This is a genomic window from Neobacillus driksii (assembly GCF_013409995.1).
Classification (GTDB): Bacteria; Bacillota; Bacilli; order Bacillales; family Cytobacillaceae; genus Neobacillus; species Neobacillus driksii.
The window spans coordinates 468,960-526,630 of sequence record NZ_JACCBX010000001.1 but is presented as its reverse complement, the minus strand read 5'-3'; the positions used below and the strand labels follow the sequence as shown (position 1 = coordinate 526,630).

Genomic DNA, 57,671 nt, shown 5'->3' with positions numbered 1-57,671 from the left:
AAAAACTGGTTTAGGCATGAATGTAGCATGAAGGTTATATTTCTTTGCTATCGTTTTTACAACCCATTTGTATGTAGTGGAAAGATCCGCTGCACCTAGGGCATCAGCATACTTAAAATTAATTTCGTGCTGTCCTTCAGCAACTTCATGGTGAGACGCTTCAATAATGAAACCCATTGCCTTTAAAGCACGGTAAATTTCTAAACGAACACGCTCTCCAAGATCTTTAGGTGACGGTTCAAAATATCCAGCTTTATCACTAAGTTCCTGTGTTGGATATCCGTTTTCGTCTGTTTTAAACAGGAAAAATTCAAGCTCAGGACCTACTGAAATGGTGTATCCTTTATCCGCAGCTCGTTCCACTGTTTTCTTTAATACATTTCTAGTGTCACCTTCAAACCAAGATCCATCAGGATTTTTAACAGAACATAGAAAACGTGCTTCAGAATATCCTTCTTCTACTGTCCATGGTAAAACGGAGAATGTTGTTAAATCTGGCTGTAAGTATAAATCAGATTTATTTATTGGTGAAAATCCTTTAATAGAGGAGCCATCAAACATGATTTTTCCTTCGACTACATCTTCCAATTGCTCACTTGTAACCGTTACGTGTTTCAAAATACCTTCGATATCTACAAACTGTAAGTGAAGAAGTTCAACATTTTTTTTATTTATTTCTTCTTTAATTTTTTCGATAATTGCAAATTCGTCTTTTACATTTGAAAGTATAGCCTCAGTCATGTTATTTCTCCTCCTATTTTCATGTCACTTAACCTAACATTGAATTTATTATATTGTGAATATTTAATTTTGACAACTCTTTTTTATCACTTTTTTGAATATTTTATGTATATTAAAAAGAAAGCGTTTTCTTAGAATGCAATAGAAAAAGGTCACCTCATCAGTTGAAGTGACCAAATAGTTTATAAATATTCATTTTTTTGCATCTTACTTAGATTGTCTATGCTGTTCATTTAGCAGCTTAATTTCATTAATGATTGATTTCATTTCTTCCTTTGCTTCCGGATAGAGTTCATTCCAATGTTTTGCTAAGGCTGGCATTGATTTCGCAATATGAGTATATAGGGCCCAAGCCTTTACCTTTTCGGTTGTCTCCTCGCTCGATTCGCCAACGAGTAAGTCACTATATTTTTCAAGTAAAGCTTTGAACTGCTCCGCAAATACTTTCTCCATCAAAGCACACTCCATCGTTAGAAATATGTGTACATGGGCATGTTTTACATCTTTTGCATCCAAGCTGATAGGTAAAACAACATGTTTTCCTCATTCTTATCTCATCAGGGGGATTCTTCTTAGAATAATACTTTTTTATTGGATTAAGGTTGTATTCGCCAAATAGATTGCCCTTTGCTTCCATGATTAAAAAACGGAAATCACTTAGGACGGTTGGATTTTCACTCTCTTTTAACTCCGTCTCATAAAGCCAGAATAGGTAAACCGCAATATTTTCCCACAGGATCAGTTTTGAAACCTTAAATGTCTTTTCAAAATGCTCAATAATCGGGTAGATATTGTTAGCAAAAAGATCCCGGTAAACACCTTCACGCCATTCATCCCGGTCTTGACCATTCCACTCCTGGATGGATGTATCCTTTAATGAAATCATCGGGATCCAGTCTTTACCACGTTCAGCTTCTTCCATTTCTATATTTTCCAAAGATAGATTCAATTTCTTATTAGCGGCCGTCATGGCAAAAAGGGAAATGACGGCAATAAATGCATATCTTTTTATAAAAATGGAGGCTGCCGCTCTTTCGGAAGGCGAACCGATTGAATACGCTAAATTCCTCATGAAATCCAATGCAAAAGTCTTATCCATTAATTTTGCAACGTTAAATGATTGGCCAGTTTCTGGTTTAAGCCTATATTTCTGTAAAGGACTAAGATCATTTTCTGTAAGTATATTACCCATGGGATACAGCCGCCTTTTGGAGAATACGTCTTCCTTTTCCATAAGGAATACAAAGCGGTGTGCCAAATAAAGGATCGATTGTTACCTCACATTCCATGCCAAATACATTTTTGACAAGATTACGGTTGATTACATACTCCGGCTTACCTTGATCATACACCTTTTGATCTTTTAGGGCCACGATATTATGTGCATAGCGGCAAGCAAGATTAAGATCATGAAGAACCATTACAACCGTTCTTTTTCTCTTTTCATTGAGTTCGAATAGAAGGTCAAGAATTTCAATTTGATGTGTCATATCTAAATAGGTTGTTGGTTCATCTAAGAGAATAACGTCCGTATCCTGAGCTAGGGTCATCGCAATCCAAGCGCGCTGTCTTTGACCGCCTGAAAGAGAATCAACCGTTCGCTCTTTCAAATCTTCTAACCGGGTAGCTTTTAGTGCGTCATTAACCTTTTTCTCATCTTCCTCCGACCATTGTTTTAACCATGATTGATGAGGATAACGCCCCTGTTTAACGAGTTGAAGCACCGTCAGTCCTTCAGGAGCGGCCGGTGATTGCGGAAGTATCGCCATTTTCTTTGCTACTTCTTTCGTTGAAAGCTTAGCAATGGCTTCTCCCTCCAAAATAACAGCACCGGATTTTGGCTTAAGAAGACGAGCGATTGAACGAAGGAGAGTTGATTTTCCGCAGCCATTCGCTCCAATAAAAACGGAAATTTCACCTTGAGGAATTTTTAAATTTAATTCATCAATGATGAGTGTGTCCCCGTATGAAAGTGATAAATTTTTCGTTTCAACCGCATTCATCATCTGCCATCTCCTTTTGTAATCAATCAAGTTTATGTTTTTTAGGCTTGTTTTTAGTATATGAATTAGCCCCTATAGTGGGTTGTATTAACGTCCTGTATAATATTAATATTCTCTACAGTTCTAAGTTTATAATTAATTGATAATGATTGTCAATGAGTATGAAAATCATTTTCATTTGTATTTACTACTGTATCAAATAGTGAATTTGCGTAAAAAAAGAGAAGCCTATTCAAAAGAAATGGCTTCTCTTAGATGAAAACTAAGTATTTCTCGTCTTAAATAATAGATAGATAAAGTATGGTGCCCCTATACTTGCCGTAAAGACCCCTGCAGGTATTTCTAATGGCGAAAATAATGTTCGCCCAACTAAATCAGCAAGCATAACTAAAATTCCACCTAGGAGTGCGGATACAGGCAGCAACGCACCAAAAGCAGAACCGACTAATCTCCTGGCCATATGCGGCGCCATTAAGCCCACAAAACCAATCCCTCCAGCGAAAGCTACGGAACCCCCAACCAAGCCAGTACTTAGGAGCATTAAAACCAAGCGTTGCTTTTGCACCCGTCCACCAAGACCTGTTGCTACTTCATCGCCAAGTTCCTGAATGTTTACATTTCTTGCATAGATGAATGCAATGATAATCAGTACGATGATCCATGGGACTAGGGCACCTACATTTTTCCAAGTGGAACCGTAGACAGTACCCGTAATCCATATGTTCGCCTGGCTTGCTTGATAAATAGGACCTAAAACCATCATAAAGGTGGTCAAAGCTTTTGTTAAGCTCATCAATCCTATACCAATTAAAATTAGTCTAATAGGAGAAACTCCATTTTTCCATGCCAATGTATAAACGAGAAATGCCACAACTGCTGCACCAATAAATGCGGCTAAAGGCAGCCAGTGAATACTTACCGTTAATACATGATTTTTATCACTAAAAATTGCCAAGAAACCTACAACCGCTACCGATGCACCGCCAGTAATCCCTAGGATATCAGGTGATGCAAGCGGGTTTCGAATCATTCCTTGCAAAATCCCCCCTGCTACCGCCAACCCCATCCCTGCCATCAAGGCCACAATGATTCTTGGTAATCGGAACGATTGAATGACAAGGGCCTCCATTTCAGACCCTCCGCCAAAAAATACCTTCAATACATTTAAAGGGCTTATCTTCATTTCTCCCAACCCTGTACTTATAACAAAAACAGCGGCAGTTCCAAGTAACAATCCGATAAACACAAATAATGCTTTTTTATCAATTAAATAAGAGATCTTCCCTTGTTTGATTCTAAAAATTTTGTATTTACTCATCGCCCATTGAACCCCTTTCTAGCAATATAAATGAAAAATGGGGTTCCAATAATTGCCGTCATAACGCCGACTGGGACTTCCTGAGGCATTAAAATATATCTGGAGGCGATATCTGCGGCCAGTAATAGCACTCCTCCAAGCAAGCCGGAAAAAGGGATTACCCAGCGATGGTCTATTCCCACAATTGAACGAGTAAGATGTGGCACAACTATTCCAATAAATCCAATTGGTCCTGCAACAGCAACTGCCCCACCTGAAAGGAGGATTACTACTATTCCAATCGTAATCTTTAATAGAGCTGTGTTTAATCCAAGACCTTTAGCTACATCCTCACCCATTGATAAAACATTCATTTTTGTTGCTATTAGGAAAGAAATGATCCAGCCTCCAATTAAATAAGGAAGTACAGCTATTAAATTATCAAGGCTTCTTCCTGCCACTGATCCCGCAAGCCAAAATAATACTTGCTCCAAGGCTGCTTCATTTAATACAAGAATCCCTTGTGTAAAAGAGGCAAATAATGCTGTCATTGCAGCACCCGCTAGAGTCAGTTTCATCGGGGTCAACCCTTCTCTTCCGGCTGACCCAATTGCATAGACACTTATTGCGGCAACAGCTGCACCAAAAAAGGATAACCAAGTAAACAGTTGAAGACTTCCAACACTAAAAACTGTTACCGCTATAACAACAGCAACCCCTGCTCCGGCATTTACCCCAAAAATATCAGGGGATGCCAGCGGATTCTTCGTTACTGTCTGCATTAAGACGCCTGAAATAGCTAAACTTGCCCCCACCGCTGCGGCAATAAACACACGTGGGATTCTAACAGATTGAATAACAATATGTTCATTAGATCCGTCGAAATTGGTTAAGGCTTCTATAGCCATTTTCCATGTGGTATCTGTATAGCCGTAGACAATACTTGCTGCCATTAAGAGAAGCAATATAATAATAGCAATAAAAAGTCCAACCCACCTTTGGCCAGTTTGTTTTAGCAGCATATCGTTAATCCCTTCTAATCTATTTATATATAAAACGCTTGTATATCAGTATTTTCATGTATCAGTCTATTTGAATAGTGGAAAACTGTCAATGAGTTGATAATCATTTTCAATTTGGTGATTGACAGGCTAGTAAAAACGTTTTATGATAATTTTGTAAATGAAAATGATTATCATTAACAATAAGATTATTTGGGGGTTACATAAGATGAAAGGTTTTAAAAATTTATTTGCAGTCATTTCATTAATGGCTATTTTCCTTCTTGCTGCCTGCGGAAATACGGAAGAAAAACCGGCTACACAAGATGAAAACGACACTAAAACAGAAGACACTAGCTATACAGTAGAACATGCAATGGGGTCAACTACATTAGAAAAAACGCCTAAAAAAGTTGTTATTTTAACCAATGAAGGTACTGAAGCTTTACTTGCACTTGGAATTAAGCCAGTTGGTGCTGTTCAATCTTGGCTTGGAGATCCGTGGTATGATCATATTAAAGAGGATATGGACGGTGTTGAAGTTGTTGGCGTTGAGAGCGAAGTGAATTTAGAGAAGATCGCTACGCTTAAACCGGATTTAATTATCGGAAACAAGCTTCGTCAAGAAGCAGTTTACAGCCAATTAAGCACAATTGCTCCTACTGTATTTTCCGAAACCCTTAGAGGTGATTGGAAAGAAAACTTTAAACTATACGCAAAAGCTTTAAACCTAGAAGAAAAAGGGAACGAAGTACTTACTGATTTTGATAACCACGTTGCAGACTTGAAAGAGAAACTTGGTGATAAAGTAAATCAAGAAGTATCGGTTGTCCGTTTTATGGCTGGAAAGTCTCGTATTTATTATACTGATTCTTTCTCTGGTATTATATTTGATCAAGTTGGTTTAAAACGAGCTTCGCAACAGGCAGAGCTTTTTACTCCTGATAACAAGCTGGGTAACCTTGCTATCGAAGTTGGAAAAGAAGTTATTCCGAAAATGGACGGTGACATTCTTTTCTATTTCACATATGCTCCTAAAGGTGATCAAGTTGCCTTAGATACAGCGAAAGAATGGACAAATGATCCACTTTGGAAAAATTTAAATGCTGTAAAAAATGGCAAAGCCTACGAAGTTAGTGATGCTACTTGGAATACTGCCGGCGGCGTCCTTGCTGCAAATATCATGTTGGATGATCTTGAAAAAATCATGCTAGAAAAATAAAAGAATACTACTCCAATAAAATAGAATGAAAAAAGAACGAGGCTGCCATGACCTCGTTCTTTTTTATCCTTATGTTGTTGCAGTGAACAAGAACTTTATATATTGATAGCGAAGGTGAATATCAAACCGTTGCTACATTGCAGCAAATTACGATTCATTTATTCATTTTCAACATGAAGTCAGCTTGATTGATAAACGGTGCGCTGCCATCTTTGTTAATCCGTTGTTGAAAACATGTATTTTTTATAATGGTATCTGATTGAGAAGATTAATCCCAGCCCAAGCATATTCCCCATTAATGAACTTCCTCCATAGCTGATAAACGGTAATGGAATACCCGTTATCGGCAGCACTCCAATTGTCATCCCGATATTTTGGAATACATGGAAAGTAATCATACTGATAACTCCCACGCAAATATACGTATAAAAATTGTTCTTCGTCTCCATACCAACCTTGGTAATATGATAAATCAACAAGAAAAATAAACTTACGAGCACACTCGCACCAATAAAACCATACTCTTCGCCGACGACACTAAAGATAAAATCGGTATGGCTTTCAGGTAAATATACTTCTCTATTCCCGTAACCTTTACCACCCGTTTGCCCTGAGCCGATAGCTAAGAGTGACCGTGTCAGCTGGTACCCTGCTGAGCTTTGAAAATTATAAGGATCCAGCCAAGAGTAGATCCGACTGAATTGATACTGTTTCACACCTAAATATTTTTCAAGAACCTCTGGCTTCAACAATACAAAATAAAAAATAACTGAAATAAGTGCCGTTCCAACTGAAAAGATTGGAACTAGTAATTTCCATGTAATGCCGGAAATAAAAATCATCCCTAATAGAATAGCGATAAATACGAGCGAAGTTCCTAAATCTTGCTTAATAATTAGGATTAATGGAACCATCGTGACCATTCCGAGTTTTATTAATAGCCAAAAGTCAGAGGAGATTGTTTTAACTGGATTCTTTTGGTGATGATCCTCAATTACTTTTGCTAGGGCTACGATAATAAAGATTTTGACAAACTCTGACGGCTGAAGTGACCCAATTCCAGGTACCTTAAACCAGTTTTTTGCCCCATTGATTACAGGTGCAATGCTTTCTGGCGCTATGATTAAAAAAACCAGCAACATTATTCCTACACCGTAAGCATACCACGCCAACTTTTTTAATTGGTCGGAGTCGAGCCTAATGACGGCAGCAATAATTCCGCAGCCAATTCCATAAAAGATGATTTGCTTTATAAGGAAGTTACTGTCATATTGACCACTTGCCTGCGCACTATAAATCGATAAGCAGCTGGCCAAAAATAATAAAAGTAAAATAAAAACAAGACTATAATCAAGTTTTGAAGTTGTATTTTTAGATGATGTCATCATTCACACTCCTTTATAACAAAGCTTCAAAAAGGAACTTGTACATTATCTCATTATATTTTTTTAATCGAAAAAGTACAACGTTTAAAGTGTGAATGGGTTAAATTACTACAAAAGGAAAAGGAAGCTTCTAGATTTGGCGGCTTCCTTTTGTAAAATATTTACTTTTAATATCATCGACCATCCAATGTAAATTATTCGGCACCTGGGGAATCCCATAGCCGATATAAAGTGGAGTAGTTACGAATCGGGGAACAATTTTCACGTATATTCTTCTATTATAATGGTGAAAGAAAAGATTGTAACTGCTTGCTTTAAATGGAAAGTTGTTAAGAATATAATGTACTGCATTTTGAAGATAAACTCCAAAGGTTTCATTATAACTAGAGTCATCCATATCAATATTAAATTCATAAAAGCCTACCTTCGGTTTTGTCGACAAAGTCAATGTGACCCCGTCTTTTTCTTCTATCGTAATCCCCTCAAACACTTCTTCAGATATGTTTTCCTTATAGTTAATATCATGTAGGCCAATGATTTGCATATGAGGATGCGCGATGGTCCCCCCGGACAACGGGCCATGATTTTTGAAAAAAATGACCGATTCATAATTTCCGGTTTTATCTAAATCAAGCCAATTTCTTATCGCAAACTGTAAGAGTCGATGGAGAAAGGGAAGCTCATAGGTAGATAATTCACCATGACAATCATCTGTTTCAATCAAAACCGTTTGGTAGGCATTTTCTAGAACAGGATATTTATTTTTCAAAAGTATAATTGGTCCATCCACTTCAATGAGATCGATCAACTCTTCCCGCGCACAAAAAGGGCACGGTTGCTGTTTATTTCTGATACTTTCTGGTTTCTTCACTCCGATAGATGTATTGAAATGTAGATGGTGATTTTTCAAAAGTGCAGCTCCTCTCCAAAATACTTACTTCTATTTTATGGGAGATTTCACCCCTTTTGCACTATTTTTGCCTTGGTAATATATAAAAATTTGGCTTAATATAAGCAAATTCCTAATATTTGCACTCTGTTGATTGGAGCGGAAGGCACGTAGACTCCTCGAAAATGCAATCGCATTTTCTTCGTGCGTGGGCGGATTCAAGGAAGCAAATTCAAAGTCCTGCGGGAGGACGGGGCTGGGGAGACCCCACAGACGCTATAAGCGTCGAGGAGGCTCCCCGGACCGCCCGCGGAAAGCGAAGTGCCTGGAGCGGAAATCAACAGACAAGTTTAAAACGGAAAAAATTTCTTGCTTATTTGCTGAGTAACGTGCATATCTTTACTATGTACATGCTCTTATGGTGCAGAAAGAGAGGTTAAATATGTTAAGCAAATTAGAAGCACTCATATTAGGAATTATTCAAGGATTAACTGAATTTTTACCCATTAGCTCTACAGGACATTTATATTTAGGAAGGAATTTATTTGGTTTACAAGAAGCTGGTTTATTACTTGATACCATGCTTCATGTCGGTACCCTGCTCGCCGTTTTTATCTTCTATAAGGACGAGTTTGTTAAGATTATTAAAAATCCGTTTAGCAAACTCACCTTTCTGTTAATCGTCGGAACCATTCCAGCTGTCGTGATTGGTTTGCTTTTTAAAGACTATTTTGAGGAAATATCGAAGACCGGAGTTACGATTGGCTGGGAATTTTTAGTCACTGGATTATTTCTGTGGATTGCTGATTCCGCAAAAAATGGCTATAAGAAAATGGATGATATTAGTTATACCGATGCCCTAATCATTGGCTCCTTTCAGGCAGCGGCTATTTTCCCGGCTATTTCACGCTCAGGTTTCACGATTGTGGCTGCATTATGGAGGAAGCTAGATCGCGAAACGGCAGCATACTTTTCTTTTCTCCTATCTACACCTGCTATTGCGGGGGCTGTTGTGCTGCAATCATTGGATTTATTCGGAGGTGCAGGTGAGGAAATCTCTCTATCTGCGTTAATTGTTGGTATTGCCTCTTCTGCATTATTCGGATATGTTGCAGTGAAGTGGATGATTGGATTTTTAAAGAAACATTCTTTAAAACCGTTCGCTATTTATGTCTGGGTTCTAGGTTTTGCGGTGTTATTTTTTCAATTTACAGGAAAGTTCTAACGTAAAAAAATGCGGCTCGATATTCGAGTCGCATTTTTTTATTGGCTGTGTTAAATTGGCTGTTGACTTGCGCTCCACTAAGGAATGCTTCGTAGAATAATCACCGCAGGGACAGGCTGTCTTTGCCTGTCCCGAGGCGCTATGCTTTCCGCTGGCTCGCCCGTGAGCCTCCTCGGTCGTTCCGACCTGCGGGGTCTCACTCAGCTCGTTCATCCCGCAGGACTTTGAATTTACTTCCTCGAATAATCACCGCACGAAGAAAATGCGATAGCATTTTCGAGGATCAAGCGCCTTCCGCTCCAGTCAACAGGTTCTAAAATCAACAGTCTCCTTTAACACAGCCATTATATTATACTGTAACTTTTTCTTTTGCCATTTCTCTTGCGGCTTCGATGACTTGTTCTTTTGCCTTTGCCATAATTTCTGGTACTTGCTTTGGAAAGTGATCCATTCCTTCAGCGAACACCGTTGGCATAACTTCCATTCCTAAGAAGCCGAGTACTTTTGTTAGGAAACGATCGCCGAATTCAAATTCAACCATTGGTCCCGTTGAGTAAATACCACCGCGCGTTTGAATATGAAGTACCTTTCGGTTTGTGAGCAGCCCTTTTGCCCCTTCATGTGTATTAACAAATGTTTTGTTCACGATAAATAAATTATCAAGGAAAGCTTTTAAAATAGCTGGCGATCCAAAATTCCAAATTGGAGTAACAAACACATAATAGTCAGCTGCAATAAAGCGGTCGGCCAGTGCATGCATTGCAGTGATTTGTTTTTGCTCACCTTCTGTTAATTCATCAAAAGTCTTGCCCATGAAGGATAATTTAGCACGTGCATATAACAAATCCATATCAATTTGCGGGATATCCATATCGTATAAATGCATATGTTCTATTTCAACATCAGGCTTTTGTTGTTTAAATTCTTCTAAAAAGGCCTCACCTAGCTGCATACCTTTCGAAAGCTTTATATCATTTTTTGGGTTAACGGTAATATATAGAAGCTTTGCCATCTGATCCCCATCCCTTTATATAAATTTCTATCTATCCATATAGTACAACAAACTTCATTGTTCACTGATGAACAAAAAGTGAAGTTTATGAATTTAGTGTGAACACTTCGATTTCATGTTAACAAAACGTGTCAATTCTAAATAAAACACAACAAAACTTAACGAAACTTAACAAAACTCACACAAATCATAGTATATTTGAAATATATATTTTATTTACGGATAGAGAGGTGGCATACGGATGGATGGAAAGGCTTACACACCTGATGAGGTGGCTCAACTATTCCAAATCTCAAAACATACGGTTTATGAATTGATTAAGCGAGGTGAATTACAGGCATTTAAGGTTGGCAACAAAATGAGAATCGAGCACTCAGAGATTGAAAGATATAAAGAAAGTACAAAAGCCCCTGCGAAAAAAATTCAGGTTGAGCAGATGGATACACATGCTTCTTCACCAATCCGGCTATCCGGCAGTCATGACTTTCTTGTAGAACATTTTGTAAAACAAACCTCAAAAGATTTACAGCAGCAAATCCAGCCCACTTACATAGGCAGCCTTGAAGGATTGATGATGCTGTACCGTGGTCAATCGGATATCGCAGCAATCCATCTCTTAGATCCTGCGTCACAAGAATACAATTTACCTTTTATTCATCAGCTCTTTGTACATGAGTCTATCTCGGTTGTTCGATTTGTCTCAAGAGAGCAAGGCTTTATCGTAGCAAAGGGAAATCCAAAAGGTATCTCTGACTTTAATGACCTGGTTCAAAAAAATGTTCAGTTTGTTAATCGTCAAAAAGGTGCTGGGACTAGATTTCTTTTTGACTCAATGCTTTCGAAGCATGGAATTACTCCAATTGAAATAAATGGTTATTCAACGGAAGAATGGAACCACTTATCGACTGCTTCATATATAAGCAGAGGTATGGCAGATGTGGCGTTTGGAATTCAATCTGCCGCAAGCCATTTAGGACTCGATTTCATACCTGTTGCTAAGGAACAGTTTGATCTTGTGTTCCGTTTTACCAATGAAAACAAACAGAAACTTACAGATCTAATCCATTATCTTCAGTCCCCTGGATTTAAAAGCAGCTTAACCGATTTAGAAGGATATGGTATTCAAGATTTAGGTACTATCATCTATCAAACTAGTAAACTGGAGGAAACAAGATGTTAAGAAATCGTTTGCTTGCTACATTATTTGTATTCATGCTCCTTTTCCTAGCAGCTTGTGGTAATACCACCACTGACCAAGCTGACGAAAAAGAGAAAAAGGCAGAACCGACTGATTTAATTTTAGCGACTACTACTAGTACACAAGACAGCGGCTTATTAGATGTATTACTGCCAATCTTTGAAGAAGAAAACAATGTAAAAGTAAAAACAATTGCAGTTGGTACAGGACAAGCATTAGAAATGGGCACAAAAGGTGAAGCTGATGTCCTTTTAGTTCATGCTCCTAAATCGGAGGAAGAACTGGTTACAAGCGGTGATGCGATTAATCGTAAACGCGTCATGTACAATGATTTTATTTTAGTTGGACCCAAAGATAACCCAGCGAGTGTAAACGGCGAGGACATTAACGCAGCATTCAAAACAATCTCTGATAGTAAAGCCAATTTTGTAACCCGCGGTGATGATTCTGGTACACATAAAAAAGAATTAGGAATATGGACAGCGGTGAATATCCAGCCTGCTGGCGACACTTATATTTCAACTGGTCAAGGCATGGGTGCTTCATTACAAATTGCTAATGAAAAGAATGGTTATATTTTAACTGACCGTGCCACATGGTTAGCACAAGAAAAGAATTTAACAAATCTCCAAATCATTGTTGAAGGCGGCAAAGACTTAATGAATATTTACCATGTCATGCAGGTAAATCCGGAAAAACACGATATGGTTAACAGTAAGGACGCAGAAAAATTTGTAGATTTTATGGTTAGTAGTGAAACTCAGAATGTTATTGAAAGCTTTGGTAAGAAAGATTACGGACAATCATTATTCTTTAAATACACTGAATAGGACAAACGAAAGGGTGCAATGGTATGGAACTAATTATCGATGGCTTTAGAAAAGCGATAGAGATGATTCTCACTGGCGATCGAGAGATTCTCGAAATCACTTGGCTGACTCTAAGAGTTTGTTTTATGGCCATCTTTATTAGTTCCCTTATTGGTTTGCCTCTTGGGATGTTACTTGGGCTGACCCGATTTAAAGGCAGAAAAATCATCCTTACATTCATCAATATCGGTATGGGGCTGCCACCTGTGGTTGCCGGATTATGGATTTCCATGCTTTTATGGCGCTCTGGTCCACTTGGTCATTTACACTTGCTGTATTCTCCAACTGCAATCGTTATGGCACAAGTGCTGGTTTCATTACCAATCGTCACAGGTTTAACGAGCTCCGCCTTTCAACAAATCAGTGAAAAAATGCTTTTACAAATAAAAGCTTTGGGTGCAACCAAGATACAAACCATCCTAATCCTTTTAAAACAAACTAAAATCGCCATCGTCGCTGCGATTATGGCAGGCTTTGGACGGGTAATTGCTGAGGTTGGTGCGGCAATGATGGTAGGCGGAAATATACAAGGGGATACCCGAATTTTAACCACTTCGATTGTAATGGAAGTTTCAAAGGGTAATTTCGATGTAGCGCTTGCGATTTCCTTCATATTATTGACGGTTGCTTTATTGATAACGGCGGCCTTAACACTCCTGCAGCAAAGGAAGCGAGTATCATGAATCCATTGATTGAGCTTAAAAACATTACCTATCAAGCCCATAATAAAAACATCCTCTCCATACCTGATTTTCAGATTCAAGATGGTGATTTCCTTGGAATCATGGGGCCAAATGGTGCAGGGAAAAGTACATTGTTAAAAGTAATGGCTTTGCTTGACAGCCCAAATCGTGGTGAAATACTCTACCGCGGGCAGGAAATAGCTAATGGAATACCCTCCCTTGACCTGCGGAGAAAATTCTCAGTTGCCTTGCAGCAATCACTACTTTTAGAAGGTACCGTTTATCAAAATATTGCGATTGGCTTAAAGCTAAGAAAAGTACCAAAATCAGTAATCAAAGAGAAAGTAAATGTTTGGATGGAGCAGTTTCAAATCAGCCATCTTGCGAAAAAAAATGCCCACTTCCTTTCAGGCGGTGAGGCACAACGGGTCAACCTCGCACGTGCCATGATTGTTGAACCAGAAATTCTTTTTCTTGATGAACCCTTTTCGGCATTGGATTTTCCAACCAAAATAAAATTAATGGATGACTTTAAAGCGATTATCAATAGTGCGGGAACGACCACCGTTTTCGTAAGTCATGATTTGATGGAAATCAATTATCTAACGAATCACCTTGCCATTATTGTGAATGGTGAAGTAAAGCAATATGGACCTACTCAAAGGGTTTTAGGATCTCCCAATTCGGTCACTTCTCCCTTTCTTAATGAATGGAAGAAGTTTTATCCAATGAGCTTCAAACAGGAAAAGCCGCTATCCCTAATGAGATAGCGGCCGTTTTGTCTAGCTTCAGCTTAGGCGCTTCCGCTTTTTTTTAATCATCTTCTACCGGAAACCATAAAATGATGCTTGTCCCCTTATTAATTCGGCTTTTTACTTTAATCATTCCTTTATGAGCTTCCATTAAGGCTTTCACAATCGAAAGACCAATTCCAGCGCCTCCTGTTTTTCGATCACGCGACTTATCACCACGGTAAAAGCGTTCAAAAATATGGGGAATATCATCCTCTGTCATACCAGAACCTTCATCCTCAATTTTAAAACCAACGCATCCTTCTTTTTCAGTTAATATAGATATCGTTACATTCTTTCCTTCTGGCGTATACTTTAGGGCATTGTTTAGTACATTAGAGAGAATTTGCATTAAGCGGTCTTTATCAGCTTGGAAAATGAGTTCTTGATCAGGCTCTTCGATATGAAGATGCACACCCTTCTGCTTAAACAGTGGTACAAACATTTCCCATAATGCGGCTAGTACACTGCCAGCCTCTACCTCTACCTTTTCCAATTTAATTTGTGGATTTTCGGCAGCAAGCAGCTTTTCAAGTTCATTCACTAGCCTTACTAGTCGCATCAGCTCTTCATGACTGGATTGTAATCGTGCTGGTGTGGGCTCCCATATTCCGTCCTGGTAGGCTTCGATTTGACTTCTTAAAGTAGCCAGTGGTGTCCGGAGTTCATGGGCTAAATCACCCGTAAACTGTTTTCTTAACATTTCCCCCTTTGCCAATGATTCTGCTAGATTATTAAAGGAAATCGCTAGCTGCTTAACCTCTGTAGGTAACCCAGTCAGAGGAATTCGGATAGAAAGATTATGCTGCTGGAGCTCATTTGCGGCAAAGGATACTTTATTTAATCCAGAGATTAATTTTTTTGAAAATAACATACTAAATAGAATCGATAACAGAATCGTCAAACAAACAGCCGCATAAATGTATAACTGAATCGTTTGTAAAAAATTATACTCATCGTCAATTAAGCCTATTGGGTAAATGGCTACTAATTTACCAATCACTTTATTATTTGCTCTTAGCGTATAGGAAGCAGAATGCCACTCCTCATTATTGGGTTCCGGTTCGGTCAATCCAAGACTGTTTAAATAGCCTACAATATTAGAGGTCCCCATTTGCAGTTGACCCCGGTTATCATACAAATCGAAGTAAAGCTGATCAGTCATCGCATGCTCATGGAGAAAGCCAAAAACTGGATCTCTCGTAAAATGGCCATTTTTCTGATAGCCCTTTTCAATCTCTGTAATGATTCTATCAATCTTTTTTTCTCTGTTACGATCTAGATATTTCGTAAAGCTCTCCTCAAATCCCCACTGCATAAAAAAGCTGACAAAGAGGATCCCGATCATCGAGCTTAGTAATAAATAAAAGAGAATTCTAGACCGCAGTGTTTGAAACATCTAGTACCCCTCCAAATTTATAACCCATGCCAAATACGGTCAGGATAAACGTTGGCTGTCTTGAATCTAATTCGATTTTTTTTCGAAGATTTTTGATATGTGTATCGACACTGCGCTCGTAGCCTTCGTAATACATTCCTTCATCCTGAATTTTTTCGAGTAAGTCCATCCGGCTGTATACCCTTCCCGGATTAAGTGCCATATTGGTTAGCAGCTTATATTCAATCGGCGTCAAAATAACATCCTGCCCTTTAACAGTTACTTCTTTTTTACTTAGGTCAATTGCCAGTTGTTTATGATTAAACTCAATTCGTTCTACTTTTTCTGTTTTCTTTACTCTTCTTAGGATAGCTTGGACCCGTACAACCACTTCCCGCGGGCTAAACGGCTTCGTTAAATAATCATCTGCACCCATAACAATCCCGTTAATGCGATCATCTTCCGCGGATTTTGCTGTCAGCATTAGGATTGGAACATCTGATTCTTTTCTTACTAACCGGCATACCTCTTCGCCAGATATATCCGGAAGCATTAAATCTAATATAATCAAATCTGGATTTATTGTTTTCGCCTTTTTCAAGGCATCAATTCCGTTATCCGCACAATAAATTTCATAGCCTTCTCTCTCGAGATAGGCTTCGAGGACTTCTATAATTCTTTTTTCATCATCAACGAGCAGTATTTTCATCGTAATCACTCCCCTTAACTATAATATATCATGTCGGGGAATGGCTTTTTTCATCTTCACAAATTCATCACAAGTTCTTCATAACATCTACAATATTTATCGATAAGATGTACCTGTAGCAATGAAAGAGGTCATAATCTCTCTTAGGTTTTTACATGGTATTAACCAACTTGCTCTCCCAAATTTTAATCTCTCTTTTTTTACATACGGGTGCCCAAGGGGTATCCTATTTTTTTTTGATAAAAAAAATCCCTATCAAATTTTGATAAGGATTTTTACTGCTATTATTCTGCTTTTTTCATGGTGTCTGTCAGTTCTTCAATACTGCGTTTTACATTGCCTTTTCCTGAATAGTTCTCGATTAATTCTTTTACGTCGATTCCGCTCGAGGCTTTTAAAGACTCCTGAAGTGTGGCCATGAGATTTGTTGCATAGCCGGTAATTTTATTGGCTCCGCCATTCTCACTTGAACCACCGGTATCTACTACGGTAATTTTATCAATATTTGCAAGCGGGCTTGCTACCTGCTTCGCATATTCAGGAAGCATTTTGATAATCATATCTAAGATGGCCGCTTGACCAAATTGCTCGAACGCTTCTGCAATCTTTTCCTTCGCTTCTGCTTCTGCCAAACCTTTCAGACGAATAATCTCTGCCTCGGCTGTACCTTGAGCCTTTTGGGCTTCAGCTTTGGACAAACCATCTAATCGAACACGTTCTGCTTCTGCTTTTGCCATTGCTTCTATACGATATTTATTCGCTTCAGCATCTGCAATTTGTTTTGCCTTATTTGCTGCTGCAGCCTGCTCGACTGAGTATCGATCCGCATCGGCTTTTTTCTTTACTTCAGAATCGTATTGACGTTCGCGGCGCAAAATTTCTTTTTCTTCTAGTTCAATCTGCTTTTGTCTTTCTATAATTTTAACTTGCATTTCCTGCTCTGTTACTTCCTGCTTCGCCCTTGCACTTTCCAATTCATATGCCATGTCAGCCCGTGCTTTTGCACTATCTTGTTCACGCCGGAATTCGGCAACCTTTAGTTGATTAACTTTCTCTGCTTCAGCAATTTCAGTTGCACGCTCTAATTCAGAACGCTTTGCTTCCTTTGCAGCTTCTGCTCTTTTAATCCTAGTTTCTTTATCAGCTTCAGCTGTTGCAATATCTGCGTCACGTTTCACTTGGGCAATTCTAGGTTTACCAAGGGAATCCAGATATCCGTTTTTATCGCGAACATCCCTAATTGTAAAGGAAACGATGACTAATCCCATTTTCGCCAGGTCCTGAGAGGCAACTCTTTGAACCTCTTGCGAGAATTTATCACGGTTTTTATATATTTCTTCTACCGTCATAGAACCAAGGATGGAACGTAAGTGACCCTCAAGAACTTCTTTGGCTTCATTCTCTCGGTCTTCCTTAGCCTTACCAAGGAATTGTTCCGCAGCCGTGGCAATTTCACTAATCGAGCCGCCAATTTTTATGATCGCAACTCCATCTGCCATAACGGGTACGCCTTGCTCTGTATATACTTCAGGTGTGGTTACCTCAAGCTTGCTTGAAAGCAGGCTAAGCGGTTTTGCCTGTTGAAAGACCGGTAAAATGAAGCTTCCTCCGCCGCGAATGATTTTGATTTTGTTGCCTGATTCATCCACATGGACACTGCCATTTCCTAAGAAACTTCCCGTCACAATTAGCGCCTCATCCGGTCCAGCAGTCCGATACTTCGTGATAAAAACACCGATTAACGCGATTAAAATAAATGCAACAATCCCAATAACAATCCAAAAACTTAATTCCATCTAACCAACCTCCCTATAATAAATAATTCTCTATCTCTTGATGAGAGCTAACTTGAAGCACCCCATCTTTTATATCAACCACAAGTACATTTGTGCCGTTCGCAATCTCAACACGATCAAAACTTGTGGCTGGTTTTGCAATTCTGCCGCTAATACTTTCAATCATCACTTCTCCATACCCATTCGCAGGAATCGCTGTAATTACGGTTCCGATCCTGCCTCTTAAATCACTTTCTTTGTAGACTAGTGACTCTTCGGCATTCGACAATGGGATAAGAACAAATACATTTAAAAAAGTAACAAGGATAAGAGCTAAAACTGCTGATATTGCTAAGATTGCCAAGTAATGAAACGCGGAAAGCTTCTCGAATAAATATCCGCTTGCTGAAAAAATAGTGACGAAAGCAAAGATGATCACCGGATTTAGAAAATCTGGTCCGTCAAAATGAACAACATCTGAAAAGAATACATACAAAATGGTCAAAATACCTGAACCAATTAATCCATATAAATAAATTGTTTCTAATGGCAGGTTGAATACTTCCATCGGCACCACTCCCTTCGTTATGTATGTAACTTTACTACGAGTAAAAACTGGAAAAGTTTCACTTTTCTACCTAAATTTTACCTAAATGACAAAAAAAGCACTATGACTTTTGCCATAGTACTTACTGAATCATATTTAAGAACTTCCTTGTTCGGTCTTCTTTTGGATTGGTAAAGATAATTTCCGGTCTGTTCCTTTCTACCACGACACCTTGATCCATAAAAATAACCTCATCTGCAGCCTCTCTTGCGAAACGCATTTCGTGTGTTACCACAATCATCGTCATTCCCTCGTTTGCAAGGTCCTTCATTACTTTTAAAACTTCACCTACCAGCTCAGGGTCTAGGGCTGAAGTCGGTTCATCAAACAGCATTACCTTTGGCTCCATTGCTAATGCCCTGGCAATTCCAACCCTTTGCTGCTGCCCGCCTGAGAGCTGCGCAGGGTAAAAATCGACTTTATCCTCCAGACCAACCTTTTCTAATAAGGCTTGCGCCTTTTTTCGAGCGTGATCTTTATTCTCATTTTTTACAATTACCGGTCCCTCCATCACATTTCCTAGAGCGGTTTTATGAGGGAATAAATTATAGCTTTGAAAAACCATTCCTGTTAAGCGGCGAAAGGAGGCAATGTTTTTTTTCGGTACAGTGCCCGAGAAATCAAGAGTGTTTCCCTCAATCGAAATGATACCTTTAGTTGGTGTTTCTAATACATTTAAGCAGCGAAGCATGGTGGTTTTTCCAGAGCCAGAAGGCCCAATAATAACTACTACATTCCCTTTTTCTACCTCTAAGTCTATCCCTTTTAGAACCTCTAAATTACCGAATTGCTTATACAATCCTTGAATGGAAATCATGTAGATTAGCCTCCCTTCTATTACACGTATCGGTCGAGTTTCTTTTCAAATACTTGCTGGATAATGGAAAGGATAAAGCAAATAACCCAATAAATCAGCGCCGCCTCAGAATACACTAATAAAAATTCATAATTGCTTGCCGCGATTTCTTGGGCTTTGCGAAACATCTCGGATACAAGCACTAGGGAAGCAAGGGAAGTGTCCTTCACTAGACTAATAAATGAATTTGAAAGTGGAGGAATCGAAACTCTTGCTGCCTGAGGCAGGATGATTCGTCTTAACACTTGGGAATAACTCATTCCAATAGAATAACCTGCCTCCCACTGCCCTTTAGGAGTGGAAAGAATCGCAGCGCGTATAATTTCAGACGTGTACGCACCGACACTCAATGAAAAACCAATTATAGCCGCTATATAGGAATCGATAATGATTCCGATATTCGGAAGACCATAAAAAATAATAAAAAGCTGTACTAATAACGGTGTTCCACGAATCGCTGAAACATAGACTCTTGCAATCATCTGAAAGACCTTCACATGAGAGATACGAGCTAGCGCAGTTAAAATCGCTAATATCAAACCAACAATAAACGTTATGATGGTTAACGGGATTGTATAAAAAATAGCCCCTTTCAGAAGGGGCAGAAAGGAACTTTGAGCTATATCCATCAATCGTGCTGTTCGCTCCGGGTCAGTAAAAATACTATTTAAGTACATCTTCACCAAACCATTTCTCTGAGATTTTTTTGTATGTGCCATCTTCAACCATTTCTGTTAGGGCTTTATTGACCTCAGCTACGAGCTTATCGCTTCCTTTTCTAAACATAAGCCCGCTAGCGGATGCGTCTTCGCTTGTTGCAGCAATTTTTATTGGCGCCTCTGGTCTTTGTTTTGTATAATCTAAAAACGATATTCGATCGTTGATTGTTACATCAACACGTTTAGAAGCAAGTAGTTCAACAGACTGAGTAAAGCCTTCCACGCTAACTAAATTGGCACCATTTTTTTTGGCCAAATCCCCATAGTTGCTTGTCAGCGACTGTGCAGCATTTAAGCCTTTGATGTCCGCAAAATTCTTTACTTCATTATTGTCCTTATGCACAATCAGTACGGCCGCAGAAGTAATATATGGATCGGAAAAATCGTATTTTTTCTGACGGTCAGGGCGGATTCCAACCTGGTTTGCAATCATATCAAACCGCTTTGCATCGAGTCCCGCAAAAATAGCATCCCACTGTGTTTCTTTGAACTCAGGATCTACCCCTAAACGTTTTGCAACCTCTGTCGCAATCTCAACATCAAATCCGGTTAGATTTCCACTCTCATCATGAAAAGTAAATGGAGCATATGTACCTTCTGTCCCAATTAACAGCTTCCCATCATCCTTAACTTTAGCTAATAAATCTTGATCCTCAGTCTTTTCTGCGGTCTTAGGTTCTTCCTTTTTATCTTCCTTTGCTTTATCATCTTTACCGCAAGCGGAAAGAATCAATAGAGTGCTGAAAAAAAGGACAAAAATAAACGTGAGTTTCTTCATAACAGTTACCTCCTATATAAGTTCTTGGAGAAGCCAATACAATATAATATTATCGTTCCCATAAGATTCATAAAAATGTAAAACACCTGCCAGAAAGACAGGTGTTTTACATTTTTTATTAAGCTGACAATAATTCTTTTCGTTCTTTCTCTGCAGCCTGCTTTTTCTTAAGCGGACCATAAAAGAAAATTCCGCTGGATAAAAGCACAATTCCTAATATAAAGGTCTTTAGGTCAGCAGTTCCTGATATAATGACCCATCCGGAATAGATGGTCGCAACCATTGCAATGACACCGTCTATCATTCTTGACTTTGAATTGTTGTAGGAATCACCTTTAATAACTAATTTTAACTGATATACTGAGGCGATAAAATACGGTACTAAATAGGCTAACGTTGCAATGATAATAATAAAATCAAAAGCCCCCGAAATTGACTTCGATACAGTTGAAAAGATAAAGATTTGTGCGATACCGTTTGTTAAAATAAGCGAAAAGATCGGCAGACCTTTTTTGTTTTCTTTTAAGAAAGCAGGAAGAAATAATCCTTGCTTTGCAGCTTGATAAGGTACTTCAGCACTTAACATGACCCAGCCAATCGTGGAACCAAATAAGCTGACTAAGCCAATCGCTGCTAACACTTTTCCACCCATCGGTCCCATTACAGTTTGAATGGCGTCAATTAATGGCTTTTCGGAATTTATAAGTGTATGTTGGTCCAACATCCCCATCACGAGTGTACTAATCCCAATATAAATACCTAGAGCGATGAATAGACCGACAATGGTGGCACGTTTTACATCGATTTTCCTCTTTGCACGGGATGCAAACACAACAGCAGACTCTAATCCACAGAATGCCCATAGTGTCACCAACGCTGCATTGTTAACTTGTGACATTATACCAAATGTTTGGCCAGAATCACTGATCCTCGTGTCAACCATTGGCATAATATTAGTCTTATCAAAGGCAAATAGTCCAACAACGATAAATAGTAAAAATCCTGCCACTTTTGCAGCTGTCGCAGCTAGATTTAATTTCCCAGCACTTTCTAAGCCGCGTAATATAATAAAATGTGTACCCCATAATAGAACAGAACAAACAATAAAGGTTAAACCATTACCAACTTTCAGCGTATAACCGCCAATTGTAAACCAATTAGCCTGACTAGTTAAGATAGGAAAAAAGGTTGATAAGTACCCGGCAAACGTTGTAATAATCGCAACATTACCAGCAACATTACCAATCCAGTAACCCCATGATGCCATAAAGCCTGAAAGTATCGATGCCCCCGAACCTGGTTTAAAAAGCTCCTTCGCATAAATTTGCGGGCCGCCTGTTAAATTCGGTTTGCGAATAGCCAAGTTACCGAAAACAAGTGCAATCATTAGTACACCAATTCCAGTAAGTAACCAAGCTAAAATAACTCCACCTGGGCTTGCTGCCTCGGATAATGAGCGTGGAAGCATAAAAATTCCTGAACCAACCATATTTCCAACGACTAGTGCCGTTAATATCCAAAAACCTAATGTATTTGAATTTCCCACGATGTAACCTCCTAGCGAGTAATGCGGATTGAACGAATAATTATTATATTAACGTAATAATAATACGAGCCACAATCAACACAGTCAATGGAAAATATATCACGCAATAGTATTAAATATAAAAAAATAGCAAGGTAATCCTTTGCGTTGATTACATTACTATTTTGAAATTCTTATTTTCTTCTGGTAGGTTTTGCTTTTGATTGACCCTGCAGGGAGATACTCCCGTCATGTCCATTGCCGTTCCTAGTATAACATCCTGACCAAATTCGTCAACAGACGGTTTTATGGAAATTAACAGAACTTTTTCCTGACAAACCATTTCAAAGGTGAGGCGATCTTGAAGTTTCTTCGTTAGTTGACAATAATCATAAATAGATGCACCGAAGGTAGGAAGGACTTCGGATATTGGTCTTTTCGTGATTTCTTCCTGATCATCACTAATTCTTTGCAGCAATTCACCATCTATAAAACCAGCCTGCCAAAATAATCGGAGAAATTATATCATTTTTATGAATTTTAAAATAAAAAAAGAAGGGTATCGTCCCTTCTCTTACTTCCACCAGTGGTCAAACATGGTTGCTGGCAGCTGGCGTTTATGTTCTGTAACCTGATAACGTTGTTCTATTTTTTCTGCAATTTCTTTTGAAACAGGTTTACCTTCCAAGTAATCATCAATGTCATCATATGTTATCCCTAATTCTGTCTCATCTGCTTGACCTGGTTTCTTATCAAGTAAATCGGCAGTAGGTACTTTTAAATAAAGCTGTTCTTCTGCACCAAGCTCCTTTAGCAAAGCTTTACCTTGACGTTTTGTTAGTCCGCTTAACGGCAGGACATCTGCTCCACCATCGCCATATTTAGTATAGAATCCTGTAACCGCCTCTGCCGCATGGTCTGTACCGATAACAAGCAGACCTTCCATACCGCCAAAGGCATATTGCGCAATCATTCTCATTCTCGCCTTTACGTTTCCTTTATGGTAATCACTTAATGGCTCTCCACTTGTAACCGCATTATATTCTGCTTCTACACCATCGACGGCACCTTTTACGTTAAAAGTATACTCACGATCTGGGCGGATGAAATTCATCGCACGGACTGCGTCTGCTTCATCCTGCTGAACCCCATAAGGTAAACGAACAGCAATAAATAATGCATCATTTCCTTCTTGACGAAATTCTTCGACTGCCAATTGTACAAGTCGGCCCGCTAGCGTGGAATCCTGCCCTCCGCTAATTCCCAGTACGTACCCTTTTGCCTTTGTTTTTAACAAGTAGTTTTTTAAGAAGTCAATTCTATTTCGGATCTCTTCCTTTGGATTAATCTCGGATTTCACATTTAAAGCCTGGATAATTGAGCTTTGCATATGTTGAACCTCCATTCTATGTATACATAAATGTAATTTATCATAATTGCTTATTGTTTGCTTAATTTTTGAACTCTATTCTTTTCCTTTTAAATGATTATGGACTATAATTCTAGTTTAAAATAAATTTATCTTAGGTATGGAGGAAGAAAATGGACGCAAAAACATGTAATGAATCAAGAGTGGTTAGAACGGGCCGAATTTTCCCGAATGATGTAAACAATCATAACACCTTATTTGGGGGCAAGTTAATGAGTGACATGGACATGATTGCCTCCATTTCGGCTGTACGGCATGCTAGAAAAGAAGTGGTTACCGCCTCAACAGACTCAGTTGATTTTTTAAGTCCGATCACCCAACAGGACTCTATATGTATTGAATCTTTCGTTACCTTTACCGGAACCAGTTCAATGGAGGTTTTCGTCAAGGTGATTGCAGAAAATCTAATTACGGGTAATCGGAAAATCGCTGCTACCGCTTTTCTAACCTTTGTCGCTTTGGATAAAAATGGAAAACCAACAAAGGTTCCTGGGATTGTTCCTGAATCGGAAGAAGAAAAAAAGCTGTTTGAAACAGGCAAGGATCGAGCCGAAAAACGGAAAGAACATCGAAAAAATAGTAAAGAACTTGCGAGTTACTTTACAACTGAAAAACCTTGGGAATAAAGATAGGCGTGTAGCTAGCCTATCTTTATTTTTTTACCATGGAATCACTATTCCACGACATTACTCCATCTTCTTCGTCAAACTCAATCGTGACATCAACGACGCCTTTTTCTGCCATGATCTTCTCTTGTAAACGATCTTTAATATCATCCGCCGCGGCTATCGTTAGACTAGGATCAATCTCGATTTCCAATTCCACATGTAAATCTTCCCCTTCCTTAATGACTGCAAGGTCTTGGATATCTTTAACATCAGGGTCAGACATTACTAATTGACCAATCTTCTCTTCCATCTCCTCATCTGCCCTGCCAAGGACACCTGCTGCATTATCCAAAAAGACTCTGCCGACAACGAAGAACATCATTAAACCAATGAGAATGGAAGCAGCTCCTTCAATCCAGTGGATAGAAGTAAAGTGGGAAATCACGACAGCGATAATAGCGATTAAGCCACCGCTTGTCGCGACTAAATCTTCCATAAACACAAGCTTTGTTGCTGGCTTAGCTCTGCCGAGATGGGCAAAACTCTTAAAAATGACACTTGGACCACTTGCTGGTTCACCAACTTCATGCATGATTTCCTTCATGGCTTTATAAAGAACGTACATTTCAAGTATGAGTGCAAATGCGAGTACGCCGATATTAATTAAAAACCCTTCGGATTCAGTCGGATGTAGAATATGCTGATATCCTTCTTGGATTGTCTCAAACGCCATAATACCTACAATTAATACTGCTCCCAATAGCACTAAGTTTACCAATCGCCCAAATCCATTTGGGAAGCGATTTGTTGGCGATTTCTTGCTTAGTGCTGAGCCAATAAACACAAAAAACTGGTTTGCAGCATCCCCTAGACTATGCATCGTTTCCGCAAACATCGCAACGTTTCCGGTAAACATATAAGCAATACCTTTAGCGATGGAGATAATTGTGTTAACGATGGCTGCAATTAATGCAGACTTGTTACCTTTCCTTAATAGTCTAAATAATTCTCCCATTATATCCCTTCTTTCTCCTTTATTTATAGTTATCTTTACTATTTTCAAAAAAGGTAATTTTCATGACATAGCTAATTTCCTACTAAGAGAGATTTTCCCAAAACAAAAACCTCCATTGCTGGAGGTTTGAGAGTTAGACGTTTTTCAATACCATATATAAACGGTTACTTCTCTCAATTCTATCTTCTTCTGAAGCTAGGTCATATTTTTTCAACAGATGAAACACTTCATTTAATATGTCTTGTGTATGTTCTTTGGAGAAGAATTGTTCAAATAATGGCTTCATGTCATCCGGAAGAAATGCCTCTTGTGATTCATACTTATTCCTTACATCTTCCTGTGAATGATTAAGTTTGCATTCGCTCATTACATCACCTTCTACACTTTTTTATGATCTGTTACTTCTAAAACATCCAATATGAAAACAAAGACCGGAATACCAATGATTAAACCCCAAACTCCGAAGAAATGTTCAGAAAAGATTAATACCAGGAAAGTATAGAAGACAGGTAAATTTGTTTTTGACGACATCAAATTCGGATTCAAAATATAGGCTTCGATTGCATGGATAATCATTATGGCGATAAATACATATAAAACAGTCATAATTCCGCCGATACTATACCCGATAATGACAAGTGGAATAAGGGAAATGATAACCCCTGCCACAGGAATCAAGCCCAGGAATAGAATCATGATCGACAGTCCACCTAATTGTGGAAACCCAAAAATCCATAATGCAATAGTTGTTAGAATACAGTTAACGACAGCAATAATTAATTGCGCTTCGATTACCTTTCCAAAGGTACCGACGAATTTTAGTGAGAAAAATTCTATTTCTGCATAAATAGAAGCTATTTTACTCGTTTTAAATTTTTTCGTAAATTCAATTAAACGAGGTTTCTCTAATAGGTAAAATAAGCTCATTAAAAGAGCAATAAGAATTTGCAAGCCAAAGGTACTAATATCCGTAAAATAGGCAATTAAAAAGGTAAAGCCTCTCTCCAAATAATTCGAAATTTGAATTTCCTCAAGTCTGCTAACCAAATAATTTAAAATGATATTGTCATGCTTTTGGGTATAGAATGCTGTTATTTGCTTAATGAGTGCCGTTATTTCACCAACAATCATTGGCAGATATTTCACAAGTCCATAAGAGAGAAGACCAACAATTGTAGTATAAGACGCAACTACAAGTATTTTTCGATTAAGCGGTATCTTTCTATTCAAGAATATTACTAACCGGTCCATTAAAAAGGTGAAAATAAACGTAAATAGAATTAAATTAATCATATCTTTTAGTCCGTATAGAACTAATGCGAGTAAGACAAAAATCGAAATTCTTTTAAAACCGCTGCTTTGTATAAGTTTATTTATCATATGAATTTACCAAACCCCATTTTTTATGTCCTGATGAACTATGTAATAACTTTATTATAACAAATATGTACATGATTGTTACTTTTAAGTCTGAATCTTTTAAGAAAAAGATTCAGACTTTAGACCTGGGGACCTGTAGGGAAATTTCATAAAGAGACAGGCAATATCCCCCTCTTCTCATCATACATATTCAAAGAGTATGAAATTTACTATGGGTGGCATTTTTTTAAGCGGAGGGGATAGTATTTGTCGGGAGGCCAAAGAGCACTATTATACATTTTGTCCTTTATCATACCTGTTGTGGGAATCATCCTGGGGATCGTTTGGATGAATGATCAAGATTTAGACAAAAAAGCTATCGGAAAAACCTGTTTAATCGTTGGTATTGTTTCCATTGTCCTTAGTTGTATTTGCTGGTTTGCCGCCTCAGCCCTTTCCATTATCCCTGCCTTTATGACGTACTAATTTAATGAGAACCCAGTTCAAATAATAGAATTGGGTTCTTAGTTGTAGGAGTGATTTTATTGCTTAATGAATTATTGAATTTTTTCGGCAGGGCGATTTGTCATCAAATAGATGCAAGATCGCTACATATATCCGGTGAGGTCATGGCAGTTTGCGCAAGAGATACTGGGATCTATATAGGCATTTTTTCCACACTCATTTATTTACATTTTTCAAAACAAAAACAGAATGTAACGATACCTTCTATTAAGATAAGCTTCTTACTTCTGTTATTTCTTGTTCCATTAATAATAGACGGTCTTGGGTCGTATACACAGCTGTTCGATTCCAATAATACTCGGAGATTAATGACTGGTATTTCCTTTGGATTCGTACTCCCTTATTTTATTTATCCACTGCTTTCGAAAAAATCAGTAGAACTTGGGAGTGTACCTGTTATAAACAAGAGCTATGACTTTTTGGTTCCACTTGCGGGTAGCGTTATTTTAGGTGGACTAGTTTACGTGGGTCAACCATCCCATCTCGTACTAAATACCTTTATTATTGTAACAGTAATTGCTTGGTTTAGTATATTAGCCTCCTTTTTATTTCCTTTCATTTTAAGATTAAAAATAAAACTGCTAGTTTCTCTAATCGCCAGTTTGGCTTTCCTTTCGTTTCTCTCAATAATACATATATCGATACTTTCATTGTCTCTTTGAGCCCGTCTTTATAGAGAGTTTTCCATTATTTAGCTTCGTATAACCATCAAAATTAGACTATAAAATCCCATTGACAATGATTCTCATTATCTATAAAATCATTTATATAAACAACTTCGGAAATGGGGGGATCATCATTATGTTTAACATGCTATTCGGGTTAAAGGATATTCATACGGTTATTGCAAATCAAAGGAAAATTGGTGGTGCTGCAGAAGCAGACTCTATCCGTCTATCTTCCGGTGAAACCTATCTAAACCCAGTGTTTACGAATGTTGATTTCTCTAAAGGTCAATTTGTTTCTGTCGGTTTTATCGACGGTGAAGGACAAAACATTATTGTCCATGTGGATCAAATTGCTGTTATTAAAGGCTTAGAGCATAAATTAATCTGCCAGCTGAATAACACTTTTATTAAGCAAATGCTGGTCCGCGATACCTTACAATACCTGCAAAAGTTATGTGAAGTAAACGCTGGATTCGTAACAAAGACCTTTAAAAAGGAAGCATTGAGACTGGTTCAGGATATCAGTATAAATGAATTAAACAAACACAATATTTCACTTCCATTCCCAGTGGAAGACAAAATTATAAAATTAGCATAAAAAGAACGAGGTCCTGTTAAATGGACCTCGTTTTTTTGCGTGAATAATTCTGCAAACCTGCTTTTAACCGTAATGTTTCATAGTATGTCAGCCTGACAAGCCAAGCGATACCCGTTTGTTATTTCATTCTTTAGCTTCTTCTTCTCTTGTTCGTTTGGAAAAGATAATCCTGGAGCTTTTACTACTTTAACTGTACATTGTCCGCACGTTCCTTTGCGGCATTTATATTGAATTGGCTCACCTTGACTCAATGCAACATCCAATAACTTTCCTTTAACAGGGTAAATTTCCATCCTTTTACCGTTTTGCTCAACGATTATGCCTTCTGCCTTGATTATTTTTCTCTCGGTCCGTTCTGGTGCTGGATGTTTTACAATCAACCTGCCTGGAATCAGGGATCCGACCGTGAATACACGATTGTTCATTAATCCCCCATGGATTCTAACGTGCAAATGGCAGAAGGACGTTTAATTCGCAAAACAACCGTTTCGTAAACACGGAATGGATGGTTCATCCCTTCTACACCCAGGTATGCCGTATCAAAGTCTTCTGAGATAGCCAAATCGAGATTATTTTTCCCTGTATTTAGCAACACACCCGATCTTCCCTTTAAAACAGGTGATTGGAACACCCCATCTGTTACTAATTCTCGAATATGTTCAATTTCTAATACGTTTGTATCACGGTGGACACGATGAATAAGTGAGTAAAGCTGCGGAGATAGTACAAGAGCGAATGGTCCATTGTGATTCATTTCTAAAAGTTTATTTCTTGCGTCTACGATATCCTGGAAGGCATTTCCGGATTCATACCATTCACCAATCAAATGTGTTAAACGCCCAGGTACATTCATTAATCCAGGAATATCAAATTCCTTGGTTCCATTAAAGATCATCTGATCTTCTAGGATCGCAACATCTCGAGCTGCATTAGCTGCCGCTGAAAAATCAATCGGTATGTCTAAAACCTTTGCCTGATCCAAATCACGCCAATATAACACGAAGTCTTTATAAAGCAATGGAATGGTATAGTTTACCCTTTTACTTGCTTCAATATCTGTATCGAAGGATCCCTGAAAATCCATTTTTGCTTCTAAGTTTTCTGAAAAAATGTCATTAAAAATGCTCTGTACGCCACGCCCCAACGGGCCATATAATTCAATAAAACGGCGGCCCACCAGCTGTCTTCGTGCAGCATCTATCACTGTCTGATCCAGTTGCGTAAACTCTTGGCTCGATAACGGTGAATCCGGATATAATTGTAATTTATTCATTGGTCTATCCTCTCTTTTCCTTAGATTAAGCTTCCCACCGTAAATCCTCTTCTCTGTTTAATCTGAGGAGCATGGGTTACAACTGTCACTGTTTGTGACCGGTCTAAATGATCATGGTGCTCATCATGATGGGCATGTGGGTCAACAAAGTTGGTGTCAAATCGACCATTAATATCAATTAGCATTTGTTTAACCTGCTGATAATCCTTATATGATACTTCCCTTAAACTATTTAATAGACTGCTTCGGTCTTCATCCGTGAAGCGAAATAGTGCTAAATCCAGGTGTTCGACAAAATTATGTAAACCAAACTTTTCAAGGTTAAGTTCCTGTAAAAGTCGATTGAATTCATTGTTGGCTGGAGAAAACTCTTTTTGATCTTTGGCTTGTTGAAATTTTTGAATGAGTGGGATCAGTACGACTAAACGGGATAGACGCTGTTCCTCTTCTTCATAAATATGGTGATAATACAGTCTCTCATGTTCATCTGCCGCATTTTGAATGACCGGGTCAAGCATGTTCATAAATTTTTCAATTGCATCTTTGGTTGTTGTAAATATCTTATAAAAAATCTTTAGTTCTTCTTGCACTTCTCAAGCACCTCCTATACTCACTACCTGTCATTATTGACGTTGTTTGTTTTTTCTAAAACCATTACATTACAATCTTTTGAACAAATGGTTAATCTGAATAACTCTGGTCGATTGAAACATAATAACTATGGCTGTTATCAATCAATTAGGAGGAGAAGAATATGATGCAAAACCAACAAGGTCAACAAGGACAAATGCACCAAAACATGCATACAGGGAATGTACCTCCACAACTTAATCATGGAGGTCATGAGGTAATTGATTTAAATGAAGTATTAGGTGCAGCAATTGGTACGATGAATTCCTACATGCTATTACGTCAACATGTAAAAGACCCCGAATTAATGGACATTCTCGATCGCCAATATAAATTTATGCAGGATGAATATAACATCACAGTGGAATGTTTTAAAACGGGACAAAACCCATCGCACCCTACTTCAAAATATATGATGAACCAAGGGAATGACTTCATTTATGGTATGAAGCCAACCCAGCCAAAGAAACCTTGGCAATCTGTATCAGAAATTAATGATGAGTACATTTCTCACTGTATGCTGGCGTCTTGTAAAGCAGGTGCTTCGATGAAAACGATGGCAGCACTAGAAACAACGAATCCAGTTGTTCGCCGTGTGCTTGCAGATTCCATACCAAATTGCATAGAAATGGGCTATGAACTCTCTATTTATCAAAATAAACACCATTACTATCAGGTGCCTCAGCTTGCTGAGCAGGACATGAATACTTACAGAAATGCATTCGCACCTGCACAAGGTCAAATGATGGGACAGCCAATGGGACAAATGCCAAATAATAATATGAATATGAACAACAATATGCCACATTAAAACAAAAGCCATTCTTTCTTCCTTTAAACCCAGGAGAAGAATGGCTTTTGTTTTGAGGAAATTCATCGATTGGGGATTGAAGCAATTGTAGTTTTAGCGCATATTCCTACAAGTCAAGAAGGCTACACAGATGGATTTGACGCTTCAAGAATTACTGAAAAAGTCGATGTTGAAGTAGATGTTATCTTTGCTGCTCATAACCATGTTTACAATGATAAAGTAGTAGATAACAAGTTAATTGTTCAAGCGTATTCTTTTGGTCCAACGGTAATGCCAGCTATGGGATTGGTGCTTTAGCAACCGGCTTAGAAGTAGGTCCTGAAGACTTAGAAGCAACGGTTGAATCACTTCCATCACCATTTGAATACAAAGCAGAAGGACGTATTCAGAAAGTAACACAGTAATTATGTTAATCTGCGGCCTAACATAGTGAAAACTCACTTTTGCTAGGCTTATTTTTTATGAAATAAAACAAAAAAGACCAGTATCTCTACTGATCTTGTTATCCACCTTATGTATGGTGGAGACGGCGGGACGTGCGTTTCCATGCTTTCGTCATGGCACTGACTATATCTTGAACCTGTAGGAATTACAGGCCCTTCGGCGTATTATGCGAAATATAATTTTCACCTTTTAACAGGTAGGATTTCGCATCCTAGTACTACCATTCTAAAATGGCAGCCTATAAGTCGATACACGGCTGTTGGATTGCTCCACATACCGCTCGGCATTGCCTTATCGCCTTGATAAAGCGACGTAGGTTTCACCGATAAAGCCGAATTTTCACTTATGTGTTACCACATAAGGCGACTATAATTAATCGAACCCGCGTCCAAAGATAACGGCACTTAAGCTTCTACGAGTGTAGTCGACATATTGGCGCTTCGCTGATCCTTTTGCCTATCGACAGGCGTCCGGTCAGCTAGTCTGGTTGTTCTCTTCCTTCGCCCTCAGACGGTGGACTCCGGCGTAGCCTACTAAGAGTGAGTCCGCTACCCTACCACATAGGCGATGGAGGGGCGAACAGCTAAGCAGTTATTAAGCTGCGAAAGCTAGGTTGTTGTTAGTTTTGCCAGTTATAGGCGTTGACGTTTTAACGAGGCCGATCCCCTCGACTCGCAACCCAAGCTCGAACTACCCCTGTCGAATCCTTAGCGCCCCCATTATAAAATGTGCTAAACCTAATGAAAGATTTAAGCAGACGGTTCGGAAGCTCAACAATAGTTTGAGCAAAAAGTTAACATCGCTCCTTAGCGACAAACTTATTATAACATACTGAGCGAATTTTTCAATTGTAAGTATTTGTAATTATAACTTTTGACGGTCACGGAATGCACGCTCGATATCACGCTTAGCCTCTTTTTGCTTCAAGACTTCACGTTTATCATAATTCTTTTTACCCTTTGCCAACCCTAATAAAACCTTCGCAAAACCATTTTTCAAGTAAATCTTTAATGGAATCAATGCATAACCTGCTTCTCTTGTTTCACCAAAAAGCTTATTAATTTCCCGCTTATGAAGCAAAAGCTTTCTCTGTCTCAAAGGATCATGATTAAAGCGATTCCCTTGTTCATATGGGCTAACATGCATATTTAATAAATGCATTTCACCATTGTGAATTCTTGCATAGGAATCCTTTAAATTCACTTTGCCGGCACGTATTGATTTGATTTCTGTTCCTTGAAGAACAATACCTGCCTCATATGTTTCTTCAATAAAGTAATCATGGTAGGCTTTCTTATTTTGCGCAACAACTTTTCCTTCACCTTTTGGCATGTCTCTCACCTCGTTATGGGTTAATTTTAGCAGAAAACTGTTTGTATAACAATTGAAAGAGGACCTTAGATTAGGCCCTCTCCGTTATTTATCTTTTCTTATTTTTTCGCTTCGTGCTTTTATTTTTAGGGACATTGTCGTAAAACTTCTTTTTCTTTCGAGTGCCAGATCCTTGACCTGAGCCGCCTCCACGTGCTTCAGACTTTTGCCCGCCGCCACGGCCTTCTTGTTTATTACGACGCGGCTTTTTCGTATCGCTGCCTGTTTTAAACACTTTCGGTGTCTCAGAACGCTCACGGCGAGTACCTTTCATTCCTACGATTTCAAAGTCGATGGAACGCTCGTCTTTATTGACCTTTACAACTCTCACAGTGATTTCATCACCAATTCTGAATACCTTACCTGTCCGCTCGCCAATCATGGCAAAATGGCGCTCGTCAAATCGATAGTAATCATCTGTTAAATAGCTTACATGAACGAGACCTTCAATCGTGTTTGACAGTTCGACAAACATCCCAAAATTGGTTACCGAGCTAATGATACCATCATACTCTTCACCAATCTTATCTTCCATATATTCAGCCTTTTTAAGCTCATCCGTTTCACGCTCAGCATCAACCGCACGGCGTTCCATTTTCGATGAATGCTGAGCAATTTCAGGCAATCGCGCATTCCATTTTTCTCTCGTCGTCTCATCTAGCTTTCCTTCAATTAAATACGTCCGGATTAACCGATGGACAATGGTATCTGGATACCGTCGTATTGGCGATGTGAAATGAGTATAAAACTCTGTTGATAACCCAAAATGACCTAGGCTTTCAGGATCGTATTTTGCCTGCTGCATGGACCTAAGCATAACAGTCGAAATAACCATCTCTTCCGGTGTGCCTTGAACCTCTTCAATAATTTCCTGTAACGCCCTCGGATGAACATCATTCGCTGTTCCTTTAACGATATAGCCAAAGTTGGTGATAAACTCAAAGAATCTTCTTAGCTTATCCTCTTTTGGATCTTCATGGATTCGATAAATAAACGGTACTTCCATCCAGTGAAAATGCTCTGCAACTGTTTCATTAGCAGCAAGCATGAATTCTTCAATTAATCTTTCCGCGACTGACCGTTCACGCAGAACAACATCTACCGGTTTACTATCTTCATCGACCAAAACCTTAGATTCTTTAAAGTCGAAATCAATCGCACCGCGCTTCATTCTCTTCTCGCGCAAGATTTGGGCCAGTTCCTCCATTTGTTCGAACATCGGTACAAGCGACTCATAGCGGGAACGTGTTCCCTCATCTTTATCAACTAAAATCTTATTTACATCAAAATAAGTCATTCTCTCAGTAGTCTTGATAACACTTTGAAAAATCTCATGATTAACCACTTGACCTTCTGGATTAATTTCCATATCACATGATAACACCAGCCGGTCAACTCGTGGATTTAGTGAACAAATTCCATTCGATAACCGATGTGGAATCATTGGAATTACCCTATCCACTAAATAAACACTTGTGGCACGTTCTTCTGCCTCAAGGTCAATTGGCGTTCCTTCTTTTACATAATAGCTGACATCTGCAATATGTACGCCAAGCTTATAGTTGCCATTTTCGAGCTTCGTTACCGTAACGGCGTCATCAAGGTCCTTTGCGTCAGCTCCGTCTATTGTAACGATCGTTTCATTCCTGAGATCGCGACGGTTTGCCAATTCACTCTCGTCAATCGTTTCTGGTGTTTCGTTTGCCTGCTTTAATACGTCATCAGGGAATGCCATTGGCAGTCCATGTTTGTGGATAACAGAAAGAATATCCACACCCGGATCGTTTTTATGTCCAAGGACAGTTATAACCTCTCCTTCAGCACTTTTACGTCCTTCAGGATAGGTAGTAAGCTTGACCACTACTTTATGTCCTTCTACTGCACCCTTAGATGCTGACTTAGGGATAAAAACATCACTTGCAAATTTTTTATCATCTGGGATCACAAAGCCAAAGCTTTTGCTTTCCACATAGGTACCGACGATTTGCTGTACGCCTCTTTCTAAAATACGAATAATACTTCCTTCTCTTCGCTGACCGGAAGTCTCGGAAGCAATTCGAGCAAGAACGGTATCGCCATGCATGGCATTATTCAGCTCATTTGGCGGTATAAATATATCATCCATACCGGGTTCATCTGGTATCACAAACGCAAAACCTTTTGCATGACCTGTGAGCTTACCGCGAATAAGGTTCATTTTTTGCGGCAATCCATAACGGTTACTGCGCGTACGGACAACAAGTCCTTTTTCCTCCATTTGAACAAGCGCTTTTACAAATTCCTTAAACTCGCTCGAGTCAGAAATTCCAAATGCCTCTTCTAGTTCTTGAACTGTCAAAGGTTTGTAAGCCTCGTCCCTCATATATTGTAAAAGCTTATCAACGTGCTGTTGAATATTATCTTCCAATAAAATCCCTCCTCAAAGGATTATTTCTGCCAATCTAATTTTTCTAAAAAAGCATATATATCTTCATGAAGCTGATCACGTTCTTTATCTAACGTAATCACATGGCCCGATTCCTCATACCATTTAATTTCTTTGGTTACGGACTCAACCTCATTGTAAATGATGTTTGCACTATCTGTGTTAATCATTTTATCGTGGCGAGCTTGGACGACAAAGGTAGGAGCATAAATCATATCCACATGGTTGCGGACATCAGAAATTAAAGATTGCAACGCCTTTAAGGTTTTCATTGGCGTTTTCGCAAACTCATTCATTTCCAATTCTATTTGCTCTTCGCTTTTTCCTTCTCGTACCTTATATTCGCGGGCATAGTCGAGAATTCCTTGGTGCATCACTTCTTCACTTTTTATATACATAGGTGCACACATCGGTATAATACCCTTTATAGGTACAGTGTAACCCAATTTCAACGAAAATACGCCGCCTAGTGAGAGTCCCCCAACTGCAATTTCTTCATGTCCTAGGTCTTTTAAATAATTGTAACCATTTATTACGTCCTTCCACCAATCTTCTGGTCCAGTATGTACAAGCTCCTCTGGCGGAACTCCGTGTCCTTTATAGTGAGGCGCATGACAGGTATACCCTCGTTTTTCTAAAAAGCGCCCCAACATCCGAACATCAGCCGAATTACCTGTAAAACCGTGAAGCAATAAAACTGCTCGTTTTCCTCCTTTAAACGTAAAGGGCTTAGGTGCTGCAATTTTCATCATAAAAACTCCTTCAACTCTAATCAAATCCATTACCTTAGTTTAAGCAAACAATGGGGTAACATTCCAGAAAAAAGCATTCGTTGTTTTGTACATAAAAAAAACCTGACATAAGCCAGGTTTTTGAGCATTCTTTATTAAACTTCGAAGTATGCAACTAAGACAGCAAGAATAATGAAAAGAACTGCTAATACAACAGTAATGCGATGTAAAATTAAGTCCAGTCCTCGTGCTTTTTGCTTACCGAATAATTGTTCAGCACCACCTGAAATGGCACCAGATAATCCAGCACTTTTACCTGATTGCAATAAAACAACAAGAATAAGTCCAATACTAACGATTACTAATAATGTAACAACCAATGCATGCATGAAAGACACCTCCTGTAGTACGTACATTTCACAGTATTTTTAATGTACCATATTATTGCTTTTTTAACAATACCAGTGTTATGTCAGCTTATAGTAGATATCCTTTCAAAAATATCATACAGTCACTCTAGACAAGAAAGGCACCCATTCGTCAATGAGTGCCTAAGCTTTGTTCTTATTTTTTAAGGTTATAGAAAGATTTTAAGCCATTGTATTGTGCTGTTTCACCTAATTGGTCTTCAATGCGAAGCAATTGGTTGTATTTCGCTACACGGTCTGTACGTGAAGGTGCACCAGTTTTGATTTGACCCGCATTTGTTGCAACAGCAATGTCAGCGATTGTGTTATCTTCTGTTTCACCAGAACGGTGAGAGATAACTGCTGTATAGCCAGCACGCTTCGCCATTTCAATTGCGTCAAATGTTTCAGTTAATGTACCAATTTGGTTAACTTTGATAAGGATTGAGTTGCCGATTCCTTTTTCAATACCTTCAGAAAGCTTTTTAGTGTTAGTAACGAATAGGTCATCACCAACTAATTGAACTTTTTTACCAAGACGTTCAGTTAGAAGCTTGTGGCCTTCCCAGTCGTTTTCATCTAGACCATCTTCGATAGATATGATTGGGTATTTGCTAGAAAGCTCTTCGTACCAATCAACCATTTCAGCAGATGTTTTCACAACGCCTTCACCTGCAAGATGGTATTTTCCATCTTCTTTGTTATAGAACTCAGAAGATGCTGCGTCCATTGCTAAGAATACTTCTTCACCAGGCTTGTAGCCAGCTTTTTCGATTGCTTGAACAATCGTTTGAAGTGCTTCTTCGTTAGATCCTAGGTTTGGAGCAAATCCACCTTCATCACCAACAGCTGTGTTAAGTCCTTTTTCTTTAAGAACAGACTTTAAGCTGTGGAAAATTTCAGCACCCATACGAAGTGCTTCTCTAAAGTTAGGAGCGCCAACAGGCATAACCATGAATTCTTGAATATCAACGTTGTTATCAGCGTGCTCTCCGCCGTTAACGATGTTCATCATTGGTACTGGAAGCTGCTTAGAGTTGAAGCCGCCAAGGTATTGATATAAAGGAATATCTAAGTAGTTTGCAGCAGCATGAGCTACAGCCATAGAAACACCTAGAATGGCATTTGCACCTAATTTACCTTTGTTTTCAGTTCCATCAAGCTCGATTAAAGCTTGGTCAACAGCAACTTGGTCTAAAACGCTGAACTCTTCACCAACAAGGTGTGGAGCAATAATTTCGTTCACGTTATCTACAGCTTTTAAGACACCTTTACCAAGGTAGCGCTCTTTGTCGCCATCACGAAGTTCTACTGCTTCATATTCACCAGTAGAAGCACCACTTGGAACTAAAGCACGGCCAAAAGCACCGGATTCAGTAAAAACTTCTACTTCAACTGTTGGGTTACCGCGGGAATCTAAAACTTCACGTGCGTATACATCTGCAATAAATGGCATTTAATTTCTCTCCTTTTAATATAAAAAATTATTTAATTAACGATTTTCCTGTCATTTCTTCTGGCTGCTCGACACCAAGTATTTTTAACATTGTAGGAGCTAAATCCCCTAAAATGCCGCCTTCTCGCAGTTCCACATCATTTCTAGTGATAATAACTGGAACTGGATTCGTGGTATGTGCTGTCATTGGCTCTCCTTCAAGAGTCATAACTTCATCAGCGTTACCATGGTCAGCTGTAATAATGGCTGATCCACCTTTTTCAAGAATTAAGTCAACAATTTTACCTAAACATTCATCCACTGTTTCAATTGCCTTAACAGTAGGTTCAAGCATTCCTGAATGACCAACCATATCAGGGTTAGCGAAGTTTAGGATAATAGCGTCAAATTTATCGTCTTGAATTTCTTTAAGAAGCGCGTCTGTCACTTCATATACACTCATTTCAGGCTGCAGGTCATAGGTTGCAACTTTAGGTGAGTTTATGAGGATACGCTCTTCACCAGGGAACTTGTCCTCACGGCCGCCACTCATAAAGAATGTAACATGTGGATACTTTTCGGTTTCAGCAATTCTTAATTGCTTCAAACCATTTTGCGATAAGACCTCTCCTAATGTGTTATCCAAGTTAGAAGGCTTAAACGCAACATATCCATTTACGGATTCACTGAAGTGTGTTAAACATACGAAGAATAAATCCTTCGGATGTTTCTCTCCACGATCAAATGGACGGAAATCTTCATTTGTAAATACGTTAGAAATCTGGATTGCACGGTCTGGGCGGAAATTATAGAAAATGACTGCGTCATTGTCTTTGATTGTCGCCACAGGCTGACCATCTTCCTTAGTGATTACGGATGGAATCACGAATTCGTCAAAAATTCCATGTTGGTAGGAATCCTCTACGACTTCTAAAGGATTGGTGTAAGTTGGCCCATCTCCGTAAACCATGGAGCAGTATGACTTTTCAACACGATCCCAGCGCTTGTCACGGTCCATTGAATAATAGCGTCCGGAGATAGTAGCAAATTCACCAACGCCATACTCATTCATTTTATCCAAAGTTTGTTGAATATATTTTGCTGCGGTTTTTGGACCAACATCACGTCCATCAAGGAAGCCATGTAAATAAACGTTCTCAACGCCTTCCTCTTTCGCCATTTTTAAGAGTGCAAACATATGATTAATATGGCTGTGAACGCCGCCATCTGACAATAATCCGAACAGATGTAAGTTTGTACCATTCTTCTTCACATGATCCATAGCACTGCAGATGGTTTCATTTTTTACAAATTCACCTTCTCGGATAGCGATATTCACACGTGTTAAGCTTTGGTATACAATCCGGCCAGCGCCGATATTTAAATGACCCACTTCCGAGTTACCCATTTGTCCCTCAGGAAGACCCACTGCCTCACCTGAAGCTGTTAAATGTGAATGAGGGAACGTACTCCAATAACGATCAAAATTCGGCTTTTTTGCATGATAGACTGCATTCCCTTTTTGTTCATCCCTGCATCCAAATCCATCGAGAATGATGAGGGCAACGGGAGACTTACTCATAGCTGCCTGCCTCCAATAGCCGCAGGAATGAACCTGGCTCAAGGCTGGCTCCGCCAACAAGTGCACCGTCAATATCAGGCTGTGCCATGTATTCCTTAATATTTTCAGGTTTTACACTGCCGCCATACTGAATTCTAACAGCATTTGCAACTTCTTCGCTGAATTGCTGTGATACCACTTGGCGGATATGAGCACAAACTTCATTTGCATCTTGTGCAGTCGAAGATTTGCCTGTTCCAATCGCCCAAATTGGTTCGTAAGCAATAACGGTTTGCTTTACTTGTTCATCTGTTAAACCTGCTAAAGCTTTTTTAATTTGTGAACCAACAAGTTCATTGGTTTCACCGTTTTCACGCTGCTCTAACGTTTCGCCGCAGCAAACGATTGGAGTTAAGTTATAGTTAAAAGCTGCAAGTGTCTTTTTGTTAACACTTTCATCGGTTTCATTAAACATTTCACGACGTTCAGAATGTCCAAGAATCACATATTGAACCCCAATTTCAGCTAGAGGTTTAGGACTGATTTCTCCTGTAAAAGCTCCGCTTTCTTCGAAATGCATGTTTTGAGCACCAATTTTCACGTCGCTGCCTTCTGTTTGTTCAACAAGGCTTTGTAAAAATAAAGCCGGTGCACAAATAACAGAATCCATTTTTTCATGATGTGGAACAAGACCTTTTACTTCTTCCGTAAAGCTCTTAGCCTCAGCAAATGTCTTATTCATTTTCCAGTTCCCTGCAATAATCGGTTTACGCATTGTTACACAACCTTTCAAGATAGAAAGTTCTTATTATTTATCGTTTAAAGCTACAACGCCTGGAAGTTCTTTGCCTTCCATGAATTCAAGTGAAGCGCCGCCGCCTGTTGAAATATGGCTCATTTTTTCTGCTAAATTGAATTTTTCCACTGCTGCCGCAGAATCTCCGCCGCCAATTACTGAATATGTACCTTCTGCTTCTGCAAGTGCTTCAGCAACTGCCTTCGTACCACCAGCAAACTTATCAATTTCGAACACACCCATTGGTCCGTTCCAAATCACTAATTTTGATTTTTGAATGACGTCACGATAGATTTCTCTTGTTTTTGGCCCGATATCAAGAGCTTCCCAATCAGCAGGAATTTCTTCAATTGCTACCTCTTTAGAATTTGCATCCGCAGAGAAATCGTCTGCAACGATAGCGTCAACCGGCATATAGAAATTGACACCTTTTTCTTTTGCTTTTTCAATAAAAGAATTCGCTAAGTCAAGTTTATCTGCCTCTAGAAGAGATTTTCCAATTTCATGACCCTGTGCCTTAATAAAAGTATAAGCAAGACCGCCGCCAATAATTAAGTTATCAACCTTTTCTAAAAGGTTTTCGATAACACCAATTTTGTCCTTTACCTTCGCTCCGCCAATAATCGCTGTAAACGGACGTTCAGGATTGGATAGAGCTTTTCCTAGTACATCAAGCTCTTTCTCCATTAAAAGACCAGATACAGCAGGAAGATGGTGAGCAATACCTTCTGTAGAAGCATGTGCTCGGTGTGCTGCACCAAAAGCATCGTTTACATAGACGTCAGCAAGCTCTGCAAAGGATTTCGCTAATTCTGGATCATTCTTTTCTTCACCTGGGTAAAAACGAACGTTTTCAAGAAGAAGAACATCGCCTTCATTCATAGCTTCAATTAAAGATTTCACAGAATCACCGTATGCTTCATCTGCTTTTTGCACGTTTTTGCCAAGAAGGTCAGAAAGTCTTACACCCACTGGAGTTAAGCGCATTTCCTCAACAACTTTACCCTTTGGACGTCCAAAATGGCTCGCTAAAATTACCTTTGCACCTTGATCGATTAAATATTGAATAGTAGGTAATGCAGCGCGGATTCTTGTTTCATCCGTAATTTTTCCATCCTGCATAGGAACGTTAAAATCAACTCGGCAGAAAACGCGTTTTCCTTTTACATCTACATCTTTTAATGTTTTCTTGTTCATGCGAAGCCTCCTAATTAATAAAAAGCTAGTAAAACCCATATTTACATAAAAAAAGGAGGGGGGAATGTTCCCCGCTCCCCTTTGAAATACCATAAATCATTATAGCCTTTAGAAGAAAATATTTCCAACCTTAGCCTGTTAGGATTATAGTCCTTTTTGAGCGATGTAATCAATAAGGTCAACAACGCGGCTAGAATAACCAACTTCGTTATCGTACCAAGATAATACTTTTACCATGTTACCATCAAGGACCATAGTAGATAAAGAATCAATTGAAGATGAAGCTGGGCTGCCATTATAGTCAGTAGATACTAATGGAAGTTCGCTGTAGTGTAAAATGCCCTTTAATGGACCTTCAGCAGCTGCTTTTAATGCTGCATTTACTTCATCAGCTGTTACTTCTTTGTCTAACTCAGCAACTAAATCTACGATTGATACGTTTGGAGTTGGTACACGAACTGCCATACCATTTAATTTACCTTTAAGTTCTGGAAGAACTAAAGAAACTGCTTTAGCTGCACCAGTTGATGTAGGAATCATGTTCTCAGCTGCTGCACGAGCACGACGGTAATCCTTGTGTGGTAAATCAAGGATCTGTTGGTCATTAGTATAAGAGTGGATGGTAGTCATCATTCCACGCTTAATTCCGAATTCATCATTTAAAACCTTCGCAAAAGGAGCTAGACAGTTTGTTGTACATGAAGCGTTTGATAATACGTGGTGGTTTGCCGGATCGTATTTATCTTGGTTAACACCCATTACGATAGTGATATCTTCGTTATCTGCTGGAGCAGAAATGATTACTTTCTTCGCACCTGCTTCAAGGTGTTTCGCCGCGTCTTCACGCTTTGTGAAACGTCCTGTAGATTCAACTACTACTTCAACACCAAGTTCTCCCCAACCTAATTGAGCTGGATCGCGTTCAGCAAGTACTTTTACCTTTTGGTTGCCAACAACTAAATATTCACCGTCAACGGTAACTTCTTGTTGAAGAGTTCCATGAACAGTATCGTATTTTAAAAGGTGCGCAAGCATTTTTGCATCAGTTAAATCGTTAATTGCCACGATTTCCATTTCTGCATTATTTAATGCCGCACGGAATACGTTACGGCCGATACGACCAAATCCATTAATACCAACTTTTACTGTCATTGTTATTTCCTCCTTGTATTGAAAAAAGGTTTTTTATTTAAAAAGGGATTAACCTTTTAATAACATTCTTGCTGCACCCTCATCTGTGATTAATATGGTAGACGCAGGTGCTTTTTTCATATAAGCCTTTATTGCTTTTGCCTTAGAGGTGCCGCCTGCAACAGCAATCACATTAGGAATCTGTGCAAGGTCTTCTAGCTGAAGTCCAATTGTTAATACCTTGTGGACAATTTCACCTTTTTCGTTAAAATAATAGCCAAAAGCTTCACCGACAGCCCCATTCGTCACTAACTTCTGCATAATCTCGGGTTTTGAATTTCTTCGCTCAGCCATCGTGATAGCATCCCCAATTCCATGAAGAACCATGCTTGCTGATTTTATCAAGTTTAATACTTCATGAATTTCAGGTTCTTTTATCAGAGATTGATAAATTTCATTACTAACCTGATCAGGTACATAGAATACACGGTGCTTCGAATTTGTTTTTTTTGACATAATCGAGCTTATCGTATTTGCCTGGTTCTGAACATCCTCACCAATTCCGCCGCGTGCCGGTACAAACAGTAATTCCTTTTTGCCAATCTCGGGTGTAAGTACATTTGCGACAGCAGCCATCGTTGAGCCGCCAGTTACAGCGATTATATTTTTCCCAGTTAGATATTTTTTCATACAGAAGGCACATGCCTTCCCAAGGTCCTCTTTTACCATAAGGGATTCATCACTGTTTCCAGGTACGATGATAACCTTCCGAATCTTAAGTCGGTGTTTCAGCTCCAATTCCATTACGTCAATACCGATTAATTCTCGAATTAGTCCTTCTAAATCCTCTAGCAAATTCTTCCCTTCAGAAGTTAAACTCATTCCAATATTGTTAATCGAAACAAGATTTTGTTCCTTGAGGAAATCCACCTCACTGCGAAGAACTCTTTCCGTGTACCCAAGGTTGGAAGCAAGACTCCTTCTTCCTACTGGCTGCATAAAGCCGATATGTCTAAGGATAGAATATCGTTTATGTAGTACTTGAAGGAGATCAGGTAATAATCTTTTTTGAATATCGATGAGTGATTGCATAATGTCCTGCTCCTTTATTATATGTAACTGGTCATAAAATGTCCACCATAGACAAATTATGTCCCACTCCATCGAAAAAAAATCACCCCTGCTAACAATTTACATTCTAACAGGAGTGAAAACCTATTTCAACTCAAAAGTTTTTCGATTTTTCTTGCAAACGTTTACTTATGTCTAATTTGTTAATAATCCCAACCCCCACCTCTTCACCATCAATCTGAACAACCGGAATCATGATTCCATATAGTTCTGTTAATTCATCACTATTATCAATATCTATTTCTTCTAATGTAAAATTCCATTCTTCCTTAAGTTCAAGGATGGCCTGTTTTGCTTTTTCACATAGTGAGCAGCGGTTTCTTGTATATAAGGTGATTGTTGTCTGTGTCATTGTTTGCATCCTTTCAATCAAACCTTTTTCTTTTCGAGGAGGAAGCTATCCCCAATTGGTCCCGATACTTTGCAACTGTTCTTCTAGAGACAACGATTCCTTGACCTGATTTCAGTTTCTCAACAATTTCTTGGTCTGATAACGGACGTTGTTTATCTTCACTGTTGATCATCGAAGCAATCTCATTTTTCACCTGACTCGAGGACGTGCTTTCATTCGAAACTGTTTGAATCGTACTAGTAAAGAACGACTTCAACGGGAAAGTACCAATCGGTGTCTGCACATATTTTTCTTTCACCGCACGACTCACCGTCGATTCATGAATTTCAAGTTCACCCGCTACCTCCTTCATGGTCATGGGAACTAAATATTCCTTGCCATTTTCAAAAAAGGAAGTTTGCTTTTCCACAATTTTGCTGACAACCCTCGTTAAAGTTTCTTTCCTCTGTTCAATACTTTTTATAATCCATTGATAATCTTGCACTTTTTCCTGCAAAAAGCGGCTTACATGAGAATCCATCGTGGTAGTCATTTTTTGATAATAATGATCATTAAAACTTATTTTTGGAAGGATATCATCACATAGCCTGACGGAAAATCCATCCCCAAAGCGTTCTACAATCGCATCAGGGATAATGTAGGAGGCACTTTCCTGCTCTAATCGTGCACCTGGTCGTGGATTCAGCTGCTGTATCATATCAAATATCTCTTGAATCTTCTGTAAAGGGATTTGTAGTTCCTTTGCAATCTGCTTCCATTTCTTCTCCGCAAATGGGATGAAGTAGTGAGTTAGGACTGTGAGCGCCAAATCATCCTTTAGGTTTTCCCGTTCGAGCTGTATTAATAAACATTCTTGAAGATTCCTAGCCCCAATTCCAGCTGGCTCCAAAGTTTGAATGACAATAATGCTCTCCTCAACCAGTTCTAATTGGACACCTAATAGATCAGCAATTTCTTCCGGTTCAGCGGTTAAGTATCCGTTTACATCGAGGTTTTCAATCAAGTGTTTAATTATTCTCAATTGCATACTTGAGTATTTTCTGAGATTAAGCTGATTTAGCAGTTGGTCTTCCTTAGAAGATGCCTTTGCTGCAATTTGCTCAATCCAATCATTTTCCGTAGTTTTCGTATGTTTCCGCCGGTTGCGGTCTATTAATGGGTTAATAGGCTGAATATGGTTATTCTCAACCTGTAATAGGGGATTTTCAAGTGCTTTGTTTTCTAAGAAAGCGGAAAGCTCTTGTGCTGAATATTGTAAAAGCGCAATGGCCTGGGTCAATTCCTGTGTCATTGCTAATTTCAATGTTTGTTGTTGCCATAAACCTGCTTTTAAGTCCATAAACCAATCTCCCCCCTTGCTCTATTTTACATGAAGATGGGGAACTCGTGTAGGTTATTAACTAAACAGAAAAAAGAAAAATGGGTAAAGAAAAATATTGAGCCCCTCTCGGAGGGCGAGAAGGGCTGAAACACCTATTATTTACTGATTTTTACATCATCATGGGGAATAAATTGAACGTGATTTTTATACACCCATCCACCAATATTAAACCAGCCTGTTTGGTAGTCATGTACAATGTATTGATCACCCGTTTTGACTTGTCCTGTAATATTTCCCAGATAGACCGGCCGGTCTCGAATCACCGTATTTTCCAGGACCTTTAAATTACCAATCCCCTGAGGTTGTGAAAGCGGTGCTGGTTGTGAAACTTGTTTACTCGGTAATCCTAAGAAAATAGCGACGCCGCGTGCGTGCGCCTCACCTACTGCTTTTAGAAAAGCTTCAGTTTTTAGATGGTTTGCATCATTACTGTCGATAAATAAATTTTCTGTTAGTATAGCATCCATGTTCGTTTCCCTTAAAACGAAAAAATCTGCCCTCTTTTTTCCACGATCTATGGTAGAACCGAATCTTCTCATGGCCGCTAACACTTCATTGTGTACCGCATTTTGTAGTGCTACTGTTGAGGCTCCAGAATTGTTGTGAATATAACTTTCAAAGCCGGAACCACCTCCAGCGTTGATATGCACGCTAACAAAAACATTGGCACCCCAGCTATCAGCTTCGTCATCACGATTGGTTAGAGTTAATGTTTGCTCATGACCTCTAGTTACTCTTTGTTCAAAGTCTGTATAATGAGCCTTTAAATACTCCACAGCGTAGTTCACAATTTTGAGTGTCAAATGTTCCTCTTGTAATCCGTTTGCTGCCGCTCCAGGATCAGAACCACCATGACCAGGATCCCACATAATTTTCTTCGCCATAGTATTTTCACCTCTCCTAATTACCATATGCGAAACATCTTTCATTCGGGTAGACTTTTTTATCTTTTAGACACATATATTCATGGGTACATAGCAGCTGCCATATGCAGGGAACAACCTTTAATGGAATATTGGAATGCTTAGTATTAAATGTATCTTCAGGGGAAATACAGTTTAAAAGATGTACTACACGGGAATGGCATTTTAGAGGAGAAAAATATTTTTTTAAAAGAAAAACGACTGCAATAGCAGTCGTTTCTAAGAAGTTAAAACGCGCTCGGAGGGAATCGAACCCCCATTTTAAGAACCGGAATCTTACGTGCTATCCGTTGCACCACGAGCGCATATATGCGACTTACATATTATATGCCAATTTGTGAAACTTTGCAAGCAATATAGGTTTAAAAAACCTCTCAGCGGGTATGCTTGTATAGGGAAAGTTGTCGAACAAATATAAAGCGAATTGTTTGACCTTAATTGACCATCAGTGTATCATTAACTATACATATTACTATCTTTCATACTTAAAGGAGGAAGAAAAATGAACTTGATTCCTACAGTTATTGAACAAACAAACCGCGGGGAAAGAGCATATGACATCTACTCTCGTCTTTTAAAAGACCGTATCATTATGCTTGGAAGTGGTATTGACGATCATGTGGCTAATAGTATTGTAGCACAATTACTATTCCTAGAAGCGGAAAACCCTGAAAAGGATATATCCATCTATATTAACAGCCCTGGCGGCAGTATTACAGCTGGTATGGCGATTTATGACACAATGCAGTTCATTAAGCCTGATGTTCAGACCATTTGTATTGGTATGGCAGCTTCAATGGGTGCCTTCTTACTTGCAGCAGGAACAAAAGGAAAGCGTTATGCGTTACCAAATGCAGAAGTAATGATCCATCAACCATTAGGCGGGGCACAAGGTCAAGCGACTGAGATTGAAATTGCAGCTAAGCGTATCTTATTCCTTCGTGAAAAATTGAATGGAATCTTAGCAGAGCGCACAGGCCAGCCGCTAGAAGTCATCCAAAAGGACACTGACCGCGATAACTTCATGACTGCTGAAAGAGCAAAAGAATACGGTCTCGTTGACCATATCATCACTAGAAGTCTTACAGAAGAAAAGAAAGATAAATAAAATAAAAAGAGTTTGACCCATTCCAAGGTCAAACTCTTTTTTTATTGTTCATTTTGAACAAAATTAGACAGTGCATCAATAGCTTTTTCTTCATCATCGCCATCAGCGACTATATTAACTAAAACCCCAGAGCCGACAGCTAAGCTCATAAGGCCCATAATACTTTTTGCATTTACCTTTTTACCATCTTTCTCTAAAAAAATATCCGCTGAAAAACGGTTCGCCTCCTGAACAAATAATGCTGCTGGTCGTGCTTGAAGACCCGTTTTCAATTTAACTTCCACCTGTTTCTCTACCATTACAAAATCCTCCTTATTTTTTCCTCTATTTTCTTGGAGCCAAATCACCAATCCGCAATTTATCTGCAATTTCATCTATTTTTCTTAACCGATGATTAATCCCTGATTTACTAATTGTACCTCCGGATACCATTTCCCCTAGTTCTTTAAGGGTTACATCCGTATAGTGGAGCCTGAGTTCAGCAATTTCTCTTAACTTTTCAGGTAAGATATGCAATCCAACCGTATCGTTAATATAGCGAATATTTTCAACCTGCCGGATAGAAGCACCAATTGTTTTATTTAAGTTCGCAGTTTCACAATTCACCAAACGATTAACGGAATTTCGCATATCCCTTACAATCCGCACATCTTCAAAGCGAAGAAGAGCATTGACTGCACCAATAATATTTAAATACTCGGTAATTTTTTCAGCTTCTTTTAAGTAAGTAATATAGCCTTTTTTGCGCTCCAGTGTCTTGCTATTTAGACCAAATTTATTCATTAATTCACACAAGGAATCGTTATGCTCCTTGTATAGTGACGCAATCTCCAAATGGTACGACGAAGTTTCCGGATTATTTACGGAACCTCCCGCTAGAAACGCCCCACGCAGGTAAGAACGTTTACAACATTTCTTTTTCACAAGATCACTAGCTATGTCATGGATGAAGGTAAATCCTTCACCAAGGATTTTCATATCCTCTAGTATTTCCTTCGCCTGCTGCGACAAGCGGACAATGTAAACATTGTTCTTTTTTAATCTCATTTTTTTCCGAACAAGCAGCTCTACTGGAACATCATAGCTTTTTTTTATTAACGTATAAATCCTTCTGGCAATGGCTGCATTTTCAGTTTGAATATCAACAATCAGCTTACGGTTGGAAAAAGACATAGAGCCATTCATTCGTATAAGAGCAGAAAGTTCGGCTTGCGTGCAGCAAGGCTTTATTTCTAAATTCGTTAATTCTTTTTTCGTTTCCGAAGCGAAAGACATCCCTTCACCCCCTTTTGCCCCTTTTTCACGGGCATTAGTATTTACGCTTCATATCGTCGTTTGGTTTCACTCAAAAGTAAATTATATAAAATTTTGGCCACTTTTTTCGGGTCATGTCGCAGTGCCCCATTTTCCTGGATGGCAATATCTGCATGAACCACTTCAATCCCAAGTTCAAATATGCGCTCTAAATCATAATGGACAGGGTCCGCCAGTTCTTCATTGTAGCGTAGCTGGATGTCTTCAGGAATTTCTTTATCGTTCACTAAAATGGTATCCATAAAAGCACAAGCCATATGATCATAAATGGCTTTTACATGGTCACTTGCCGTGTACCCGTGCGTTTCACCCGCTTGTGTCATTAAATTGCATATATACACCTTTTTCGCATGAGAACGGCAGACTTCTTCACCTAAGCGTGGAACTAACAGATTAGGCAGGATACTTGTATATAAACTTCCTGGTCCAATAATAATTAGATCCGCTTGTCTAATGGCTTGTATGGATTCCGGCAAAGGAGTGATAACCTCTGGTGTCAGAAAAACCTTTTTAATTCTTTTGCCTGAGTAGGGAATTTTCGATTCACCAGAAACGACTGTCCCATCTTCCATTTCCGCATGAAGCACAACACTTTGGTTGGCAGCAGGCAGAACCTTACCGCGAACATTTAATACCTTGCTCATTTCTTGAATCGCATGCACAAAATTTCCGGTAATGGATGTCATGGCAGCAAGAATTAAATTGCCAAGCGAATGTCCCGATAATTCGTTGGAGGTCTTAAATCGATGTTGAAACATCTCTTCCACTAACGGTTCAACATCCGATAGTGCAGCTAACACATTTCGGATATCCCCAGGCGGTGGGATTTGCAGATCATCACGGAGTCTTCCTGAACTGCCGCCATCATCAGCAACCGTCACAATGGCGGTAATATCAACTGGATACTGTTTTAAGCCTCGTAATAAAACCGGCAATCCCGTTCCTCCGCCAATGATGACGATTCTTGGCTGTCCTAACTCCCTCATGTTGTCTTATCCTTTCTCCGCTCAATGTCACGGTGTGAAACGAAAGTCTTGTAATCATTTTCAAAGTATTTAGCAAGATATTCAGCAAGGGTAACGGAGCGATGCTGCCCTCCGGTACAACCGATTGCAATCACAAGCTGTGCTTTACCTTCCCGCTTATAATGCGGAAGCATAAAGCTTAGCAAATCTGTAACCTTCTCTATGAATTTATGCGTTTCATTCCATTTTAAAACATAGCTCGAAACCTCTTGATCCAATCCTGTCTTTGGCCTCATGTGATCGATATAATGGGGATTTGGAAGGAAACGAACATCAAACACAAGATCGGCATCGATTGGTAAACCGTACTTAAATCCAAATGACATGACATTGACAGTAAAAATTGATTTTTTATTCGTTGTGAATTCCGTTATAATCTTTTCACGTAACTCACGGGGCTTCATTTGTGAAGTGTTGTAAATAAGCTGGGCTCTGCCCTTTAATTCATCAAGAAGCTCCCGTTCTAATTTAATTCCTTCTAATGGCAAACCTGATTGTGCCAGTGGATGAAATCTTCTTGTTTCTTTATATCTTCGCACTAAAGTAGCATCATCAGCATCCAAGAATAGGATTTGCGGGCTCACCCATGAGGTTTCTGCAAGGTCATCAAGCGCTTTAAACAAATGATCAAAAAACTCTCTACCCCTCAAATCCATAACCAAAGCCACTTTATTCATTTTATTCCCAGATTCCTTCATAAGTTCAAGGAATTTCGGAAGGAGAGTCGGCGGCAGATTATCCACACAGAAAAAACCTAAATCCTCTAAACTTTGGATAGCAACCGTTTTCCCTGCTCCTGACATCCCCGTGATAATGACCATTTGTGTTTCATTTGTTGATCCGGTACTCATTTATTTTTCCCCCTCACCTTAACTTGGATCTAATCGATAACTGATTAGTTGAAAATCTTTGGTATAAGTAAAAGTACCGTAAATAATCCCATTTCCATGAATCATATAATCGATAATATGATAGTCTCCCGCAGCCATTGGCAGTTTTTTTAGTTGATCAAGCTGCTGCCATTCAAGCTTACCTTCATCAGACTCGTCAAAGCTCATCCCATCAGAATCCGTTGCAAAAAAGGTAAACATCATCCATTCAGAGAGTACTTGATCATTTTCTTTCATAATGAATGTAAAAATGCCCTTCAATTGCGGGTTTTTCAAGTAGATTCCGGTTTCCTCACGGTACTCACGAATACAGGAATCTCTTACTGACTCGCCAGGCTCCATTTTGCCGCCTGGTGCTACCCACCAGCCGCGGCGCGGTTTTTTTAACATTAATACTTGATTATCTCTAATTAATACACAATTGGTGACTCGCTGCACAACAAACACCTCTAACAAGAAAAGCGGAAGCTCCTAGTCGCTTGAGCTAGACCATTCTCAAAGTTAAATATTTCTCTCTCATTTATATAACAAGATCATAGCAGTAAAATAGCACATATTTATTCTTTTTATTATACTCCTTTTGGTAAGCGGTCACAATGAAATCAGATTTCTTTGTACTGTTAAAAATATGTAAAAAAATAGCACAGGCATTTTCAGCCTGTGCACCAAGTGAATATTTTAAAGGGGGTCAATTCTTACTATCATAATACCTTATTAATATTTCACCACTGTTACAAGAGAATTAAAACCGGATTACGATTATGAAAAATTTGTAAATCTACTTCTTGATTTTCAATTCTTCTTTCAGTTCCTCTACATAGTGCTGGGCACTTTGCGCAGCAATACTGCCATCACCAGTAGCAGTAACGATTTGTCTTAGTGTCTTTTCGCGGATATCCCCTGCTGCAAAAATTCCTGGCACTTTTGTTTCCATTCGGTCGTTTGTTTCAATATAGCCATTTTCATTGGTAATTCCCAGATTTGTAAATGGTTTAGAAAGTGGAATCATGCCAATATAAATGAATACTCCATCTGCTGGAAGTTCCTGTTCTTCTCCATTTTGAGTAGAAACAAGTGTAACGCTGCCCACTTTTCCGTCCTTATCATTAATTGATTTAATGGTGTGATTCCAGATGAAATCAATTTTTTCATTTGCAAATGCACGGTCTTGAAGTATTTTCTGAGCACGAAGTTCATCTCGTCGATGTACAATCGTTACCTTAGAAGCGAAACGAGTTAAATAAACACCTTCCTCAACAGCAGAGTCCCCGCCGCCAATGACAAACAAATCCTTTTGCTTAAAAAATGCTCCGTCACATACGGCACAATAGGATACACCGCGGCCGCTAAGTTCCTTCTCGCCTGGTACCCCTACTTTTTTATATTCAGCACCTGCAGAAATAATAACAGAATAAGTTTTGTATTGCTTTGAACCAGCTACAACCGTTTTCACTTCACCATTGTCAATGATTTCTTTGATGTCACCATATGCATATTCAGCACCAAACTTTTTTGCGTGCTCAAACATTTTCGTTGATAAATCTGGTCCTAGAATACTTTCAAAACCAGGATAATTTTCAACATCCTCGGTGTTTGCCATTTGACCGCCTGGCATTCCTCGTTCAATCATAAGTGTAGAAAGATTTGCACGAGATGTATAAACAGCCGCTGTCATTCCAGCAGGACCAGCACCCGCAATAATCACATCATAAATTTTTTCCTCAGACATGTATGGTTCACTCCCTTATATATAAAAAAATACGATTAAGTTTAGTATTACCTTCTTAATCGTATTAAACAATTGCTATATAGTCCAAATATCTGCTCAATGAAAAGCGGAGGCGCCTTGTCCAGAGGCGACAGGCAAAAGACGAGCCGGCAAGAAGGTTGGTATTTTTAACCTTCTTGCCGGATTGTAAGAAAAGTGGAGGCGACTGTCCTGGGACGAAGGAATAAGACAAACCATGAAAGAAGGCGCATTTTGCCTTCTTCATGGGGTGGTTTATTCCTCGAGTCCCAAGGAGCCGGAACTAGACAAGCTTATGACCCCGAGCCTCTAGGCGCCGCAGCTAGACACTAATTTAGGTGTTGGGTCACTAATTTTACATATTTGCCAATGGTGGCTGGGGATATATCATATCGTTTGGCAATTTCTTGCTGTGATACCTTTTCATTGCTTGCCTTATACCAGACATATTCCATGGCGCCTGCCCAAGCCCGTTTATTATTTAGGTTAAACTCAGATTTAGACTTTGCCAATTCAACAAACACGGAAAACCACATTAAATATAAACCAGATTCAACCGTTCCAATTGGCTGATGTGTTTCATAAAGTACCTGTGCTATTTCCTGTGCATCGACAATAGCTGAAGGAGTTCCCGATTTTAGTAAAGAGACATAATTTTTTTCCAAAGCGGTAAGCTTTTGATTTTGGTAAAAACGTTTTGAACTGAAGATTTCATCTACCTTACCTGAGACAGAAGCAAGAAATAATGCAAATAAACGTTCTTCCATATAATCACTTTCCAGTTTTTGAAAAATTGAACCTGAGTGATCTTCGAATCCATTTGCAATTGGCTTTTCGACATTCCATGGCTCATATCCCTCTTTATCAGGAGTATGCTCTAGGACGATTTTCCAAATGCTTTTCGCAAAGTTCTCAAAGCCTGTATGATATGCCGAATACGACAGCCAATAATAAAAAGGACCGTCACCCTCAAAACCGTTTTTATACAACTTTTTCAGCCAAAAGTATGCCGACTCATACTCTCCAATTAACGCAAAGGTTGCGCCTAGCTTAAATTGATGATCAATGAGCATAGGCTGAATTTTCTTTAACGAATCCATTAAACGTGTAACAGCCATCGTCTTACCTTGGTAGTGAGCAAATACGAGCCGATTACACAATGCGTGCAGATTTCCAGGATTTCTTTCTAACACATCATCAAGAATCGATTCTGCCTTTTTTGTTTTACCTAAATAAAAATACGCGAGAGCTAAGTTATTGTAGGCAGACCAGTATTCCGGATATGCTTCGACAACGTCATTCAACAGTTCAATGGCTTTCGGAAAATACCCTGATTCCAATAGGTCACGAGCCTGTTCCTGCTTAATAATAAGATCGTCCTGTTCATAAAGCTCATCTTCTAAACCCTCCGCCTCAAACGAAAGCAGCTCTAGAAGGTCGTGTGTATCTTCATTAAAATCCCCATTTGGGTCCAATTCCAAATACATATTTGCATGATGATAAGCATCTTTAAAGAAACCCATATGGGCATAATTATTTGCTAAAAAATAATGACATTCTGCCATATCTTCATCAAGATCTTCAAGGATTAAATGCAAGAGTCGATTAGAATTTTCAAACTCACCAAGTTCTGTTGACACAATGGCAAGCTGACAGGTTATCATCGGTTCACCCGGCTCCAGCTGCATCGCCCGTTGAAGATATTTTTTAGCTTTTTTAAAATCACGGCGATGGTATGCCTTAATACCCTTCGTGAAATAATATTCCCCAGTCGGAACAAATGACAGGATCTTTCCCTTTTGAATTCTTGCTTTCGAATCTTTAACCATGGAGACCTCCATCTTTACAATAAACTAACTTAGGTAGTATACCACAACCAAAGCTAGTACGAGAAGGGTTAGAACCAATACAAACACATTGGAAGATATTCCAAATATGCAAAAACACGCTGCATAACAGCGTGTTTTTGCATATTTGGTGCCTGTCACCGAAGTGATTTCACCTTAGGTGAAATCACCGCAGCAGCGGTGACAGGCACCAACGGTTTTTATCGTTTGTGTCTTTCTTCTAATGTTTTCAATACTTCCTTAAATGGAAGTCCTTGCTCGACCAATAATACTTGCAGGTGGTAGAGGAGGTCGGCGGCTTCCCATTTTAGTTCTTCTTTGTCACGATTTTTGGCGGCGATGATGACTTCTGAGGCCTCTTCGCCGACCTTTTTCAAGATTTTATCGACGCCTTTTTCAAATAGATAGGTGGTATAAGCCCCTTCTGGACGCTCTTGTTCCCGTTCGATAATCAGCTTTTCTAATGACTGCAGAATCTGGTAGTCTGCAAGGCTAGTAGCAGCTCTTTCTGTTACAACACCTTCTGTAAAGCAGCTGACTGCTCCCGTATGGCATGCAGGTCCCTTGGGCTTAACTTGCACAAGGACTGCATCCTGATCACAGTCATATTTAACACTTATAACGGTCTGAGTGTTTCCGCTTGTCGAGCCTTTGTGCCAAAGCTCCTGACGAGAACGGCTGTAAAACCACGTTTCGCCAGTTTCCAGCGTTTTTGTAAGAGATTCCTGATTCATATATGCTAATGTTAATACCTCTTTTGTTTCTGCATCCTGGACAATTGCAGGGACAAGCCCTTTTTCATCAAAACGAATGTTCATCGCACCGTCACTCCTCTCTCTAACAAATAACTTTTTACTTCATGGACCGATGTTTCCTTATAGTGAAAGATTGAAGCAGCAAGCGCTGCATCGGCTTTTCCATTTACAAATGCATCCTCAAAATGACTTGCGTTTCCAGCACCGCCTGAAGCAATCACCGGAATCGACACAGCTTCACTTACCGCTTTTGTAAGTTTGAGATCAAAGCCATTTTTCTCGCCGTCACTATCCATACTTGTCAGTAAAATTTCACCTGCACCTAGTCCTGCTGCTTCCTTGGCCCAATCAATGACCTTTCGATCGGTTGCGGTCCTGCCTCCGTGTGTATAAACACGCCACGTCCCAATCTCTTCATCAAACTTAGCGTCAATAGCGACTACGATACATTGTGTTCCAAAGTAGCCGGCACCCTCAGAAATTAGTTCAGGATTCAAAACTGCCGCTGTATTTAAGGATACTTTGTCAGCACCCGCACGGAGAATTCGTTTCATATCTTCTAAAGAATTAATCCCGCCGCCAACAGTAAAAGGGATGGCAAGCTCAGATGCCACAGACTTAACCACTTCCACCATGGTTTTTCGTCCTTCAACAGATGCAGAAATATCAAGGAATACGAGTTCATCTGCTCCTTGTTGGTCATAGAATCTAGCCAATTCAACAGGATCCCCTGCATCTCGGAGTTGAACGAATTGAATACCCTTCACAACTCTTCCTTCTTTTACATCAAGGCAAGGAATGATACGTTTAGTTAGTGTCATTTTCTCACCTCATCCAGTGCTTCTTTTAATGTAAAACGGTTCTCATATAGTGCTTTTCCGACAATCGCTCCTCTAACCCCTTCTGCATTTAAAGCACGCAAATCGGCTAAACTACTCACACCGCCAGAAGCAATGACCGTTTTCCCGGTAACCTCAGCCATTTCACATACAGCAGCGATATTCGGTCCTGATAATGTTCCATCTGTTGCAATATCCGTAAAAATAAACGTCTCAGCACCTGCATCAGCAAAGCGCTTGCTCAGTTCTACTGCTTTGACTTCTGAAGTATTCAACCAGCCATGGGTAGCCACATAGCCATTTTTCGCATCAATCCCCACAACAATTTGCTTCCCATACTTCTGAATCATTTCAATCGCAAACTCTGGATTGGATACAGCGATACTACCGATAATCACGCGTGTAATTCCATTTTCTAAATAATGAAGGATGTCACCCTCAGAACGAATGCCTCCGCCAATTTGGACATTTACATTTAGCTCCTTGGCAGCTTCTATCACAAAGCGGTCATTAACCCTTTTGCCATCCTTGGCACCATCAAGGTCTACCATATGTATCCATTCAGCCCCATCCGCTGCAAACGCTCGAGCCATGTCAAAAGGTGAATCGCCATAAATCGTTTCCTTATCATAATCACCTTGGAGGAGGCGTACGCAATTCCCGCCGCGCATATCAATCGCTGGATATAGTGTCAGTGTCATCGTACTGCCTTCCTTTCATCAACCAATCTCAAAAAATTACTTAAAAGCGCCATTCCAAGCTTACTGCTTTTTTCAGGATGAAATTGCATTCCAAAAATATTATCTTTACCGACAACGGCAGAAACTTCTTCATGGTAATTGGCTTTTGCCAGTAGAACCTCCGAGTTTTCTGCATCTACATAGTAAGAATGAACAAAATAAACATAATCTTCTTCTAACCCTTCTAACAATGGAGAAGAATTTACAAATTCAAGTTTATTCCAGCCCATATGTGGGACTTTGTACGTTTCTCCAGCTTCAATTGTTCCAGAAAAACGTCGAACATGACCTGGTAATAAGCCGAGTCCTTTCGTAAATCCATTCTCATCACTATCTTCAAACAAAAGCTGCATCCCTAGGCATATCCCAAGAAGAGGTTTCCCGCTTGCTGCAAACTCCTTAATGGTGTCTACCTGCAACACTTCCATCGCATCCCGAAAGGAGCCAACACCAGGAAGCAGTATTGCATCCGCGCTTAGGAGCTCATCTTTGTCACCGGATATAAAATAATCTGCATTCAACCGTTCAAGGGCTTTACTAAC

At 39.2% G+C, this 57,671-nt stretch carries 62 protein-coding genes, 1 tRNA gene and 1 other RNA gene (2 of these 64 cut by a window edge); 13 read left to right on the top strand and 51 right to left on the bottom strand.

Annotated features, from left to right (window positions below; all coding sequences use genetic code 11):
- The 6 genes from glnA to F4694_RS02315 all read right to left on the bottom strand — a co-directional run.
- On the bottom strand, nt 1–741 hold the 5' portion of the coding sequence (glnA, locus tag F4694_RS02340; RefSeq protein ID WP_179595286.1) for a type I glutamate--ammonia ligase. 624 nt of this gene lie to the left of the window's left edge; 741 of the gene's 1,365 nt are visible here — the first part of the coding sequence; its start codon is at nt 739–741; its stop codon lies off the left edge, out of view.
- Between the two features lie 207 nt (nt 742–948).
- A complete protein-coding gene (locus F4694_RS02335) occupies nt 949–1,194 on the bottom strand; it encodes a DUF2573 family protein (protein ID WP_179595285.1) in 246 nt (81 codons plus the stop codon).
- Nucleotides 1,154–1,933, bottom strand: coding sequence for an IucA/IucC family C-terminal-domain containing protein (locus F4694_RS02330; RefSeq protein ID WP_179595284.1), 780 nt, complete (start codon nt 1,931–1,933; stop codon nt 1,154–1,156). The genes F4694_RS02335 and F4694_RS02330 overlap by 41 nt, the downstream gene beginning before the upstream one ends.
- Entirely contained in the window at nt 1,926–2,747 is an 822-nt protein-coding gene (locus F4694_RS02325; protein WP_374757396.1) for an ABC transporter ATP-binding protein, read from the bottom strand. The genes F4694_RS02330 and F4694_RS02325 overlap by 8 nt, the downstream gene beginning before the upstream one ends.
- Nucleotides 2,748–3,006: 259 nt before the next feature.
- Nucleotides 3,007–4,062, bottom strand: a complete 1,056-nt coding sequence (locus F4694_RS02320; RefSeq protein ID WP_179595283.1) for a FecCD family ABC transporter permease — start codon at nt 4,060–4,062, stop codon at nt 3,007–3,009.
- Nucleotides 4,059–5,063: a FecCD family ABC transporter permease gene (locus tag F4694_RS02315; RefSeq protein WP_179595282.1), complete on the bottom strand. Its 1,005-nt coding sequence runs from the start codon at nt 5,061–5,063 to the stop codon at nt 4,059–4,061. The genes F4694_RS02320 and F4694_RS02315 overlap by 4 nt, the downstream gene beginning before the upstream one ends.
- A gap of 208 nt (nt 5,064–5,271) precedes the next feature.
- Here F4694_RS02315 and F4694_RS02310 point away from each other — a divergent pair, with 208 nt between their 5' ends.
- Nucleotides 5,272–6,264, top strand: coding sequence for an ABC transporter substrate-binding protein (locus tag F4694_RS02310; protein WP_179595281.1), 993 nt, complete (start codon nt 5,272–5,274; stop codon nt 6,262–6,264).
- A gap of 215 nt (nt 6,265–6,479) precedes the next feature.
- Here F4694_RS02310 and F4694_RS02305 read toward each other — a convergent pair whose 3' ends face one another.
- Both F4694_RS02305 and F4694_RS02300 read right to left on the bottom strand, forming a co-directional pair.
- Complete coding sequence (locus F4694_RS02305; RefSeq protein ID WP_179595280.1) at nt 6,480–7,649, bottom strand: FtsW/RodA/SpoVE family cell cycle protein; 1,170 nt, start codon at nt 7,647–7,649, stop codon at nt 6,480–6,482.
- Nucleotides 7,650–7,779: 130 nt separating this feature from the next.
- Nucleotides 7,780–8,559, bottom strand: coding sequence for a DUF4931 domain-containing protein (locus F4694_RS02300; RefSeq protein WP_179595279.1), 780 nt, complete (start codon nt 8,557–8,559; stop codon nt 7,780–7,782).
- 421 nt (nt 8,560–8,980) lie between these two features.
- On the opposite strand from F4694_RS02300, the gene F4694_RS02295 reads away from it, so the two are divergent.
- Nucleotides 8,981–9,763, top strand: coding sequence for an undecaprenyl-diphosphate phosphatase (locus F4694_RS02295; RefSeq protein ID WP_179595278.1), 783 nt, complete (start codon nt 8,981–8,983; stop codon nt 9,761–9,763).
- Nucleotides 9,764–10,112: 349 nt separating this feature from the next.
- Here the strand turns inward: F4694_RS02295 and F4694_RS02290 are convergent, their stop codons facing one another.
- Entirely contained in the window at nt 10,113–10,775 is a 663-nt protein-coding gene (locus tag F4694_RS02290) for an FMN-dependent NADH-azoreductase (protein ID WP_179595277.1), read from the bottom strand.
- 241 nt (nt 10,776–11,016) lie between these two features.
- Here F4694_RS02290 and F4694_RS02285 point away from each other — a divergent pair, with 241 nt between their 5' ends.
- Genes F4694_RS02285 through F4694_RS02270 form a run of 4 tightly spaced genes read left to right on the top strand, consistent with a single transcriptional unit; the run spans nt 11,017 to nt 14,295 of the window.
- The gene (locus tag F4694_RS02285) at nt 11,017–11,955 is read left to right on the top strand and encodes a substrate-binding domain-containing protein (RefSeq protein WP_179595276.1); all 939 of its coding nucleotides are present in this window, start codon (nt 11,017–11,019) and stop codon (nt 11,953–11,955) included.
- Nucleotides 11,949–12,803, top strand: a complete 855-nt coding sequence (locus F4694_RS02280) for an ABC transporter substrate-binding protein (RefSeq protein WP_179595275.1) — start codon at nt 11,949–11,951, stop codon at nt 12,801–12,803. The genes F4694_RS02285 and F4694_RS02280 overlap by 7 nt, the downstream gene beginning before the upstream one ends.
- 23 nt (nt 12,804–12,826) lie before the next feature.
- The gene (locus tag F4694_RS02275) at nt 12,827–13,525 is read left to right on the top strand and encodes an ABC transporter permease (RefSeq protein ID WP_179595274.1); all 699 of its coding nucleotides are present in this window, start codon (nt 12,827–12,829) and stop codon (nt 13,523–13,525) included.
- Nucleotides 13,522–14,295 (top strand): ABC transporter ATP-binding protein, encoded by a 774-nt coding sequence (locus F4694_RS02270; RefSeq protein ID WP_179595273.1) that lies wholly within the window; start codon nt 13,522–13,524, stop codon nt 14,293–14,295. The genes F4694_RS02275 and F4694_RS02270 overlap by 4 nt, the downstream gene beginning before the upstream one ends.
- Nucleotides 14,296–14,338: 43 nt before the next feature.
- Here the strand turns inward: F4694_RS02270 and F4694_RS02265 are convergent, their stop codons facing one another.
- From F4694_RS02265 to nadE, 10 genes are all read right to left on the bottom strand, one after another.
- Complete coding sequence (locus F4694_RS02265; RefSeq protein ID WP_179595272.1) at nt 14,339–15,715, bottom strand: HAMP domain-containing sensor histidine kinase; 1,377 nt, start codon at nt 15,713–15,715, stop codon at nt 14,339–14,341.
- Nucleotides 15,693–16,403: a response regulator transcription factor gene (locus tag F4694_RS02260; protein ID WP_179595271.1), complete on the bottom strand. Its 711-nt coding sequence runs from the start codon at nt 16,401–16,403 to the stop codon at nt 15,693–15,695. The genes F4694_RS02265 and F4694_RS02260 overlap by 23 nt, the downstream gene beginning before the upstream one ends.
- Before the next feature lie 284 nt (nt 16,404–16,687).
- A complete protein-coding gene (locus F4694_RS02255) occupies nt 16,688–18,199 on the bottom strand; it encodes a flotillin family protein (protein WP_179595270.1) in 1,512 nt (503 codons plus the stop codon).
- A 13-nt stretch (nt 18,200–18,212) separates the two neighbouring features.
- Nucleotides 18,213–18,746, bottom strand: a complete 534-nt coding sequence (locus F4694_RS02250; RefSeq protein WP_179595269.1) for an NfeD family protein — start codon at nt 18,744–18,746, stop codon at nt 18,213–18,215.
- Between the two features lie 121 nt (nt 18,747–18,867).
- Nucleotides 18,868–19,602: an amino acid ABC transporter ATP-binding protein gene (locus tag F4694_RS02245; protein WP_179595268.1), complete on the bottom strand. Its 735-nt coding sequence runs from the start codon at nt 19,600–19,602 to the stop codon at nt 18,868–18,870.
- Between the two features lie 20 nt (nt 19,603–19,622).
- The gene (locus F4694_RS02240; RefSeq protein WP_179595267.1) at nt 19,623–20,318 is read right to left on the bottom strand and encodes an amino acid ABC transporter permease; all 696 of its coding nucleotides are present in this window, start codon (nt 20,316–20,318) and stop codon (nt 19,623–19,625) included.
- Nucleotides 20,305–21,138, bottom strand: a complete 834-nt coding sequence (locus F4694_RS02235; protein ID WP_179595266.1) for an amino acid ABC transporter substrate-binding protein — start codon at nt 21,136–21,138, stop codon at nt 20,305–20,307. The genes F4694_RS02240 and F4694_RS02235 overlap by 14 nt, the downstream gene beginning before the upstream one ends.
- A 118-nt stretch (nt 21,139–21,256) precedes the next feature.
- Nucleotides 21,257–22,684: an amino acid permease gene (locus F4694_RS02230; RefSeq protein ID WP_179595265.1), complete on the bottom strand. Its 1,428-nt coding sequence runs from the start codon at nt 22,682–22,684 to the stop codon at nt 21,257–21,259.
- 151 nt (nt 22,685–22,835) lie between these two features.
- Nucleotides 22,836–23,141, bottom strand: a complete 306-nt coding sequence (locus tag F4694_RS02225; protein WP_179595264.1) for a hypothetical protein — start codon at nt 23,139–23,141, stop codon at nt 22,836–22,838.
- A 96-nt stretch (nt 23,142–23,237) separates the two neighbouring features.
- The gene (nadE, locus tag F4694_RS02220) at nt 23,238–24,053 is read right to left on the bottom strand and encodes an ammonia-dependent NAD(+) synthetase (RefSeq protein WP_179595263.1); all 816 of its coding nucleotides are present in this window, start codon (nt 24,051–24,053) and stop codon (nt 23,238–23,240) included.
- 152 nt (nt 24,054–24,205) lie between these two features.
- Here nadE and F4694_RS02215 point away from each other — a divergent pair, with 152 nt between their 5' ends.
- Nucleotides 24,206–24,718 carry an acyl-CoA thioesterase gene (locus F4694_RS02215; protein ID WP_179595262.1) on the top strand — a complete coding sequence of 171 codons (513 nt, stop codon included), beginning with the start codon at nt 24,206–24,208 and terminating at the stop codon, nt 24,716–24,718.
- A 25-nt stretch (nt 24,719–24,743) separates the two neighbouring features.
- Here F4694_RS02215 and F4694_RS02210 read toward each other — a convergent pair whose 3' ends face one another.
- The 3 genes from F4694_RS02210 to F4694_RS02200 form a co-directional block, all read right to left on the bottom strand.
- Entirely contained in the window at nt 24,744–25,715 is a 972-nt protein-coding gene (locus tag F4694_RS02210; RefSeq protein ID WP_179595261.1) for a cation diffusion facilitator family transporter, read from the bottom strand.
- 133 nt (nt 25,716–25,848) lie between these two features.
- Nucleotides 25,849–26,082 carry a group-specific protein gene (locus F4694_RS02205; RefSeq protein WP_179595260.1) on the bottom strand — a complete coding sequence of 78 codons (234 nt, stop codon included), beginning with the start codon at nt 26,080–26,082 and terminating at the stop codon, nt 25,849–25,851.
- 11 nt (nt 26,083–26,093) lie between these two features.
- Nucleotides 26,094–27,101, bottom strand: a complete 1,008-nt coding sequence (locus tag F4694_RS02200) for an AI-2E family transporter (protein ID WP_374757401.1) — start codon at nt 27,099–27,101, stop codon at nt 26,094–26,096.
- A 240-nt stretch (nt 27,102–27,341) separates the two neighbouring features.
- Between F4694_RS02200 and F4694_RS02195 the strand changes: the two genes are divergently transcribed.
- The 3 genes from F4694_RS02195 to F4694_RS02185 all read left to right on the top strand — a co-directional run bounded on the left by F4694_RS02195 (nt 27,342) and on the right by F4694_RS02185 (nt 28,865).
- The gene (locus F4694_RS02195; RefSeq protein ID WP_179595258.1) at nt 27,342–27,560 is read left to right on the top strand and encodes a hypothetical protein; all 219 of its coding nucleotides are present in this window, start codon (nt 27,342–27,344) and stop codon (nt 27,558–27,560) included.
- Nucleotides 27,561–27,619: 59 nt separating this feature from the next.
- Complete coding sequence (locus tag F4694_RS02190) at nt 27,620–28,261, top strand: DUF2085 domain-containing protein (protein ID WP_179595257.1); 642 nt, start codon at nt 27,620–27,622, stop codon at nt 28,259–28,261.
- 139 nt (nt 28,262–28,400) lie between these two features.
- A complete protein-coding gene (locus tag F4694_RS02185; protein ID WP_179595256.1) occupies nt 28,401–28,865 on the top strand; it encodes a hypothetical protein in 465 nt (154 codons plus the stop codon).
- A 77-nt stretch (nt 28,866–28,942) separates the two neighbouring features.
- On the opposite strand, the gene F4694_RS02180 is transcribed toward F4694_RS02185, so the two are convergent.
- The 3 genes from F4694_RS02180 to F4694_RS02170 are packed head-to-tail and all read right to left on the bottom strand — an operon-like array spanning nt 28,943 to nt 30,728.
- Nucleotides 28,943–29,290, bottom strand: a complete 348-nt coding sequence (locus tag F4694_RS02180; protein WP_179595255.1) for a 2Fe-2S iron-sulfur cluster-binding protein — start codon at nt 29,288–29,290, stop codon at nt 28,943–28,945.
- Nucleotides 29,290–30,138, bottom strand: coding sequence for a family 1 encapsulin nanocompartment shell protein (locus F4694_RS02175; protein WP_179595254.1), 849 nt, complete (start codon nt 30,136–30,138; stop codon nt 29,290–29,292). Before F4694_RS02175 ends, F4694_RS02180 begins: the two co-directional genes overlap by 1 nt.
- A 20-nt stretch (nt 30,139–30,158) precedes the next feature.
- Entirely contained in the window at nt 30,159–30,728 is a 570-nt protein-coding gene (locus F4694_RS02170; RefSeq protein WP_179595253.1) for an IMEF encapsulin system ferritin-like cargo protein, read from the bottom strand.
- A gap of 164 nt (nt 30,729–30,892) precedes the next feature.
- Here F4694_RS02170 and F4694_RS02165 point away from each other — a divergent pair, with 164 nt between their 5' ends.
- Both F4694_RS02165 and F4694_RS02160 read left to right on the top strand, forming a co-directional pair.
- Nucleotides 30,893–31,579, top strand: coding sequence for a spore coat protein (locus F4694_RS02165; protein ID WP_179595252.1), 687 nt, complete (start codon nt 30,893–30,895; stop codon nt 31,577–31,579).
- Nucleotides 31,580–31,648: 69 nt separating this feature from the next.
- Nucleotides 31,649–31,876: a hypothetical protein gene (locus F4694_RS02160; RefSeq protein WP_179595251.1), complete on the top strand. Its 228-nt coding sequence runs from the start codon at nt 31,649–31,651 to the stop codon at nt 31,874–31,876.
- A gap of 520 nt (nt 31,877–32,396) precedes the next feature.
- Here the strand turns inward: F4694_RS02160 and ssrA are convergent.
- The 15 genes from ssrA to F4694_RS02085 form a co-directional block, all read right to left on the bottom strand.
- Nucleotides 32,397–32,733: a transfer-messenger RNA gene (gene ssrA / locus F4694_RS02155) on the bottom strand.
- 154 nt (nt 32,734–32,887) lie between these two features.
- Complete coding sequence (gene smpB, locus F4694_RS02150) at nt 32,888–33,355, bottom strand: SsrA-binding protein SmpB (RefSeq protein WP_179595250.1); 468 nt, start codon at nt 33,353–33,355, stop codon at nt 32,888–32,890.
- Between the two features lie 88 nt (nt 33,356–33,443).
- The gene (gene rnr, locus F4694_RS02145) at nt 33,444–35,801 is read right to left on the bottom strand and encodes a ribonuclease R (protein ID WP_179595249.1); all 2,358 of its coding nucleotides are present in this window, start codon (nt 35,799–35,801) and stop codon (nt 33,444–33,446) included.
- Between the two features lie 20 nt (nt 35,802–35,821).
- Nucleotides 35,822–36,568: an alpha/beta hydrolase gene (locus F4694_RS02140; protein ID WP_179595248.1), complete on the bottom strand. Its 747-nt coding sequence runs from the start codon at nt 36,566–36,568 to the stop codon at nt 35,822–35,824.
- Nucleotides 36,569–36,705: 137 nt separating this feature from the next.
- On the bottom strand, nt 36,706–36,939 hold the full coding sequence (gene secG / locus F4694_RS02135; protein ID WP_179595247.1) for a preprotein translocase subunit SecG: 234 nt from the start codon (nt 36,937–36,939) through the stop codon (nt 36,706–36,708).
- A gap of 175 nt (nt 36,940–37,114) precedes the next feature.
- Nucleotides 37,115–38,413, bottom strand: a complete 1,299-nt coding sequence (eno, locus tag F4694_RS02130; protein WP_179595246.1) for a phosphopyruvate hydratase — start codon at nt 38,411–38,413, stop codon at nt 37,115–37,117.
- A gap of 28 nt (nt 38,414–38,441) precedes the next feature.
- On the bottom strand, nt 38,442–39,974 hold the full coding sequence (gene gpmI, locus F4694_RS02125) for a 2,3-bisphosphoglycerate-independent phosphoglycerate mutase (protein ID WP_179595245.1): 1,533 nt from the start codon (nt 39,972–39,974) through the stop codon (nt 38,442–38,444).
- Nucleotides 39,967–40,728, bottom strand: coding sequence for a triose-phosphate isomerase (tpiA, locus tag F4694_RS02120; protein WP_179595244.1), 762 nt, complete (start codon nt 40,726–40,728; stop codon nt 39,967–39,969). Before tpiA ends, gpmI begins: the two co-directional genes overlap by 8 nt.
- 33 nt (nt 40,729–40,761) lie before the next feature.
- Complete coding sequence (locus F4694_RS02115; protein ID WP_179595243.1) at nt 40,762–41,946, bottom strand: phosphoglycerate kinase; 1,185 nt, start codon at nt 41,944–41,946, stop codon at nt 40,762–40,764.
- 144 nt (nt 41,947–42,090) lie between these two features.
- Entirely contained in the window at nt 42,091–43,098 is a 1,008-nt protein-coding gene (gene gap / locus F4694_RS02110) for a type I glyceraldehyde-3-phosphate dehydrogenase (protein ID WP_179595242.1), read from the bottom strand.
- Nucleotides 43,099–43,146: 48 nt separating this feature from the next.
- A complete protein-coding gene (locus F4694_RS02105) occupies nt 43,147–44,169 on the bottom strand; it encodes a sugar-binding transcriptional regulator (protein ID WP_179595241.1) in 1,023 nt (340 codons plus the stop codon).
- 133 nt (nt 44,170–44,302) lie between these two features.
- Entirely contained in the window at nt 44,303–44,560 is a 258-nt protein-coding gene (locus tag F4694_RS02100) for a glutaredoxin family protein (protein WP_179595240.1), read from the bottom strand.
- 13 nt (nt 44,561–44,573) lie between these two features.
- Nucleotides 44,574–45,899, bottom strand: coding sequence for an RNA polymerase factor sigma-54 (gene rpoN, locus F4694_RS02095; protein WP_179595239.1), 1,326 nt, complete (start codon nt 45,897–45,899; stop codon nt 44,574–44,576).
- Between the two features lie 137 nt (nt 45,900–46,036).
- Complete coding sequence (locus tag F4694_RS02090) at nt 46,037–46,825, bottom strand: N-acetylmuramoyl-L-alanine amidase (RefSeq protein ID WP_179595238.1); 789 nt, start codon at nt 46,823–46,825, stop codon at nt 46,037–46,039.
- A 272-nt stretch (nt 46,826–47,097) separates the two neighbouring features.
- Nucleotides 47,098–47,169: transfer RNA gene (locus F4694_RS02085), tRNA-Arg, on the bottom strand.
- 197 nt (nt 47,170–47,366) lie between these two features.
- Here F4694_RS02085 and clpP point away from each other — a divergent pair.
- A complete protein-coding gene (clpP, locus tag F4694_RS02080) occupies nt 47,367–47,972 on the top strand; it encodes an ATP-dependent Clp endopeptidase proteolytic subunit ClpP (protein WP_179595237.1) in 606 nt (201 codons plus the stop codon).
- A 41-nt stretch (nt 47,973–48,013) separates the two neighbouring features.
- Here the strand turns inward: clpP and F4694_RS02075 are convergent, their stop codons facing one another.
- From F4694_RS02075 to hisH, 11 genes are all read right to left on the bottom strand, one after another.
- Nucleotides 48,014–48,271: an HPr family phosphocarrier protein gene (locus F4694_RS02075; RefSeq protein ID WP_179595236.1), complete on the bottom strand. Its 258-nt coding sequence runs from the start codon at nt 48,269–48,271 to the stop codon at nt 48,014–48,016.
- 25 nt (nt 48,272–48,296) lie between these two features.
- On the bottom strand, nt 48,297–49,247 hold the full coding sequence (gene whiA / locus F4694_RS02070) for a DNA-binding protein WhiA (RefSeq protein WP_179595235.1): 951 nt from the start codon (nt 49,245–49,247) through the stop codon (nt 48,297–48,299).
- A gap of 41 nt (nt 49,248–49,288) precedes the next feature.
- On the bottom strand, nt 49,289–50,272 hold the full coding sequence (locus tag F4694_RS02065; RefSeq protein WP_179595234.1) for a gluconeogenesis factor YvcK family protein: 984 nt from the start codon (nt 50,270–50,272) through the stop codon (nt 49,289–49,291).
- A complete protein-coding gene (gene rapZ / locus F4694_RS02060) occupies nt 50,269–51,162 on the bottom strand; it encodes an RNase adapter RapZ (RefSeq protein ID WP_179595233.1) in 894 nt (297 codons plus the stop codon). The genes F4694_RS02065 and rapZ overlap by 4 nt, the downstream gene beginning before the upstream one ends.
- Nucleotides 51,163–51,180: 18 nt before the next feature.
- Nucleotides 51,181–51,639, bottom strand: a complete 459-nt coding sequence (locus F4694_RS02055) for an NUDIX hydrolase (RefSeq protein ID WP_179595463.1) — start codon at nt 51,637–51,639, stop codon at nt 51,181–51,183.
- A gap of 340 nt (nt 51,640–51,979) precedes the next feature.
- Entirely contained in the window at nt 51,980–52,930 is a 951-nt protein-coding gene (gene trxB / locus F4694_RS02050) for a thioredoxin-disulfide reductase (protein WP_179595232.1), read from the bottom strand.
- 347 nt (nt 52,931–53,277) lie between these two features.
- Nucleotides 53,278–54,777: a tetratricopeptide repeat protein gene (locus F4694_RS02045; protein ID WP_179595231.1), complete on the bottom strand. Its 1,500-nt coding sequence runs from the start codon at nt 54,775–54,777 to the stop codon at nt 53,278–53,280.
- Between the two features lie 218 nt (nt 54,778–54,995).
- Nucleotides 54,996–55,613, bottom strand: coding sequence for a bifunctional phosphoribosyl-AMP cyclohydrolase/phosphoribosyl-ATP diphosphatase HisIE (gene hisIE, locus F4694_RS02040; RefSeq protein WP_179595230.1), 618 nt, complete (start codon nt 55,611–55,613; stop codon nt 54,996–54,998).
- Nucleotides 55,610–56,371, bottom strand: coding sequence for an imidazole glycerol phosphate synthase subunit HisF (hisF, locus tag F4694_RS02035; protein ID WP_179595229.1), 762 nt, complete (start codon nt 56,369–56,371; stop codon nt 55,610–55,612). Before hisF ends, hisIE begins: the two co-directional genes overlap by 4 nt.
- Complete coding sequence (gene hisA / locus F4694_RS02030; protein WP_179595228.1) at nt 56,368–57,090, bottom strand: 1-(5-phosphoribosyl)-5-[(5-phosphoribosylamino)methylideneamino]imidazole-4-carboxamide isomerase; 723 nt, start codon at nt 57,088–57,090, stop codon at nt 56,368–56,370. Before hisA ends, hisF begins: the two co-directional genes overlap by 4 nt.
- Nucleotides 57,087–57,671, bottom strand: the 3' portion of a protein-coding gene (gene hisH / locus F4694_RS02025) for an imidazole glycerol phosphate synthase subunit HisH (RefSeq protein ID WP_179595227.1). 42 nt of this gene lie beyond the right edge of the window; only the last 585 of its 627 coding nucleotides appear in the window; its start codon lies off the right edge, out of view — the gene reads right to left on this strand; its stop codon occupies nt 57,087–57,089. The genes hisA and hisH overlap by 4 nt, the downstream gene beginning before the upstream one ends.

Coding starts and splice junctions, on each gene's coding strand:
- smpB (WP_179595250.1), bottom strand. CDS start 33,355: ATGCCAAAAGGTGAAGGAAAAGTTGTTGCGCAAAATAAGAAAGCCTAC.
- F4694_RS02310 (WP_179595281.1), top strand. CDS start 5,272: ATGAAAGGTTTTAAAAATTTATTTGCAGTCATTTCATTAATGGCTATT.
- F4694_RS02210 (WP_179595261.1), bottom strand. CDS start 25,715: ATGGGAGAATTATTTAGACTATTAAGGAAAGGTAACAAGTCTGCATTA.
- F4694_RS02115 (WP_179595243.1), bottom strand. CDS start 41,946: ATGAACAAGAAAACATTAAAAGATGTAGATGTAAAAGGAAAACGCGTT.
- clpP (WP_179595237.1), top strand. CDS start 47,367: ATGAACTTGATTCCTACAGTTATTGAACAAACAAACCGCGGGGAAAGA.
- F4694_RS02260 (WP_179595271.1), bottom strand. CDS start 16,403: ATGAAAATACTGCTCGTTGATGATGAAAAAAGAATTATAGAAGTCCTC.
- F4694_RS02280 (WP_179595275.1), top strand. CDS start 11,949: ATGTTAAGAAATCGTTTGCTTGCTACATTATTTGTATTCATGCTCCTT.
- eno (WP_179595246.1), bottom strand. CDS start 38,413: ATGCCATTTATTGCAGATGTATACGCACGTGAAGTTTTAGATTCCCGC.
- whiA (WP_179595235.1), bottom strand. CDS start 49,247: ATGTCTTTCGCTTCGGAAACGAAAAAAGAATTAACGAATTTAGAAATA.
- F4694_RS02065 (WP_179595234.1), bottom strand. CDS start 50,272: ATGAGGGAGTTAGGACAGCCAAGAATCGTCATCATTGGCGGAGGAACG.
- F4694_RS02235 (WP_179595266.1), bottom strand. CDS start 21,138: ATGAAGAAACTCACGTTTATTTTTGTCCTTTTTTTCAGCACTCTATTG.
- rpoN (WP_179595239.1), bottom strand. CDS start 45,899: ATGGACTTAAAAGCAGGTTTATGGCAACAACAAACATTGAAATTAGCA.
- gap (WP_179595242.1), bottom strand. CDS start 43,098: ATGACAGTAAAAGTTGGTATTAATGGATTTGGTCGTATCGGCCGTAAC.
- nadE (WP_179595263.1), bottom strand. CDS start 24,053: ATGCAAAGCTCAATTATCCAGGCTTTAAATGTGAAATCCGAGATTAAT.
- F4694_RS02285 (WP_179595276.1), top strand. CDS start 11,017: ATGGATGGAAAGGCTTACACACCTGATGAGGTGGCTCAACTATTCCAA.
- hisA (WP_179595228.1), bottom strand. CDS start 57,090: ATGACACTGACACTATATCCAGCGATTGATATGCGCGGCGGGAATTGC.
- tpiA (WP_179595244.1), bottom strand. CDS start 40,728: ATGCGTAAACCGATTATTGCAGGGAACTGGAAAATGAATAAGACATTT.
- hisF (WP_179595229.1), bottom strand. CDS start 56,371: ATGACACTAACTAAACGTATCATTCCTTGCCTTGATGTAAAAGAAGGA.
- F4694_RS02320 (WP_179595283.1), bottom strand. CDS start 4,062: ATGAGTAAATACAAAATTTTTAGAATCAAACAAGGGAAGATCTCTTAT.
- F4694_RS02175 (WP_179595254.1), bottom strand. CDS start 30,138: ATGAATAAATTACAATTATATCCGGATTCACCGTTATCGAGCCAAGAG.
- rapZ (WP_179595233.1), bottom strand. CDS start 51,162: ATGAGTACCGGATCAACAAATGAAACACAAATGGTCATTATCACGGGG.
- trxB (WP_179595232.1), bottom strand. CDS start 52,930: ATGTCTGAGGAAAAAATTTATGATGTGATTATTGCGGGTGCTGGTCCT.
- F4694_RS02180 (WP_179595255.1), bottom strand. CDS start 29,290: ATGAACAATCGTGTATTCACGGTCGGATCCCTGATTCCAGGCAGGTTG.
- F4694_RS02325 (WP_374757396.1), bottom strand. CDS start 2,747: ATGATGAATGCGGTTGAAACGAAAAATTTATCACTTTCATACGGGGAC.
- F4694_RS02185 (WP_179595256.1), top strand. CDS start 28,401: ATGTTTAACATGCTATTCGGGTTAAAGGATATTCATACGGTTATTGCA.
- hisIE (WP_179595230.1), bottom strand. CDS start 55,613: ATGAACATTCGTTTTGATGAAAAAGGGCTTGTCCCTGCAATTGTCCAG.
- F4694_RS02075 (WP_179595236.1), bottom strand. CDS start 48,271: ATGGTAGAGAAACAGGTGGAAGTTAAATTGAAAACGGGTCTTCAAGCA.
- F4694_RS02215 (WP_179595262.1), top strand. CDS start 24,206: ATGGACGCAAAAACATGTAATGAATCAAGAGTGGTTAGAACGGGCCGA.
- F4694_RS02330 (WP_179595284.1), bottom strand. CDS start 1,933: ATGGGTAATATACTTACAGAAAATGATCTTAGTCCTTTACAGAAATAT.
- F4694_RS02165 (WP_179595252.1), top strand. CDS start 30,893: ATGATGCAAAACCAACAAGGTCAACAAGGACAAATGCACCAAAACATG.
- F4694_RS02105 (WP_179595241.1), bottom strand. CDS start 44,169: ATGCAATCACTCATCGATATTCAAAAAAGATTATTACCTGATCTCCTT.
- F4694_RS02275 (WP_179595274.1), top strand. CDS start 12,827: ATGGAACTAATTATCGATGGCTTTAGAAAAGCGATAGAGATGATTCTC.
- F4694_RS02255 (WP_179595270.1), bottom strand. CDS start 18,199: ATGGAATTAAGTTTTTGGATTGTTATTGGGATTGTTGCATTTATTTTA.
- F4694_RS02045 (WP_179595231.1), bottom strand. CDS start 54,777: ATGGTTAAAGATTCGAAAGCAAGAATTCAAAAGGGAAAGATCCTGTCA.
- F4694_RS02205 (WP_179595260.1), bottom strand. CDS start 26,082: ATGAGCGAATGCAAACTTAATCATTCACAGGAAGATGTAAGGAATAAG.
- F4694_RS02315 (WP_179595282.1), bottom strand. CDS start 5,063: ATGCTGCTAAAACAAACTGGCCAAAGGTGGGTTGGACTTTTTATTGCT.
- F4694_RS02270 (WP_179595273.1), top strand. CDS start 13,522: ATGAATCCATTGATTGAGCTTAAAAACATTACCTATCAAGCCCATAAT.
- F4694_RS02090 (WP_179595238.1), bottom strand. CDS start 46,825: ATGGCGAAGAAAATTATGTGGGATCCTGGTCATGGTGGTTCTGATCCT.
- F4694_RS02305 (WP_179595280.1), bottom strand. CDS start 7,649: ATGACATCATCTAAAAATACAACTTCAAAACTTGATTATAGTCTTGTT.
- F4694_RS02140 (WP_179595248.1), bottom strand. CDS start 36,568: ATGAAAATTGCAGCACCTAAGCCCTTTACGTTTAAAGGAGGAAAACGA.
- secG (WP_179595247.1), bottom strand. CDS start 36,939: ATGCATGCATTGGTTGTTACATTATTAGTAATCGTTAGTATTGGACTT.
- gpmI (WP_179595245.1), bottom strand. CDS start 39,974: ATGAGTAAGTCTCCCGTTGCCCTCATCATTCTCGATGGATTTGGATGC.
- F4694_RS02245 (WP_179595268.1), bottom strand. CDS start 19,602: ATGATTTCCATTCAAGGATTGTATAAGCAATTCGGTAATTTAGAGGTT.
- F4694_RS02240 (WP_179595267.1), bottom strand. CDS start 20,318: ATGTACTTAAATAGTATTTTTACTGACCCGGAGCGAACAGCACGATTG.
- F4694_RS02265 (WP_179595272.1), bottom strand. CDS start 15,715: ATGTTTCAAACACTGCGGTCTAGAATTCTCTTTTATTTATTACTAAGC.
- F4694_RS02335 (WP_179595285.1), bottom strand. CDS start 1,194: ATGGAGAAAGTATTTGCGGAGCAGTTCAAAGCTTTACTTGAAAAATAT.
- F4694_RS02295 (WP_179595278.1), top strand. CDS start 8,981: ATGTTAAGCAAATTAGAAGCACTCATATTAGGAATTATTCAAGGATTA.
- F4694_RS02290 (WP_179595277.1), bottom strand. CDS start 10,775: ATGGCAAAGCTTCTATATATTACCGTTAACCCAAAAAATGATATAAAG.
- F4694_RS02100 (WP_179595240.1), bottom strand. CDS start 44,560: ATGACACAGACAACAATCACCTTATATACAAGAAACCGCTGCTCACTA.
- F4694_RS02250 (WP_179595269.1), bottom strand. CDS start 18,746: ATGGAAGTATTCAACCTGCCATTAGAAACAATTTATTTATATGGATTA.